We start from the raw sequence: 57,671 nt of genomic DNA, 5'->3' as shown, positions 1-57,671 counted from the left end.
GAGCACGGGGGATCCCGCCCGCCCGGACGTGTACCTGGGACGCCTGTCGGACGGAACGAGCGTGCTCCTGCGAACCTTCCCCTCGGACACGTCCCTGCCCGGTCACGATGGCGCACAGTGGGACGGGCTGCGCACCCTGGCCACCGCGCTGGACCCGGAGCACACGGCGCTGCTCGTCACCGCCCAGGCCGTGGCGCTGTGGCACCGGGACCACCCACGCTGCCCGCGCTGCGGGACGCTCACGAACGTGATCCGCTCCGGATGGGCCCGCGTGTGCCCCCAGGACGAGTCCCTGCATTTCCCCCGCACCGATCCGGCCATCATCGTGGCGATTGTGGACGATCACCCGGACCCCCGCGAACAACGGATCCTGCTGGGCCGCTCCGCGCTGTGGCAGGGCAATCGCTTCTCCACGTTCGCGGGGTTCGTGGAGCCGGGGGAGTCCGCCGAGCAAGCGGTCGTGCGCGAGGTGCGCGAGGAGGCCGGGATCACGGTGGACACCGTCGAGTACCAGGGATCGCAACCGTGGCCGTTCCCTCGCTCGCTCATGCTCGGGTACCGCGCGGTCGCCCATACCGCGCACGCCGTGCCGGACGGTGAGGAGATCCTGGACGTGCGGTGGTTCACGCGGGAGGAGCTCACGTCCCAGGCCGCCGCGGGTGAGATCACCCTGCCGGGGCCGGTGTCCATCGCCCACGCGCTGATCGTGAGCTGGCTGGGCCATGACCTGCCGGAGAGCGGGTGGTGAGCATGACCGAGCCCTCCGCCGAGCAATCCACACAGGGGTCCGCCGAGTCATCCGCCGAGGAACGGATCCTGGGGGGCTTGGACCCGGAACAGCGGGTCGTGGCCACCACGCTGCACGGGCCCGTGTGTGTGCGCGCCGGGGCGGGGACCGGTAAGACCCGCGCGATCACCCACCGCATCGCGTGGGGCATCGCGTCGGGTGTGTACACCCCGCAGAAGACCCTCGCGCTCACGTTCACCGCGCGCGCCGCTAACGAGATGCGCCAGCGCTTGCACGCCCTCGGGGCCCCGGGCGTCCAAGCGCGCACCTTCCACTCGGCGGCGCTGCGACAACTGCAGTACTTCTGGCCGCAGGCCGTGGGTGGGCCCCCGCCTGGACTCGTCAACCACAAGGCGCGGCTGCTCACGGAGGCCGCCCAGGGGATGCGCCTGACCACGGACCGGGCGACCGTGCGGGACGTGGCCGCGGAGATCGAATGGGCCAAGGTCTCCATGTACACCCCGGACACCTATGCGCCCGCCGCGCAGGACCGGGACATGCCCGCCGGCTACGACGTGCGCACCATGCAGCGGCTCTACCAGTCCTACGAGGACCTCAAGGCGGACCGGCACCTGATCGACTTCGAGGACGTCCTGCTGATCACCGTGGGGATCCTCGAGGAGGACGAGCGCATCGCCGCGGCCGTGCACGCCCAGTACCGCCAGTTCGTGGTGGACGAGTACCAGGACGTCTCCCCGCTGCAACAGCGGCTGCTCGACGCGTGGCTCGGTTCCCGCGACGACCTGTGCGTGGTGGGGGACGCCTCCCAGACCATCTACTCGTTCACGGGGGCCACGTCCCGGCACCTGCTCGAGTTCCCGTCCCGCCACCCGGGGGCCGCGGTCGTGGAGCTGATCCGCGACTACCGTTCCACGCCGCAAGTGGTCAACACCGCCAACCGGCTGCTCGCGGCCCGCCGCCCCCTGCCCGGTTCCACCCCGGACACGTGGGCCACGCCGCTGCGTTTGGTCTCCCAGCGCCCCGGGGGACCGGAGCCCACGTGGAACGAGTACCCGGACGACGAGGCCGAGGCCGCCGGCGTCGCCGTGCGGATCCAGGATCTGATCGACGACGGCGTGGCACCCCACGAGATCGCCGTCCTGTTCCGCACCAACGGCCAGTCCCAGGCGTTCGAGGCCGCGCTCGCGGACGCGAACATCGGCTTCCAGCTGCGGGGGTCGGAGCGGTTCTTCAACCGTCCCGAGATCCGCCAGGCCATCGTGCAGATCCGCTCCGCCGCGCGCACGGCCGGGGCCGATCGCGCGGACGTCCCCCGCCAGGTACGGGACATGCTCGGCTCCCTGGGCTACACGGAGCGTGCGCCGCGCTCGGACAGCGCCACCCGGGCCAAGTGGGAGTCCCTGCGCGCGCTCGTGGCCCTGGCCGACTCCATGGCGCAACGCGCCGCGCAGCAGGGCGAGACGCTATCGCTCGCGGGGTTCGCGCAGGAGCTCGAGCGCCGCGCCACCACGCAGGAGGCACCCGTGATGGACGGGGTCACGCTCGCGTCCATGCACTCCGCCAAGGGCCTCGAGTGGGACGCCGTGTTCCTCGTGGGGCTCTCCGAAGGACTCATGCCCATCTCCTTCGCGGACACCCCGGACGCCATGGACGAGGAACGGCGCCTGTTCTACGTGGGGATCACCCGCGCCCGCGAGCACCTGGTGTTCTCGTGGTCCCTGTCCCGCACGCCGGGTGGGCGGCCCAACCGGGCCCGGTCCCGTTTCCTCGACGCCGTGCTGCCCCCCGCGCCGCGCACCCCGGCACGACGCCGCAGCGGCCGCTAAGCGGGTGCGGCCGAGGCCCGGCCGGGACCGGTACCACCACCCGGTGACGCGTTGTGTGGTCGCAGCGCGGCGGGTGAGCGTGGACCGGAACCGGCCCGTGCGGCGTCGTCAGCTGCGCTCCGCGCCCGCCCAGAACTCGGTGGCCAGGCGGGCGAACTCGTCGGGCCGCTCGATCATGGGCCCGTGGCCGGTGTCGGGAAACCGGTGGCTGCGAGCCCCCAGGGCCTTCGCCCCGCGGGCGAGGTGACGGAAGGGCAGCACGGTGTCCTTGTCGCCCCACATGATGAACACGGGAACACCGGTGGCCCGCACGCGGGGGAGCAGCCGGCGCCGCCAGGGCCGCTTCACACCCGCGATCGAGCCGATCGAGCGCAGCATCTGCAGCATGGCCTCGGAGCCGCCGGGGCGCTGCGCGAGCTCGTAGCCGCGTTCCACGCGCTCGGGCGTGGCCAGGGCGGGGTCGTGGTACATGGCCCGCTCGGAGCGCAGCGCACCCTTGCGGCTCGGTGCCAGTGCGCGCTCGCCCACCCCGGGCAGCGCCGCGAGACGCAGGGCCGGGCTCACGCCCCGTCCGAATCCTGCGGAGTCCACGAGCAGCAGGCTGCGCACGAGTTCCGGGTGGTCGGCGGTGAGCTGCATGGCCACGGCCCCGCCCAGGGAGTTGCCGGCCACGTGGGCCGGTGCAATGCCCTGGGCGCGCACGAACTCCGCCACGCGGGAGGCGAGATTCGAGAGGCTCATGCCCTCGGTGGGGACCTCGGAGCCACCGAAGCCGGGGAGGTCCACGCTGATCACACGGTGCCGCGCGGCCAGACGCTCGTGCTGCTCGTCCCAGTCGGCTAGGCTGCGTCCGATCCCGTGGATCAGCAGCACCGGGGTGCCCTCACCGGTCTCGCGCCAGCTCAGCCCGTTCCACATCTGCGTGCTCACGCGCCCACCCCCGAGGTGGTGCGGGCGGGCACCGTGAACTCGAGTTGCTCGTCCTTCTCGGCACCCGGACGGAACAGCACCCGGTCCCGCAGGTAGTTCTGCCGCACGTTCCATGCCCCGTCGCGGCCCTGGCGGGGCAGCAGGTGCGCGCCACGCTGGATGTAGCCGGAGGCCAGGTCGATGAGCGGGCGCAGCCCGGTGCGGGGGCCGGAGTATCGGGGCGTGACGGCCACGGCGCCCTCGCGGTCCATGCGGTCCAGCAGCCGCCGGAAGTACTCTGTGATCAGGTCCACGCGCAGGGTCCACGAGGAGTTCGTGTACCCGATGGCGAAGGCCATGTTGGGGACGCCGTCGAGCATCATGCCGCGGTAGCTCACGCGCGCGGCCGGATCCACGGTCTCCCCGTCCACCACGAGATCCATGTTCCCAAGAAACTGCACGTTGAGCCCCGTGGCGGTGACGATCACGTCCGCCGGGAGGTGACGGCCCGAGCGCAGCTGGATGCCGTCCGCGGTGAAGCGTTCGATGGTGTCCGTGACCACCTCGGCGTGGTCCCCGCGCACAGCCTTGAAGAAGTCGCCGTCCGGTGCCGCGCACAGCCGCTGGTCCCACGGGTCGTACTCGGGGGTGAAGTGCTCGTCCACCGGGAAGGTGGGGCCCAGGTGCTTCACAGCCCCGCGGTGCAGCAGGTCCCGCATGGCCTGCGGTCGGCGGCGGCTGAACTCGTAGATGGCCATGGAGCGCACGATGTTGCGCCAGCGGTTGGCCTCCCCGGCCGCGCGCGGCGGCAGCCATTTGCGCAGCTTGATGCCAGTCTCGTCCCTGCCGGGCACGGAGGCCACGTAGGACGGGGAGCGCTGCAGCATGCTCACGTGAGCGCCGCGGTCCGTGAGCGCGGGCACGAGGGTCACGGCGGTGGCGCCGCTGCCGATCACGACCACGCGACGGCCCGCCACGTCCAGGTCCTCCGGCCAGTGCTGCGGGTGGACCACGGTCCCCTCGAACTCGGACAGCGTGGGCCAGTCGGGGGTGAAGCCCTCGTCGTAGCGGTAGTAGCCCGTGGCCATGAACAGCCACCGGCCGGTGAGCTGCTCGGCCCCGCCCGTGTGGACGTCGCGGTACGTGACGGTCCATGTGTGGGTTTCGGAGGACCACTGTGCCTGCTCGGCGCGCCGCCCGAACCGGATGTCCTTTGTGACGTCGGCCGCCTCGGCCGCCGCGTGGACGTAGTCGAGGATGGTGTCCCCAGTGGCCAGGCTGCGCTCTCCTGTCCAGGGGCGGCTGCGGTAGCCGAAGGTGGCCATGTCCGAGTCCGAGCGGATACCCGGGTACCGGAAGAGGTCCCACGTGCCGCCCATGTCCTCGCGCGCCTCGAGGATGCGGACGGTGCGGCCGGTGCCGGCAAGCTCCCGAGCGGCGCCGATGCCGGAGATCCCGGCACCGATGATGATCACGTCGACGTCCTGAATGTCCATGTGGTTCTCCAACTTCCTTGCGGTCTCGCGCCCCGGTCGGATCCGGGTGGTGCAGCCGGTGCCCGACGGCGTTCCCGACGGGTACCGGCTCCGAAACCTCGCGGCGACGTGGCCGCTTCCAGTTCCCTGCACGCAGGCCGTGCGCCGGGAGGGGCCGGGGCGGCAGCGGTCCATGCCAGTGCACACTAACGCGTGTTAGCTTGATGGTTCTCGAGTGTAACAGCTCACATTCGTGGGGCATCAGGGCCCGGCGGCGGTGGGCCACTCGCTACCATGTGGCTATCGACCTCCAGGGAGAACTCACGAGCATGCACCGGCACCGCACCCCCGCACGGCGGGCCACGAGCGCCGACGTGGCACGGCTGGCCGGGGTCTCCCGCACCACCGTGAGCTTCGTGCTCAATGACACCCCCTCGCAGTCCATCTCCGCGGGCACCCGACGCCGCGTGCTCGACGCCGCCCGGGAGCTCTCCTACGCGCCCTCGGCGGAGGCGCGGGCGCTCGGCCGGGGCCGCTCCACCTCCGTGCTGCTATACCTCCCGCCGGCGGGGTCCCTCACCGAGGACATCGGGGTGATCGTGGAGCGGCTCTCGGTGCTGTTCTCCGAGGTGGGGCTGTCCATGGTGATCCATGCGTGGACCCGCCGCCCCGCCGCCCAGGTCTGGTCCTCCGTGACGCCGGCCGCCGTGCTCGCGTGGGACCTCGCGGAGGACGACGCCGAGCGCATGCGTCGAAGTGGCGTGCGCGGCGTCGTCTCCTGGACCGGTTCGGACGACATGGGGCGGTGGATCACGGGTCTCCGTGAGCGGGACATCGCCAGGGTGCAGGTGCAGCGGCTCGTGGCCGCGGGCCATACGCACCTGGGCTATGCGATCACGGGCGGGGAGCACATGCACGGCGTCTCCCAGTGGCGCTTCGAGGTGCTGCAGCGCGAGTGCGCGGCCCGTGGCCTGCCTCGCCCGAGTGCTCTTCCCCTTCCTGCGGATCCCCGCGGGGCGGCCGATGTGCTGCTGCAGTGGCGCGAACGGCACCCGGGGGCGTCCGGGGTGTGCGCCCACGACACCACCGCCGCGCTCGCCGTGCTCTGCGGGATGCGGCGACTCGGCTGGAAAGCGCCCGCGGACCTCGCGATCGTGGGGGTCAACGACTCCCCGGCGGCGGCGCTGGCCGACCCTCCGCTGACCATGGTGGCGCTGGACCCGGAGGTCACGGCCCGGCACATCGTGGCCGTGATCAACGCCCTGGTGCGGGACGAGCCCGCACCCTCGCCCCCGGACACGGCGGGGGCCTTCACGGTGGACCGCGAATCCGTCTGAGCGGGCACGGATGATACGGCGGACTCCGCACGCACGGTTCACGGCCCGGTGAACGCGAGGGAGCACAGGCACCTCGGATCCGGGGCCAAAGGCAGAACCGTCAGCCCCCGGCGCAGCACGAGGCACGCTTCCGGACCGTCAGGTGACTGCGTTCCGGACGGGGGCCGGGCCGGCGGTGGGCCGGATGGTGCCGTTCCGGTGCCGGCAGGTGGCACGTCCGGGGGAGCGTCGTGTGGCGAGTCGGACGGTGCCGCCCGCGGAGCGGCGTCGTCCCGCAGCACGTGGGACAGCAGGCGACCCGCGATCTCCCCGGTGGCCACAGTGCGCGTCAACACGGCCACCGTCCCGTCCTGACGCGGAAGCAGAGGCTCGCCGGGCGTCGGTGGGGACCCACGGAATGCGCGTCGCGCTTCACGGACCGCACTCGCCACACAGGCCCGGCACGGGCGATGCGCCCAGTCGGTGAGGGGCCAGACCACCACGGACCCGCCGTCGCGGACCACGCTCAGGGTGGGAAGCGCCGGGTCCAGGTCCGGGGAGGGAGCCGTGGCGAGGTCCGCCACGAGATCACCGGGCACGGACCACGTGTGGAGCACCACGGCGGTGGGCACCGCCGCCGACGGGAAGAGCTCGGGTGCGCTGAGCGGGGCGCAGCGCGGGGATCTGCGCCGCAGCAGGGTCCTCAGCACCAGTTCACGTGGCTGGCCCTGGAACTCCGCGGGGTACGGGCCGTGGCGGACGTCCGCGGTCCCGACGGGTGCAGGATCCCGGACGTTGAGCAGGCAGACCCCGGCCTCCGCGAGCGCGAGGCACACGGCGGCGGTGAGGGGGTCGAGCCCGAGCGCGAGAACGCGCAGCTCGTCGAACGCCGGGGGAGCGCAGGGTTCCTCGGGGGCAGTTGGGCAACGGTGGGTCATGGCACCAGGGTTGCCGAAGCGGGGCGCTCCCGCGGCCGGCGCGGGGCAATCCACAGGACGGGTGCCGCGGGCACCGTGCTCCCCTTCTGCGTCCCGGTTCGTGCCCCGCCCGGGCGGGGTGGTGAACTGGGGGCATGCCCCCACCACGAGCCAGAATCGTCGAACCACCGGAGGAGATGCCGGAGATCGTCGTCAAGCGCAGTGCCCGCCGCACCAAGACCGTCAACGCCCACTTCAGCGGGGACGCCGTGGTGCTCTCGGTGCCACAACGGGCCACCCGTGCCCAGATCGCGCATTGGAGTGCAACTCTCGTTCCCAGGGTCGTGGCCAAGCGGCGCGCGGCCGAGGCGGCCTCGCGCACGCGGCACTCCGACACGGCGCTGGAGGAGATGGCGCAGCGGCTGTCCCGGACCTACCTGGAGGGTCGTGCCCGGCCCACGAGCATCACGTGGTCCGCCCGCCAGCACACACGGTGGGGCTCGGCGACCCCCGCCACGGGTGCCATTCGGATCTCACGGCGACTCGCGGACGCGCCCGAGTGGGTTCTGGAGACCGTGGTGCTGCACGAGCTCGTGCACCTGCTGGAGGCTCACCACAACGAGCGGTTCTGGGAGATGGCACGGCGCCACCCCAGGGCGCACGACGCCGGCCAGTTCCTGGACGGCGCCGCGTGGGCGGAGCGGAACCCCGCGCAGGTCACGGGCCGGGAGTGAGCCACCCGAGGGGCCAGCCCGGCGAGCCGGGTCGGCGAGGGGCCGGTACGAGGTCCGCACGAGTCTCGGTGCGAGTGGCCCCGGGCCGTTCGCACGGGCCCGGCCGCGAACCCTGAAGTCCGTACGACGGGCCTACTACACGGAGGCCCAGCCGCCCACGATCAGTCCTCGTCCCGCGTGGTGTCGGGATCGTCCTGGTCGTCGTCGCCGGCAGTGCCCGTGCTCTCACCCGGCTCGCGTCCAGGCGACGTCTCCCCGGACGCACCCTGCTTCGCGTCCGCGGAGGCCTGGCCGGTGGAACTCGCGCCCCCCGGGGCCTGCCGACCGTCCTCGTACCCACCGGCCAGCAGCTTCTCCAGGGCGGCGTCCATCTCCTCGTCGCTGGCCGTGAGCAGCCCGCGGCGCTCCTCGAAGCCCTGGGGATCGTCGAGGTCCTCATTGGTGGGCAGCAACTCGGGGGACTCCCAGAGGCTGTCGCGCTCGGTGATCCCGCGCTGTTCCTCCACGTAGCCCCAGAAGGTCGCTGCCTCACGCAATCGGCGGGGGCGCAGTTCGAGACCCACGAGGGAACCGAAAGTGCGCTCGGCGGGCCCGCCCTCGGCGCGGCGGCGGGCCATCATCTCGGTGAGGGCGGCGGCGGAGGGGATGTTGGAGGTGGAGGCCACGGTGACGCGGTTGACCCAGCCCTCCACGAGCGCGAGGACCGTCTCGAGCTTGGCGAGCGTGGTCTCCTGGCGCGGGGTCATCTCGGGGCTGAACACGCCGGAGGCCAGCGCGTCCTGGATGCCCGAGGGGTCGGAGGGGTCGAGTTCCTGGGCGATGGACTCGATCCGGTCCATGTCGATGTGGATCTCGGACGCGAACGCCGTGATCAGGTCCAGCACGTACTGCCGCAACCACGGCACACCGTGGAACAAACGCGTGTGGGCGGCCTCGCGGATGGCCAGGTACAGCATCACGTCCGAGGCCGGCAGGTCCAGCCCCTCGCTGAACTCGGCCACGTTGGACGGCACGAGCGCGCAGCGGTCCTTGGCCAGAGGGATGCCCACGTCCGTGGAGGACAGCACCTCGCACGAGAGCGCACCCACGGCCTGTCCCAGCTGCATCCCGAACATCATGGAGCCCGCGCCGGAGAGCATCCCGGACAGATCCGCCCCGCCCATGGCCTGGGAGAGCTCGGGGGGCAACTGCTGGGTCAGGGCGTCGGACATGGCCTTGGACACGGAGGTGGCCACCGGGGTGGTCATCTCCTTCCAGGTCTCCCACGTGGCCTCGATCCACTCGGCGCGCGCCCACGCGGACGGCAGCACGGGGGCTTCGCCGAACGCGGTGTTGTCCGTGAGCCACAGGTCCGCGAGCTTCATGGCGTCGTTCACGGCGCCCTTCTGCTTCGCCGAGACGGACGCGTCGCCCTTCTGCGCGGCCACCTGACGGGCGTGCTGGTTGGCGAGCTCCCAGTTGATGGGCTCCCCCGAGGAGGTCGAACTCATCATGGACTGGATCTGCTGGAACATCATGGACATGGCCTGCGGGTCCATGGGCATACCGGCCGGCATGTCACCGGGCTTCATGTTCCCGGAGCCCAGCAGACGCTCGAACATCTCCTGGAACGGGTCCTTAGGGTTCTCGCCGTTCTCGTCGTACGGAGGGTTCGAAGGCATGGGACCGCCAATCGTCGTGGAGGATCTAGGACTGCTCAAACCCTAGCCGTCCGCCCCGGGCCCGAACCACCGCGTGCGCCCCCAGTTCGCTGATGGCTCAGGTACCCTCCGGGCGCCCGTTCACCGGGAGCGGGCGACGCCGCCGTCCCGGGCCGTGCGGCGTCGTCGAACCTTCCACGAGGGCGTGCGACGTACGCCCCCGACGGTGTGCGCGGGACCTTCCCAGGGTGGGCCGAGTACGCTGGGACGGTCCCGGAGGCCATGGAGAGGAAGCGACGTGACGGGTGAGCAGAAGGGGGCGCGGCGCGGATTCCTCCGCCGCCGGTCGTTGCCGTCGGTCGCGCTCGCGGGGACCACGGTGCTGCTGCTCGCGGGCGTGGTGCTGCCCGCGCCGTACGTCGTGGAATCCGCCGGACCCACGTTCAACACCGTGGGCAGCCACGACGACAAGCAGCTCGTCAAGATCACGGGTGCCCCGACCTACCCGAGCGACGGCCGATTGGACCTGACCACCGTGTACGTCACGGGCGGACCCTCCGGGCGGCTCAACTCCATCAACGCGCTGCTGGGCTGGCTGGACCCCTCCGATGCCGTGATCCCGGAGGACACCCTCTACCCGCCGGACACCACGGGCCAGCAGTTGGACGAGTCCAACGCCGCGGCCATGGTCACCTCCCAGGAGGACTCCGTGGCGGCCGCGCTGAACCACCTGGGCAAGCCGTTCACCACCACGCTGACCGTGCACGCCGTGATCCCCGGTGGCGCCGCGGACGGCGCCCTGCGGGCCGGGGACCGGATTCTCTCCGTGAACGGGACACAGGCCACCTCCCTCGAGCGGTTGCGCGAGCAGCTCGACGCCGCGGGGGAGCGGGGAGCGGACGTCGTCGTGCGCCGGGACGGCCGGACGGTCACCGAACACGTCAAGCTGACCCGGGACGAGGACTCGCAGCGGTGGCAGCTCGGCGTGTACCTCGTACCGATATACGAGTTCCCCGTGGACGTGGATTTCCAATTGGACCAGGTGGGTGGACCCAGCGCCGGGATGATGTTCGCGCTGGGGATCATCGAGGAACTGACCCCCGGATCCATGGCGGGCGACGAACACATCGCGGGTACCGGAACGATCTCGGCGGACGGCAAGGTCGGTCCCATCGGCGGGATCCGACAGAAATTGCAGGGCGCAGCGGAGTCCGGTGCCACGTACTTCCTGGCCCCATCGGACAACTGCGGTGAGGTGGCCGGGCACGTGCCGGACGGTCTCACGGTGATCGAGGTGAAGACACTGGGAGATGCCGTGGAAGGGGTCGAGAAAGCGGCATCGGGATCGGCCGCGGAGCTGCCGTCCTGCGGTACCCGGTGACACCCCGGGGCGGTGAAATTGCATGCCGCGACGGGGGCCAGCACAATAGGGTGGACACTGATCATTGACAGATCATCATCCGCGCCCAGGGAATTCAGAGGTATTCAGTGACCGCCGGATCCACATCCCCACGTCCACCCAGCGGGTCCGCAGCGGGCCGCAAGAAACACGGGGCCCTGTTGCCCACGGTGATCGCGGTGGTGGTCCTCATCGCCCTGTTCGTGGGGTTCACCCAGGTCTACACGAACATCCTCTGGTTCGAGGAGCTCGGCTACCTGCGGGTGTTCGTCACCCGTAACCTCGCGATGATCGGTCTGTTCATCATCTCCGCCGTGATCGTGGCCACGCTCATGTTCCTGAGCCTGTGGCTCGCGTACCGCAACCGCCCCCGGGACACCGGCCAGGTCAGCGACAACATGCAGAAGTACCAGCAGGCGCTGGACCCCGTGCGCAAGATCGTCATGGTGGCCGTGCCGGTGATCTTCGGTCTGTTCGCCGCTTCCACGATCGCGTCCCAGTGGCAGACCGTGCTGCTGTTCTTCAACCAGGAACCGTTCGGGCAGACCGACCCCCAGTTCGACCTGGACCTGGGCTTCTACGTGTTCACCCTCCCGTTCCTGCGGCTGCTGATCGGCTTCCTGGTCACCGCCCTGCTGCTCGCCGGTGTGGCCGGGCTGCTCATGCACTACGTCTACGGCGGCATCCGAATCCACGAACGAGGGATCGCCACGACCCGTTCCTCGCGCGTGCACCTGGGCTCCATCGTGGCCGCGTTCCTCGCGCTGCAGGCCGTGAACTTCTGGCTGGACCGCTACGCGACCCTGACCTCCAACTCGGGCAAGTGGACCGGTGCGCTGTACACCGACGTCAACGCCGTGATCCCCACCAAGGGCATCCTGGCTATCGCCGCGGTCCTGGTGGCCATCCTGTTCGTGGTGGCCGGGTTCATCGGCCGTTGGAAGCTGCCCCTGATCGGCGCCGCGATGCTCGTGGTCGTGGCCGTGGTGGCCGGCGGGCTCTACCCGTGGGCCATCCAGCGCTTCCAGGTGACCCCCACTGAGCAGGCGCTCGAGAACGAGTACATCCAGCGCAACATCACCATGACCCGGCAGGCCTACGGTCTGGACAACACCGAGGTCACCCCGTACGACGCCACGACCCAGACCGAACAGGGTGCGCTGCGTCAAGACACCGAGACCACCTCCAACATCCGTCTGCTGGACCCCAACGTGGTCTCCTCCGCGTTCGCCCAGTTGCAGCAGTTCCGGCCGTACTACCAGTTCTCGGACATGCTCAACGTGGACCGCTACACGATCGACGGCCAGACCCAGGACACGGTCATCGCGACCCGTGAACTGAACCCGGACCAGATCCAGGGCTGGTACAACCAGTCGGTGGTCTACACCCACGGCTACGGCGTGGTGGCCGCGTACGGCTCCCGCGTGCAGTCGGACGGCAAGCCCCAGTTCATGCAGGCCGGCATCCCGTCCCGCGGTGAGATCTCCAACGACTACGAGCCGCGGATCTACTTCGGGGAGAACTCGCCCGAGTACTCGATCGTGGGTGGCTCCCCGGAGGACCCGCCGCTCGAGCTGGACCGCCCCCAGACCAACGACGGGGACGCCCAGGACGCCAAGACCACGTTCGCCGGCAACGGCGGCCCCAATGTGGGCAACTGGTTCAACAAGCTGTCCTACTCCATCAAGTTCCAGTCCACGGACATGCTGCTCTCGGATGCGGTGCGCCCGGAGTCCCAGATCCTCTACGACCGCAACCCGCGTGAGCGCGTGGAGAAGGTGGCCCCCTACCTCACGGTGGACGGCAACCCGTACCCCGCGATCGTGGATAACAAGGTCGTGTGGATCGTGGACGCCTACACCACGGCGGCGTCCTACCCGTACTCCACGCCGTCCGTGCTCCAGGACGCCACCCAGGACACCCAGACCGCGCAGGGCACCGCCGCGGCGTTGCCGCCCGAGCGCGTGAACTACATCCGTAACTCGGTCAAGGCCACGGTCAACGCCTACGACGGTTCCGTGGACCTCTACGCGTGGGACGATCAGGACCCCGTCCTGAAGTCGTGGCAGAAGGTCTTCCCGAACACGCTCAAGCCGTACTCGGAGATGTCCGCGGACCTCATGGCCCACGTGCGCTACCCCGAGGACATGTTCAAGGTCCAGCGTGAGCTGCTCAACCGCTACCACGTCACGGACGCGAACAGCTTCTACGCTAGCGACGACGTGTGGTCCGTCCCCAACGACCCCACCCAGCAGAACCGGGACGTCCCGCAGCCGCCGTACTACCTCTCCATGCGCATGCCGGGTGAGGACAAGGCGAACTTCTCCCTCACCTCGTCCTTCATCCCGCAGCAGAACGAGTCCGGCAACACCCGTAACGTGATGTACGGATACCTCTCCGCCAACGCGGACGCCGGAACGGGTGAGGACGGCGTCAAGAGCGAGGACTACGGCAAGCTGAGGCTGCTCGAACTGCCGCGCTCCTCGGTGGTGCCCGGTCCGGGCCAGGCGCAGAACCTGTTCAACTCGGACACGGATGTGTCCCAGGAGCTGAACCTGCTGCGTCAGGGTGCGTCCGAGGTCATCAACGGCAACCTGCTGACACTGCCCGCGGGCGGGGGCATGCTCTACGTCCAGCCCGTGTACGTGCAGTCCTCCGGCGATGCCGCCTACCCCACCCTGCGCCGCGTCCTCGTGGGCTTCGGTGAGAAGGTCGGATTCGCCCCCACGCTCGACGGCGCTCTGGATGAGGTTTTCAGCGGTAACTCCGGTGCCACCACGGACACCGGGGCCGGCGTGAACGACCAGGCCGCGGAGGCCGCCCAGGGCGGCGACGGGCGCACCGGCGCGGTGGACGACGGCGCGTCGGCCAGCCCCTCGCCACAGCCCTCCGGGACCCCGTCGCCGCGCTCCACGTCCCTGCAGCAGGCTCTGGACAACGCCAACCAGGCCATGCAGGAAGCGGATCGGGCACGCCGGGACGGTGACTGGACGCAGTACGGCGAGGCCCAGGACCGGCTGAAGCAGGCCATCGACGAGGCCATGCGTCAGGACGGTGCCACCCCGTAATCCAGGGGAGACGCCCGAAGGGCGGTGATCGGGTTCTCCTGGTCACCGCCCTTCGCCATCACCGTCCCCCTTGTCGCCGCCCCTGTCCTCACTGCCCCTCGCCATCGGGGCGCTGTCCCGTGCGGATCCGCGCCGGGGGACACCCGATTTGCACGATCCGTTCACCCTCCGTATAGTTGAGGATGTCGCCGCGGGGTGGAGCAGTTCGGTAGCTCGCTGGGCTCATAACCCAGAGGTCGCAAGTTCAAATCTTGCCCCCGCAACCACGAAGAAGCCCGGTTTCCCAGGAAACCGGGCTTCTGGCATGTCCGGACACATGTCCGGGGCTACGTCGCGACAAGCAGTGGAGCAAACGCAGCAGGCGATGCCGCGTTTGCTCCACGTCAGCTCACGCCGGGGGTGTCTGCTCAGCCGCGGGATGAGGCCCTGAATGCTGCGGCCACCTCACCGGACGGGTCGGCCGTGACTCAGACTTCCTCGGAGGACACAATCTTCTCGCCGTCCGTGGTGGCGTTGCCGGCCTTGAGTGCCGCGAGCCGCGCCTCGATCTCGGTTTGCTGACCCATGTCCTCGAGCGCCTCGAACTGGCGGTCCAGGGAGGAATCGGCGAGCTCCTGCTGGCCGGCCACGCGAGCCTCCTCGCGGCGGATCTTGTCCTCGAACCGGGAGACCTCGCTCGTGGGGTCCATGACGTCGAACGCCTTGAGAGAGTCCTGCACCTGGGCCTGGGCCTGGACGGTCTTCTGGCGAGCGGCCAGCTCGTCACGCTTGGCGGAGAGCTCCTGGAGCTTGCCACGCATGGTGTTGAGCCCGTCCTTGAGCTTCTCCACGACCTCGGTCTGGGACGCGATCTGGGGTTCGACCCCGCGGGCCTCGCTCTCGGACTGGATCTGACGTTGCAGCGCGACCTTGGCGAGGTTGTCGAACTTCTGGGCCTCGCTCTCCTTGCCGGACGAACGGAACTCCTCCGCCTTGTTGGACGCGGCCAGTGCCTTGTTACCCCACTGGGCGGCCTCCTGGACGTCCTCGGCGTGGTCCTTCTCGAGCAAGCGGAGGTTACCGATGGTCTGGGCCACGGCGGACTCCGCCTCGCGGATGTTCTCGGTGTAGTCGCGGACCATCTGGTCCAGTATCTTCTGGGGGTCCTCCGCGGAATCGATCATCGCGTTGATGTTCGCCTTGGCCAGCTGAGCGATCCGCCCGAAAATGGACTGTTTGGACATGGTGTTCTCCTCTTCTCGTATCTCGGACAAAACTGAAATCTGTCACGGGGCGGCGGGTGCGTCGCTCACCCGGAGGGGGTCAGAAGTTCCCGCCCACACCGCCGTCGAAGCCGCCGAAGCCGCCGCCGAAGTCGCCGCCCCCGCCGCCGAAACCGCCGCCGAAGTCACCGCCTCCGCCGCCGTAGTGGCCCCCGCCGATGCCGCCGTTGAGGATCCCGCCCAGCAGGATCCCGCCGAGCATGGCACCACCGAGGCCGTTGCTGCGCCGGCCGTAACCCATGCCGCCGTAGCCCATGGGGGAGTTGTAGAACTCGTCCACGTCCGTCTGTGCGGAGCGCTGTGCGGAGTCCGCGAGGCGGATGGATTGGTTGGCCTCGTTGAGTGCCCGCTCGGGATCAGAGTTCTGCAGTTGCTGCGCGATCTCCAGGTGGCGTTCGGCCTCCGCGAGTTCCGTGCGCGCGCGGGCGCCCACACCGCCGCGGCGCGCCCACACGTAGTCGGACGCGGTGGTCAGGCTCGCCTGCGCGCTCACGAGCGCGTGGGACAGGGTCTCGCGCGCGGAGCGGGCGCGGTCGTTCGCGCTACGGACGTCGTCCAGGCCCTTGTCGAGCTCGGCCTTGGCCTGCGCGAGCCGGCGGGCGGAGCCCATGGGGTCGTAGCGCCCGGAACGCATGTTCTGGGTCACGGTCTGCAGCACGGAGCGCACCCCGGCGGCGGCACCCGCGAGCTCGGGACGGGAGCCCTGCTGGACCAGTCCCTCGGCCTCGGCGACGTCCCGTTGGGCGATGCTCACGGCGTCCTTGAGGGACTCCTCGGCCTTGGCCAGTTCCCGGCGGGCGTTCTCCACCGAGGTGATCAGACCCTCGGCCTGGCCCTGCGCCTCCTCCGCGGCTCGGATGTTGAGCACGGCCTGGGAAACCTGTCCCGCGTCCAGGTGCTGTTGGGCCTGGGCGATCGCGGATTCGGCGAACTCGAGGCGTTCGCGTGCCTGCTCGCCGTTGTCCCGCACGGGGGCCAGAGCGGCATCGTCGTACGTTGCGTGCAGCGAGACGAGCAAGGACTCGGCGTCCTGCAGGCGCGGCTGGACACCGGCCACGGCATGGCGCACGTCCTCGAGCGCCTCGGGGGCGCGGGTCTCGAGTTGACGCAACTGCGAGAAGTTCTGTTCCTGTTCCGCAAGGGAGCCGCGCGCCTGGTTGGAGCGCTCGATGATTTCCCCGAGCCACGCGCGCTGGTCCGCCTCGGTGTCCGGGATGTGGTCCTCGAGCTTCTGCTGCAGCTCGAAGGACGCGCGCATATGCTCCTTGGCCCGCGCGAGTGCGTGCTCGAACGGCTGGGTCTGCTCGCGGCCGTACTGCAGCTGCGCGAAGGTGAGTTCCTGCTCGGAGTGCTGGATCGCGTTGTCCGCCTCCACGAGCGCCGAACCCGCGCGCTTGTGCAGCTCGGGCAGGGGCACGAGCGGTCGCTGCGGCGCGCTGCTGCCGTTGTGCGGTTCCGGGGCCTGGGGTGCATCCGCGCGACGACGCCGCCCGCGCATGAGCGACGCGACGCCCACGCCCGCGGCCGCGAGCCCGCCGAGCACCACGACCCCGCCGACCACACCGCCGGCCCCGTTCAGGCTCACCCCGCCGAGTTTCGAGTCGATCCCCTTCACGGCCCCCTGGGCGGCGGCGTCCCAGTTGCCGTTGCGCAGGGCCGGGACGATGTTCTCGTTGTAGATCTCCTGGGTGTCCGAGCGGGACAGGGGACCCGCCGAGTTGGCCACGAACCGCGCCTGGCGGGTCTCGGTGGCCACGGTGAGCACGGCGTCATTGGTCCCGAAACCATTGTTCCGGGCGAAGTCCTGGACCCACTGACCGGGATCGGTGGGGTTCGTGAACCGGTCCACGTACACCACGTAGAGCGTGATGTTGTGTTCGCTGGCGACCCTGTTGATCTCGTCCTGCAACTGCGACGTGTTGCCCAGGACGTTGGCCGAATCCACGATCCGTGTGCCGGGGTCCACCTGCTGAGGGGGCTCGGCCAGGGCGGCGGGCGCCGCGAACAAGCACACTCCCGAGAGTACGGTCGCGGAAACAGCGCGGCGCCAAACGGTGTGTGAATTCATGACCCTCGTTCCAATCGATCTCAGCCCGGCGGACGCCCGCCCGGGGATCGTCCCCGGGACATGATGATCGTCCGAATCACAGACTACGCTGAACGGACAATGCGATCACGAGATCAGCGAGCGTCCCGGAGATCGCCAGACAACGTGCAGGAATCGGCCAGTTCTCACAGCCGCGGCTCAGTACGCCCGGGCATACTGGGCCACCGGAAGCCGCCGGGCGGGTCCCGGTATCCGCATCCAGACACACGATCCCTCGACGTCCTGTCACAGTCCTGAAGGAGAGAACATGGCCGATTCCTATGACCCCCGTGCGGGCGGCGATCCCCAGCGTCCCGTGCCCCGGTACGGCCAGTACGGCTCCGGGACGGAGGGCGCCGGCCAGGGTTCGCCGTGGCACGCGCAGGACACCCAACCCATCCCGCCCGCGGGCGAACACCCCGGCGCCACCGGGGGTTACCAGTACGGCACCTATCCCGGTGGTCAGGACGGCTACACCGCGGCGTCGCAACCGGCCGGTGGTGCTGCGACCGCCACGACGCCCAAGCGCAAGTTCTCTGCGGGTGCCCTGGTCGCCGGGATGGTGCTCGCAGGGCTGATCGGTGCGGGGACCGCAGTGGGGACCGGCGCCCTCGCCGAGAACAACGGCGTGTCCGCGGCGGGCAACAGCTCCCCGGTGATCGTGAACAACACGGAATCGGTCAACCAGATCACGGGGGCCACCCACAAGGCCTCCCCGTCCGTGGTGACCATCTCCGCGTCCGCCGGGGGCCGCGCGGGCACGGGCTCCGGTGTGATCCTGGACGACCAGGGACACATCCTCACCAACACCCACGTGGTCACGCTGGACGGTGCGAGCTCGGACGCCAACCTGGAGGTCCAGACCTCGGACGGGTCCGTGCGCAAGGCCAGCCTCGTGGGCACGGACCCCGAATCGGACCTCGCGGTGATCAAGGTGGACCCGAGCGGTCTCACGCCCGCGGAGTTCGGTGACTCGAGCAAGCTCAACGTGGGGGACACCGCGATCGCGATCGGCTCACCGCTCGGACTGAGCGGGACCGTCACGGACGGCATCGTCTCCACGCTCAACCGCACGATCGCCGTCGCGTCCTCGGCAGCCCCGGAGACCCCGAGCGAATCCAGCCCGAGCCCGCGCGGTCCGCAGGACTTCTTCTTCAACTTCCCCGACAACGGGCAGTCCGGTTCGCGCAACGCGCAGTCCAGCGTGTACCTCAACGTGATCCAGACGGACGCCGCGATCAACCCCGGCAACTCCGGCGGTGCCCTCGTGAACGCGAACGGTCAGGTGATCGGGATCAACGTGGCGATCGCGTCCGCGGCGGGTTCGTCGTCGAACGGTTCGAGCACGGCCGGCAACATCGGCGTGGGGTTCTCGATCCCGTCCAACACCGCCAAGCGGGTCGCGGACGAGATCATCCAGCACGGCAAGGCCACGCACGGGTACCTGGGCGCCTCGGTCTCCGCCTACACCCCGTCGGGCAGCAACACCGAGCAGTTCTCCGCGGGCGCCCTCGTGCGCAGCGTGCAGGACGGCTCCCCGGCCGCGGACGCCGGGTTGCGCGCGAACGACGTGATCACGCAGTTCAACGGCAAGCGCATCACGGACGCGGACGCCCTCACCGCCGGCGTGCGGGAACTCGCGGCCGGGACGGAGGCGGAGGTCACCTACCGGCGCGGCGGGGACGAGCACACGGCCAAGGTCACCGTGGGCAACGCCGCCGAGCAATCGGGCAAGTAGGCGCCCGCGGCTCCGGCCGCACCGATGGAGTTCGCGACGGCGCTCGCAGGGTGTGCATACGCACGGCACCCGGCGAGCGCCGTCGTCGTGGCGGGATCACACGCCGTCGGGGAAGCCCAACTGCCGCCAGGCCTCGTAGAGCGCGATGGACGCGGAGTTGGCGAGGTTGAGTGAGCGGCGCCCGGGCAGCATGGGAATCCGGACGTGCTCGGTGACGTGCTCGTCCTCGAGGACGTCGGCGGGCAGCCCCGTGGACTCGCGACCGAATAGCAGGACGTCCCCGTCCTGGTAGGTCACGTCCGTGTGGCGGGTGCTCGAGTGGGACGTGAACGCGAGGACCCGGGCGTCCCCGAGCGCGTCCCACAGTGCTTCCACGCTGGGGTGCACGTCCATGACCGCGAGATCGTGATAGTCCAACCCCGCCCGGCGCAGGTGGGCGTCTCCGAACGTGAAGCCCAAGGGCTCCACGAGGTGCAGGCGGGCGCCCGTACAGGCCGCGAGGCGGATAGCGTTTCCCGTGTTGCCGGGGATCTCGGGGGTGTGGAAGACGAAATGCAGCATGGCTGCGAGTGTAGGCGCGTCCGCGCGCGGCACGGCACCGGCGGGGCGTGGGGCGTTGCATCGACGCAGCCGGGGGTCTCACCGGCGGTGCACTGGGGGAGGTCGCACCGGAGGTGCGCCGGGGAGGTCGCACCGGAGGTGCGCGGTCGAGGGAGGGCCGCGGTGGGCGCGCCTAGAATTGGACCCATGCCCACACCGCGCGTCTACATGGATCACGCCGCCACGACCGACATGCTGCCCGAGGCCGTCGAGGCCTACGTGGCGCAGGCCCAGCGCGGCGGCAACCCGGCGTCCCTGCACTCTGGAGGCCGCTCCGCGCGGATGGCCCTGGAGACCGGGCGGGACAGCGTGGCTGCCGCGTTGAACGCGGAACCGGTCGAGATCATCCTCACGTCCGGCGGGACGGAAGCGGACAACATGGCCGTGCTCGGGCTGTTCCGGGCGGCCCGGGACGCGGATCCGCGTCGCACCGTGATCGCGCTGTCCACCGTGGAGCACCACGCGGTGTCCGAGGCCGCCGAGTGGCTCGCCACGCACGAGGGCGCCGAGCTCGCGTGGCTCGAGGTCGATGCGGACGGCAGGGTGGACCCCGACGACCTGCGGGAGCTGCTCGAGCGCCGCGGGGACGAGCTGGCCCTGGTGACCGTGATGTGGGCCAACAACGAGGTCGGCACCGTGCAGCCGATCGCCGAGCTCGCGGCCCTGTGCGACCGGGCCGGGGTGTCCTTCCACGTGGACGCCGTCCAGGCGTTCTGCGCGGTGCCCGTGGACGCGCACCTGCCCGGGATCAGCACGCTCGCGGTGTCCGCACACAAGCTCGGCGGCCCCATGGGCGTGGGCGCCCTGTACGCCCCCCGCACGGTGACGTTGGCCGCCACGAGTTTCGGCGGGGGTCAGGAGCGCAGCGTGCGCTCCGGCACGGTCAATGCCGCGGGTGCGGCCGCGTTCGGTGCCGCGGTGGACGCCGCCCGGCGTGATGCGCACGCCGAGTTCGTGCGTCGCACGCAATTGCGCGACACCCTCGTGGCCGGGATCCGCGAACGGGTCCCGCAGGCCGTGCTGCGCGGGCCCGAGCCCGGCGCCCCCGAGGACGAGTGGGCGCACCCCACACGGCTTCCGGGCAACGCCCACTTCACGTTCCCCGGGTGCGAGGGCGATTCGATGCTCTTCCTCTTCGACGCCGCGGGGGTCGCGCTGTCCACGGGATCGGCGTGCAACGCGGGCGTCCCGCGCGCCTCCCACGTGTTGCTGGCCATGGGGGTGCCCGAGGATGCCGCGCGCGGTGCCCAGCGTTTCTCCCTGGGACACTCGAGCACCCCGGACGACGTCGCCGCGGTGCTGGCCGCCGTGGCGGAGGTCTACGAGCGCGCCCACACCGCGGGCTTGTCCGGGCACGTCCCGGGCTTCGCGTCCTGAGCGACGCCGCCCCCGGAACATTGGCGCGGCCGGGAACTGCGGCGTCGTCGGGAACAGCAGTGCGGCCGGGAACTGCGGCGCCGTCGGGAATAGCCCCGGCGGTGCGCTGGTTGTTAAACCGGTTCGACCCACAATTTTCGACCCTCGACGGACCTGGAGGAATTGACGTGCGTGTTCTGGCAGCGATGAGCGGCGGTGTGGACTCGGCGGTGGCCGCGGCGCGCGCCGTGGACGCGGGTCACGACGTCACGGGGGTGCACCTGGCATTGTCCCGCACTCCGGGGACGCTGCGCACGGGTGCCCGTGGTTGCTGCACGATCGAGGACTCCCGCGACGCGTGGCGCGCGGCCGAGAAGCTGGGCATCCCGTACTACGTGTGGGACTTCTCCGAACGGTTCCAGGCGGACGTCGTGGACGACTTCGTGGCCGAGTACGCCGCGGGGCGTACCCCCAACCCGTGTATGCGCTGCAACGAGAAGATCAAGTTCGCGGCCCTGCTCGAGAAGGCGCTCGCCCTGGGCTTCGACGCCGTGTGCACGGGTCACTACGCCAAGGTCGTGGAGGATGCGGACGGGCGCAAGGAACTGCACCGCGCGGCCGACTGGGCCAAGGACCAGTCCTACGTGCTGGGTGTGCTCACCGCCGAGCAGCTCGAGCACGCGATCTTCCCCCTGGCCGAGACCCCGTCCAAGGCGCAGGTGCGCGCCGAGGCCGAGGAGCGCGGGCTGTCCGTGGCCAAGAAGCCCGATTCGCACGACATCTGCTTCATCCCGGACGGGGACACCCGCGGGTGGCTCGAGGACCACATGGAGCTCGCCCCCGGGAGGATCGTGGACTCCCAGGGCACCGAACTCGGTGAGCACCGCGGCGCGCACGCCTACACGGTGGGTCAGCGCCGGGGTCTGCACATCGGCCGGCCCGCCCCGGACGGCAAGCCCCGGTTCGTCCTGGAGATCCGGCCCAAGACCAACGAGGTGGTCGTGGGGCCTGAGGCCCTGCTGTCGATCGACGTCATGGAGGGGATCCGCCCGTCGTGGGCCGGGCTCCCGCCCCGCGAGGTCGCGGTAATGCCCGAGGACGTGGACGGGCGCTCCGACGAGTTCCCCGTGACGGTCCAGGTGCGCGCCCACGGCGATCCCGCGCCGGCGCGCGCGTGGCTCACCCGGCAGGACGGGCAGCCGCGGTTGTGCGTGCGCCTCGACGAGCCCCAGCGCGGTGTGGCCCCCGGGCAGACCATGGTGCTCTACCAGGGCACCCGTGTGCTGGGCCAGGCCACCATCGACGCGGCCTTCGCCGACCGCGCGGCCGCGGCGGCGTCCTGAGCCCCACGTGGGGCGGCATGACCGCCACACGACCGGGTGCCGGGCGCGCCACTATTACAGTGGATGCATGAGTGCAGTCACCGACCCCGCCGACCACGCGCCCGTCGACTCATCGGGCACCGACTCACCGGGCACCGACCGCCCCGCGGACAGCGCGTTGACGCGCCTGGAGGCCATTCGCGGCACGATCGACAACATCGACGCCGCACTCGTGCACCTGCTCGCCGAACGCTTCAAGGCGACCCAGCAGGTGGGCAAGCTCAAGGCGGAGAACGACCTCCCGCCCTCGGACCCCGAGCGCGAGAAGACCCAGATCCACCGGTTGCGCCGACTCGCGGAGGCCGCACACCTGGATCCCGAGTTCGCGGAGAAGTTCCTGAACTTCATCATCAGCGAGGTCATCCGCCACCACGAGGCCATTTCCGAGGACCACCAGCGCAGCACCGACGCATGAGCGAGGCAGTCACCGCGACCCTCACCCGTTCCCTGCGGGGCACGGACCTCCTCGAGACGTTCACCGTGCTGCGCGGCGAGCTGGGCGCACCGCACCTGTCCACCGTGCCGCTGCTGCCGGAACGGGGTCCACACGCCGAACTCGCGGCCCGCACGTGCGCCGTGCTCGATTCCCTCTACGCGGACCGGCAGCCCCACGGCTGGCGGATCAGCGGTGTCCCCGGCGACGACTCCCGCCGTGCACGCCGGCAACTGGAGAGCGACCTCAACATGGTCGCGGACGTGCTGGGTGCCGAATCCGGCGCGGACACCGGACCCATCGCCTTCTCGCTGCTCGGCCCGGTCTCCCTCGCGGCGACCGTCCACGTGCACAACGGGGAGAAGCTGCAGTCGGATCCCGGCGCTCGCCGTGATCTCGCGCAGTCGTGGTGCTCGGGTGTTGCGGACCTCGTGGCCGTGCTGCGGCGCAACACGGACGGGCGCGGCGTCGTGCTGGTGCTCGAGGAACCCGAGCTGGAACGCGTGGTGACCGGGCGCATCCCGACCGCGAGCGGCTACCGCACCCTGCGTGCGCTGCCGCGCCATGAACTGCGGGTCACGCTCTCGGACGCCGTGGCCGCGTGCCGTGCGGCGGGCGCGGAGACCGTGGTCCTGGACGCGGGCGCCGCCGGGATCGACTGGACCCCACGGGTCGGCGCCGACGTCGCCGTGCTGGATCTGCCGGACGGACCCACCGAGCAGTGGGAGCCCCTCGCGGCCCTGCACGAAGCGGGGGTGCGGTTGTGCTTCGATACCGTCCCCGTGACCGGACGCACGCCCGTGTCCGAGCTCGTGCGGCGCGTGCTGGGCCCGTGGCGTGAGCTGGGCATGGACCCGGCGGCTCTGCTGGGAACCGTGCTGGCGCCGTCGGCGCAGATCAGCGAGCTCACCCCGCCGCACCTGCCGGACGCCCTGCAGCGGGTGACGCACCTGGGCGGCGCGCTCACCGAGGCGTGCAACGAGGGTTGAGCCCGGCCAGGCCGTAGAATCGAGGGCGTACACGGACGCCGATCCCGGCCGCTCCGGGTGTCAGGGACGAGCGCGAAAGCGGGCCATGAAAGCAAGAATCCTGGTGGTGGACGACGACGCCGCGTTGTCCGAAATGATCGGCATCATCCTCGCGTCCGAGGACTTCGAGCCCGTCTACTGCTACGACGGCGCCGGCGCCCGGGACGTGTTCCGCGCCTCCGAACCGGACCTCATCCTCCTGGACCTCATGCTCCCCGGCATGGACGGGATCCAGGTGTGCCAGCAGATCCGCGCCGAGTCGGACATCCCGGTCGTGATGCTCACCGCCAAGTCCGACACCGCGGACGTGGTGCGCGGGCTCGAGGCCGGCGCGGACGACTACGTCCCCAAACCCTTCAAACCCGCCGAGCTCGTGGCCCGCGTCAAGGCGCGCCTGCGCCCCATGGACCGCGGGGCCACCCAGGAGATCACGCTCGGGGACATCGTGATCGACGTGACCGGGCACAGCGTGACCCGGGCCGGGCAGGAAATCTCCCTGACCCCGCTGGAGTTCGACCTGCTCGCGACCCTGGCGCGCTCGCCGCACCAGGTGTTCAGCCGGGACGAGCTGCTGCGTGACGTGTGGGGCTACCCCCACGCCGCGGACAACCGCCTGGTCAACGTGCACGTGCAGCGGTTGCGCTCCAAGGTGGAACGCGACCCCGAGAACCCCGAGGTGGTCCTCACGGTGCGCGGGATCGGCTACAAAGCCGGGGGACACGCGCATAAATGACGTCCGCCCCGGCGCGACCCGTGGCGCACAGCCCCGCCGAGCGGCGTCGACCCAAACGCTTCCGCAGGATCCGGCTGGGTCGGCGCATGCTCTTCCGCCGTTGGCGGCAGTCACTACAGTTTCGCGCGATCGCCGTGGCGCTCACGCTCACGTCCGTGGCGTTCCTCGCCACGGGTAGCTTCCTGTCCCACCAGATCGCGGACCGGTTGTTCACCGACCGCCTGGACCAGGTGCTCGAGGAGGCCCGCAGTGACATCCGCACCGCCCAGGCGAGCTTCGACGCCTCGGACGCCTCCGACCGCACCGAGGTCCAGGCACTGATCAACTCCACGCTGGGCGGGCTGAGCCAGGACACGAGCACGACCGACCACCGCTGGATCCTGATCCCCCTGGACCAGGGGGCGGGGCAGTCGTTCGTGGGCGTGCAGACGGAGAGCGCGTGGATGACGTCCGCCACCGTGCCCCAACAACTGCAACAGCGCGTGGCCAACGGGGACGGCACGTACTGGCAACCGGCCTCGGCCCGCATGGCGGAGAACGCGCCGGAGAAACCGGTCATCGTGATCGGGGACGTGGTCCAGCTCAACCAGAACTCCCGCTACGGGCTGTACTTCGTCTACGACTTCTCGGACCCCCAGGCCACCCTGGACTCGATCCACGCGGTGCTGCTGCTGTCCATGGTCGCGCTGTTGCTGCTCGTGGGAACCATCGTGTGGTACGTGACCCGGGAAGTGGTGCGCCCGGTCTCGAGCACGGCGCGCGTGTCCCAGCGGTTGTCCGAGGGCGACCTGGACGTGCGCATGGAGGTCCACGGCAGCAACGAGGCCGCGCGGTTGAGCCGTTCCTTCAACCGGATGGCGGATTCCATCCAGGGCCAGATCACCCAGCTCGAACAGCTCTCGTCCATGCAGCAGACCTTCGTCTCGGACGTCTCCCACGAGCTGCGCACCCCTCTGACCACCGTGAAGATGGCCGCGGAGGTGCTCTACAACGCGCGCGAGGACTTCGATCCCGTCAACCGGCGCTCCGCCGAGCTGCTGCACAACCAGGTGGACCGGTTCGACTCGCTGCTCTCGGACCTGCTCGAGATCTCCCGGTTCGACGCCGGCGCCGCCCGCCTGGACATGGCGTCCACGGACATCTTCACCGTCATCTACGACGTCGTCGAGGCGTGCGCACCGCTCGTGCTCGAATGCGGTTCGGAGCTCACGGTGCGCTCCACCCTGACCCGCTGCGTGGTGCAGATGGACCAGCGGCGGATCGACCGGATCCTGCGCAACCTCGTGACCAACGCGCTCGAGCACGGGGAGAGCAAGCCCGTGGACATCTACGTGGGCGCCAACGAGAACTGCGTGTCCGTGGCGGTGCGCGACCACGGCATCGGGATGACCGAGGAGCAGACGACCAAGGTCTTCAACCGGTTCTGGCGCGGGGATCCCGCGCGCGCTCGCACGGTGGGCGGTACGGGCCTCGGGCTCGCGATCGCCACGGAGGACACGCGGTTGCACGGGGGAGCGCTCACGGTGTGGGCAGAACCCGACAACGGCGCGTGCTTCCGGCTCACCCTCCCCCTGCTGCGGAACCAGGTCCTGGATCCGGAGCAGCCCAATCCGCTGCCCATGCCGCCCGCGGAACAGCACAGCGAATCCACCGCGCGGGTCACCGACACCGGTTCGTTGCAGCTCACCGCCCCGGCCGTCCGCCCGAGCGAGGGCCGGGACACGGGCCAGCTGCTCATCGACTTCCCGGACGCCGGCGCGGCCACCGGGGAGCCCGCCGCGACGACGGATGCGAACGCCTCGGAACAAGAGCGCACGGGCTCGAGCGCCTCGCGACACCGTGATCGGACGGAGGAGTCATGAATCCCGCAGACCACGATCGGACCCGTGATCGGGCGGATGCCACCCGGGCCGTCGGGGACGCGCGCCGGGTGAGCGACGCCGGGTCCGGGCGAACGCGGCGTCGGGCGCGGTACACGGGCCTGGCGTGCGCGATGGTCCTGGGCCTGACCCTGTCCGCGTGCGGGGCCATGCCCCGTTCCGGGCCCGTGCACAAGGTGATCGAGCCCACGGAGCAGACCCAGCAGTCCGCGATGCCCTTCAATCCCCAGGGGCCCCGGGTGGGGGCCACGGCCCAGGAGATCGTGGAGGGGTTCCTGGCCGCCGGGGTGGGCGCGCAGGACGACTACTCCGTGGCCCGCCAGTACCTCACCCCGCAGCTCGCCGCGACCTGGAAGCCGGACACCCGCGTGCTCATCCATTCGGGGGAGCCCACCACGGTGCCGCGGCTCAACGACGGCGAATTCCGCACGAGCATGGAGGTCAGCGGGGAGCTCAGTGCTAACGGCGTGCTCGCCAAGCAGCCCTCGGGCAGCACGCGCGTCCTCGATTTCGTGCTCACCTCGGTGGACGGGCAGTGGCGGATCTCCCGCGCGCCCGACGGCGTGGTGGTCCCGCAAGCGGACTTCGAGAAGATCTTCTCGCCCACCAATCTCTACTTCTACTCCGCGCAGGACAGCAAGTACCTCGTGCCGGATCCGCGGTGGTTCGCGAACCGCTCCACGACGTCCACGGCGGCGGTGCGCGCGCTCATGCGCGGGCCCGCCGCGTACCTGGGCAACGCCGTGACCAGTGCGATCCCGCAGGGTGCCGCGCTGTCCCGCTCGGCCGTGCCGGTGTCCGGGGGGACCGCCGCGGTGGATCTCACGCTCGCGAGCTTCGACCCCGCGGAGGTGAACCAGGCACGCCGCATGGAACAACAGTTGCGGGCCACCCTGCGCACGATCCCGAACGTGGACGACGTCGAGCTGCGGATCAACGACGCCCCGGTGGACACCTCCGGCAGCAGCGACAACGACCCGATCCAGGCCGTGACCGTCCCCAACCGGCAGATCGGGGTCTCCGACAACAAGCTCGCGTTCTACCAGGGTGGCCAGACCGAGCTGATCCCGGACCTCACGCTGCCGGAGGGCGTCACGCTCAGCAAACCGGGGATGGGTGTGGAGGCCGGGGCCTTCGGGTTCGTGGACAGCGCCGGTTCCACCGTCTACACCGTGGCCCCCGGCCAGCAACCCCGGCAGCGGTGGTCCGGGAACAAGCCCACCCGGCCGAGTTTCGACAACCTGGGGTGGGTGTGGGGCGCGGACCGCTCCGGGACCGTCCGGGCCGTGCGGGCGTCGTCGGAGGGGCAGGGTGACACCGTGTCCGCCTCGTGGCTCGACGACCAGCACGTGGCGTCCCTGCGGATCTCCCGCGAGGGCAGCCGGGCACTCGTGGTCACGACCGACGCCGCCGCGACGCGTTCCACCGTGTGGATCGCGGGCGTGGTGCGGGACGCCTCCGGCAAACCCACCGAGCTCGCCAAGGGCAATGCCGTGGCCACGGACGTGGACGTGGACACCGCCCAGTGGATCGGCCCGGACGAGTTCGTGACCAGCGCCCTGGACCAGGACACCAACGCGCAGCCCCGCCGGTACACGATCGCGGGCAAGGTGGACGAGCTGCCCGCCCTGACCGGGGTGACCTCCCTGGCCGGGGGCAACGGGCCCGCCGCGGTGTACGGCGCCTCGGACGGGCGGCTCTACATGCTCACGGGCAGTTCCTGGGCGCTGCAGAGCGAAGAGGTCACGGACACCGCGTTCGCGGGGTGAGCACTCGTTCCTGAGGGGGTGCGCCGTGCGGTGCGCGCTGCACATGTCTGCCGCACCGTGGGCGGACACCGTCCGCGCACCGTGAACTGGTGCCATGACCCGAGCCCGCCCCGTCGTTCCGTACCGCTCCTCGACGGTGTCTCGCCCTGCGGTGTACGACGTCGCTCCGGGCCGTGGCACCGCCGGCGCACCCTGGCGCCGCCAGCCGGTTCTCGCGCGGTGGGACCGTCGGGCCGCGGTCGTCAGCGGGTGGTGCGCGCAGGCCCTGGACCTCCTGCTACCGGTGTCGTGCGCGGTGTGTGCGGCCCCGGGCACCACACTGTGCCGGGCGTGTCGGATCGTGCTGCGACGCGCCACGGCCCGGCCGCACCCGGTGACACCACCGGCGGCACTCGCCGCATCCGGTGTGCGGGTCGTCGTCGCGGGGGAGTACGAGCACGAACTCGCCTCGTGCGTGCTGTCCTTCAAGAACGGCGGCCGCACCGATCTCGCTCCGGTGCTCTCCGCGGTGCTCTCGGCAGCCCTGGCGACCGTGGCGCGCGAGCTCGGCGACGACAGGCCCACCCTGTACTGGGTGCCCGTGCCCACGAGCGCCCGCGCGCGGCGTCGTCGATGGTTCGATCCGGTCGCCACGCTGCTGCGGGGCGCGGCACTGCCCCCGCGGTCGCGGATCGCACCCGCCCTCACGCACCGAGCGGTGGCCGGGCGCGGTACCCAGAAGGGTCGCGGGAGGATCCAGCGTACCCGGGCGCTGCGCGGGAGCCTGCGCGCCCGGGACATGTCGGGACTCACGTGCGTGGTCGTGGACGACGTGCTCACCACGGGCGCCACGACCGCCGAGGCCGTCCGTGCCCTGACCGCGGCCGGGGCCAGGGTACCCGCGGTCGTGACCCTCGCGGGGGTGCGCGTACGGCGTTCACCGGGGGAGAACGCAGGATCATCGGACGTCGTCATCCATGAATTTCCCCGTTGTTTCCTCTAGCGTTGGATCACGGGAAGCATTGAAGGTGTCCCGTGTGGGAAAGCAGCACATCCCGCGTCATCCTCAAGATGTGGAGGGTCTCATGGAACTGAACATCCTAGGCCGCAACGTCACCCTGCCGGACCGATTCAAGGAATACGTCGAGGAGAAGAGCGAGCGCTTCCAGCAGCTCGGCGACAAGGTCCAATCCATCGAGGTCAAGGTCACCAAGGATCACGCCGCCTCCGGCCACCAGGGCATGCGGGTGGAGATCACCGTCGTGGGGCGCGGGCCCCTGGTGCGCGCCGAATCGCGCAACGACGACAAGTTCGCGGCGTTCGACGAGGCCTACGCCAAGCTCGTGGAGCGGTTGCGTCGAGCGCGTGACCGCCGCAAGGTCCACCGCGCCGGGCACCAGAGGCCCATCGCCGTGCACGAGGCCACGGGATCGCTGCCCGCGGACCCCTCGGGACCGACCCCCACGTACGCCAGCCAGGAAGAACTCGCGGCGGCCGAGGACGAGGCCTTCAGCACCGAGTACCCCCTGAGCGACGCCCCCACCCCCGTGGAGATCCGGCGCAAGCGCTTCCCCGCCCACGAGATCACCGTGGACGAGGCCGTGGACCGGATGGAACTCGTGGGTCACGACTTCTTCCTGTTCGTGGACAAGGAGACCCAGGAACCCTCCGCCGTGTACCGCCGCAAGGGGTGGGAGTACGGGGTGATCAGTCTCAGCAATGACGGACGCTCCGGGGAGGAGAAGGCGCGGGCATACCAGCCCGACACCGCGAACTCCGCGGCCTCCTGAGTATTCGCAGCACCGCACCGAGGACGGGCCCGCGACCACGTCGCGGGCCCGTCCCGTGCCCGGCGAGCGGGTATCGGGAACCCGGTCGCTGCCCGTCCCGTGCGTGCCGAGCGGGCATCGGGGGTTCGGCAGCTACCCGTCCGGGCGCCACCCGGTGCCCGGCGCGGGGGCACGCGGCCGGCGCCCAGCCTGACTCACGTACACTGTTCGGCGGTGCACCCACTGTCCTGCCGGTGCCCACCATTGATCTCGGAGGAGCGAACACACGTGGCGTCATTCCTGGAAAAGGTTCTTCGCACTGGGGACAAGCGGGTCCTGAAGCGGCTGAGGACTTACGCCGACGCCGTCAACAGCCTCGAGGACAGTTTCAAGGAACTTTCCGACGCCGAGCTGCGCGCCGAGACCGACTCGTTCCGGGAGCGCATCGAGGGCGGCGAATCCCTCGACCGACTTCTTCCCGAGGCGTTCGCGGCCGTGCGGGAAGCGGCGTCCCGCACCCTGGGCCAGCGTCACTTCGACGTCCAGATCATGGGCGGTGCCGCCCTGCACCTGGGTTACATCGCGGAGATGAAGACCGGTGAGGGCAAGACCCTGGTGGCCACGGCGCCGGCCTACCTCAACGCGCTCGCGGGCAACGGCGTGCACGTGGTCACGGTCAACGACTACCTCGCCGAGTACCAGGCCAACCTCATGGGCCGTGTCTACCGCTTCCTGGGGTTGGAGACCGGGGTGATCCTGAGCGGTCAGGACCCTGCGACCCGGCGTGAGCAGTACGCCGCGGACATCACCTACGGCACGAACAACGAGTTCGGCTTCGATTACCTTCGGGACAACATGGCCTGGTCCAAGGAGGAGCTCGTCCAGCGCGGGCACAACTTCGCGATCGTGGACGAGGTGGACTCCATCCTCATCGACGAGGCGCGGACCCCGCTCATCATCTCCGGACCGGCCTCCGGGGAGGCCAACCGGTGGTACCGCGAGTTCGCGACCGTCGTGGAGAAGCTCAACGGGGAGACCGATTACGAGGTCGACGAGAAGAAGCGCACCGTGGGCGTGCTCGAACCGGGGATCGAGAAGGTCGAGGACTGGCTCGGCATCGACAACCTCTACGAGTCCCAGAACACCCCGCTGATTGGGTTCCTCAACAACGCGATCAAGGCCAAGGAACTGTTCCGCGCGAACAAGGACTACATCGTCGCGGGCGGCGAGGTGAAGATCGTGGACGAGCACACCGGCCGTGTGCTGTCCGGGCGGCGTTACAACGAGGGCGTCCACCAGGCCATCGAGGCCAAGGAGGGCGTGGAGATAAAGCCCGAGAACCAGACGATGGCCACCATCACCCTGCAGAACTACTTCCGTCTGTACGACAAGCTCTCGGGCATGACCGGTACGGCCCAGACCGAGGCGGCCGAGTTTATGAACACGTACGAGATCGGCGTCGTGGCCATCCCGCCGCACCGCGGCATCGCCCGCGAGGACAAGCGAGACGTGGTCTACAAGAACGAGGCCACCAAGTACGCCGCCGTGGTGCGGGACATCGAGGACCGCCACGAGAAGGGTCAGCCCGTCCTCGTGGGTACGGCGTCCGTGGAGAAGTCCGAGTACCTCTCGCGCTTGCTGGCCAAGCGCGGTGTGCGTCACGAGGTGCTCAACGCCAAGAACCACGCGCGTGAGGCCGCGATCGTGGCCCAGGCCGGCCGCAAGGGTGCGGTCACCGTGGCCACCAACATGGCCGGTCGAGGCACCGACATCATGCTGGGCGGCAACGCCGAGTTCAACGCCGTGGAGAAGATGGCCGAACTCGGCCTGGACCCCGAGCGCGATGCCGAGACGTACGAGGCGCGGTGGCCCGACGTCCTCGCGGAATGCGAGGCCGCGACCAAGACGGAACACGAGGAGGTCCTCGAATCCGGGGGGCTCTACGTGCTGGGCACGGAGCGCCACGAGTCCCGCCGGATCGACAACCAGTTGCGCGGGCGTTCCGGTCGTCAGGGGGACCCGGGGGAATCCCGGTTCTACCTGTCCCTGTCGGACGACCTCATGCGCCTGTTCAACCCCGGTGCGGCGCAGCGGCTCATGGCGATTGCCCCGGACGACGTCCCCGTGACGGGTCGTTTGATCACCTCCGGTATCGCCAACGCGCAGAACCAGGTGGAGGGGCGCAACGCCGAGCAGCGTAAGAACGTGCTCAAGTACGACGACGTCCTGAACCGTCAGCGCGCCGTGATCTACCGGGATCGCAAGCGGATCCTCATGGGCGATGACATCGAGGACCAGATCCGGCAGTTCACGGACGAGGTCATCACGTCGGTGATCACGGAGCACACCGGGACGGGTCACCCCGAGGACTGGGACCTGGACGCGCTGTGGACCGCGCTGCGGGCCATCTACCCCGTGTCCCTGACCCGCGACGAGATCCTCGAGGAGGCGGGTGGCCGCCCGCGATTGACCTCGGACTTCCTCCAGGAGCAGATCCTCTCGGACGCCGCGGTCACCTACAAGGAACGCGAGGACGAACTCGGTTCCGAGGCCATGCGCAACCTCGAGCGCCGGGTGCTGCTCTCGGTGATCGGTCAGCGCTGGCCCGAGCACCTCTACGAGATGGACTACCTCAAGGAGGGGATCGGGCTGCGCGCCATGGCCCAGCGCGATCCGCTCGTGGAGTACCAGCGCGAGGGCCACGCCATGTTCCAGGAGATGATGGCCGCCATCCGCGAGCAGACCGTGGTGACGCTGTTCAACCTGGAGGTCCGCAAGCAGCGCACCGGTGCGGACGGCGGTGCCGTGGAGCTCACGACGCCCCAGCGTCCCGCGTTCCTGCAGTACACCGCCCCGGACGAGGACGGCACGCCGCGCGCGGCCGTGGAGTCCGAGCCTGGGGCGTCCTCCGACGACGACGCCGCGGACGCCGAGCCCGCGCCGTCGACCGGGGATCCGAATGCCGACGGCGCCACCTCCGCTGGCGAGGGGGCCAACCGTGCCCAGCGTCGGGGGAAGTCCAGCAAGGGCGGCGGCAAGACCAAGCGGGGCAAGCGGCGCTGAGGCCCGGCTGGGCTCGGCGGGATCACCCGACCTCCAGATGGGTGACCCGCCACTGCCGCGCGATTCGCTCGATCCGTAACGCCACGGCGCGCGCCCGGGTGGATTCCTCCACCACGAGGGATGCCTCGTAGCACCCGGGAGCCGGGCTGCACACCCGGATCCGCCGGATCCGGGCGGCGCGGTGCACCTCGAACACGGCGCGCCGGTCCGGGCACTGTTCCTGCACGAGCTTGAGCATGGCCGCACGCTGGGTGAAGCGTTCCACGACGTCCGGCTCCGTCCACCGGGACAGTTGGGTCGCCGGGCGGGTGCCCGCGAGGATCTCCACCGCGGCCTGACCGATGCTGCGGGCGATCGCGCCGACCCGCTCCATCTCGTTCTTGCCCGTGAGGGCCGCCGCCGTGCGGTCCTGGCGCCACGTGTAACCACCCGCGGGAGTGCGAGGTGCTGATTCGGGGACGGCGATGCTCATGGTGTGCTCCTCGGTGATGAAGGGTGGGCCGGACGGCCCGGGGACGATGGAGAGAGGTTGTGACCCCGCCGCGAGGCGAGTTCACGACGGTGTTCCGGGCCCGCGGGGTCGCGGGCGGGTCCTGAAGTGGCGGTGTTTGGAGTAGCGGATCCCAGGGCGGACCCACCCGGGGCAGACCTACCCGGTGCGGCGGTCCACGTGCGGTGTGCCCGCCGGATCGAGCAGGTGGGGTGGAACGCGTAACTGGTCCCCGGGGCGGATCAGATCCCCGTCCTGCGCCACGGTGTTCAGCTCGAGCCACGCCGGGAGGTTCTGGCACACGGTGGCGTCCGTGGCCCCCGGCCCCAGCAATTGTTCGGTGAGGTCCCACAGGGTGTCCCCGGCCATCACGGTGAGGACACCGTCGGAGACGCGCTGCCCAGCGGGCGGGTTGGCCAGCTCGAGCGTGGAGGTCAGGGCCTCCGAGGCCCGTACAGGAGCGGCCGTGGATTCGGGGATCGCTTCCGGGCCGCTCCTCTGCGCTCCGGGTGCGGTGCCGGGAACAGCTTCCTGAACGGATTCCGGGGCGGGGGCGGAGGGCTCCGCGAGCTGCTCGGTGCCGGCGGTGGCCGGGGCCCAGAAGGGGTCGAGAGCGGCGTCGTCGGCGTGGGCGGGCGCCACGACCACGAGCTGCACGCCCACGAGGGCGACCGCGGTGCGCGCGACGAGGGTGGGCGTGAGGCGCGTGGCCCACCGCTCCAGGCCGCGCCAGCGCAGTCGCCGGGCCGCCCGGGCGAGGGCGAGCATCACCAGTCCACCGACCCACCACCCGGCCACGGCGAGGCACGCACCCGCCGCGACCACCGCGACCAACAGGTCGGGGTCTTGACCGGATCCTGTGGCGCGCAGAGTCTGCGCATATCCGAGGCCCAGAACCCCCAGCGCCCCGGCCAGCACGGGGACGCCGAGCCACGCGACGGCCAAGCGGGTGCCGGTGGAAGGTACCGATCGATGGATCGTAGACATCTTTGCCTCCGAATAGTGCCATTTGATGCCGTTTGACATTTCTAGATCATTCAGCGGTCTCGGTCGGCTGTCAATCATCGTTGCAATTGCATTCATGTCGGCATGACATCCGACGCGGAGCCGACCCCTGCACGCCGTAGCGTGACCTCAGGACCCCGAGACCCAAGGACGGTGGCGGATGCGCTGGGACGACCTCTTCGAGGACATGGAGGCCCAACTCGAGCAGGCCAGGCTGCGGCTCGTGGAGCAGGAGGCCGTGGAGACCGCGCGGGCGGAGCTGTCACGGCTCACGCTGCTCGAGCGGCTCGCGGCACACCGCGGCGGACCGGTGCGGTTGCGCCCAGCGCGCGGTGACACCCTAGAGGGAGAGCTCGCGGACGTGGGCTCCGGCTGGGTCGTGGTGCGCGAGCGGCACCTCCAGCACCTGGTCCCACTGCACAGCGTGGTCTGGTGGGAGGGACTACCGCGTCGCTTCGAGGTGCTCCCGGAACGTTCGACCATCCGCAGGCTCGGCATGGGCCACGTCCTACGCGCCCTCAGCACCGCGCGCGTGCACGTGCGGGTCGTGCTGCAGGACGATTCCGGTCACGGCGAGATCGAGGGCACGGTGGACGCCGTGGGTCAGGACTTTTTCGACGTCGCGGTGCACCCGCAGGACCAGTTCCGCCGACGCCGCTCGGTCACCGCGGTGCGCACGGTGGGGTTCCATGCCGTGGCGCTGGTCTCGTCCCTCGATGCGGGGTGAGTCGTCCGGCGTCCCCAGGGTGTGTCAGTGCAGGGTGCCCTCACGCACCGCTTGCTCGGTGCGCTCGTAGCCCTGTTGGATGTACTCCTCCAGCTTGACCTTCTCCACGCGCCACTGACCGCGACCGCCCACCTGGATCGCGGGAAGTTCCCCCGAACGCACCATGGCACGCGCTTGCGGGACGGAGATCGAGAGGATCTCGGCGACGTCCGCGAGTGTGAGGAATCGCTGCTGGGACATTCCGGTCCATCACTTTCTTAGGTGCCGTTGCATGCTGTTTCATCGGGGTTCGCTCGTCATTGTCCCACGTGAGGGGGCAGGCGGCGGGTTATCAACAGGTCCTGGGCCGAATGGACACGTGGCCACCTCCGTCCACAGGGCGTTCGTCACACTTCCCAGCGCGGTGTGCGGCGCGGCACACTCGGGTGCAGCCGGCGGGGGCCGGTGCATCACGAAAGGATGTCAGCATGGGGAGCACCGCGGCGCTCGAGCGCTCGGGACGGTCCACGGCCGCACGATTCCGCAAACCGTCCTGGCGGGATCCGCGCCTGCTCGTGGGGCTGCTGTTGGTCCTGCTCTCCGTGCTGGGGGTGATCCTGCTGGTCGCCACGGCCAACCGTACCCAGCCGTACTACGTCGCGGCCAACGACCTCTCCGTGGGTCAACGGATCACGCGGGAGGACCTGGGCACGGTGGACGCGCACCTGCAGGATTCCTCCGCGCAGTACGTCCCGGACGGGCAACTGCGGGAGAACGCCGTGGTGACCCAGCGCGTGGCGCGCGGGCAACTCGTGCCGGCCGCGGCGGTGGGCACCGCGGACGAGCTCGACCGCACACCCGTGGGGGTCGCCCTGACCACTCCCATGCCGGCCCAGGCGGAGGCGGGGTCCCATGTGGACGTGTGGGTGGCCGAGCCCAAACCCACGGGGCGCGGGTACGGGGCGCCCGAGAAACTCGTCGCGGGCGCGGAGATCGCACGCGTGGACACCAAGGACACGGCACTCGGCGGTAACGCCTCCGCCACGGTCTACGTCCTGGTCACGCAGGCCCAGGTGGGTCCGCTCGTGGACGCGCTCGGCAACGACGCCAAGGTGACCTTGGTGCTCAACACGGCGGGTTCCGGCTCGTGAGCATCTCCGTGGTGACGCTCGGGACGAGCACGTGGCCGCTCGTGGACCGGCTCGAACGCTTGCACGGGGACGTCACGGTGGTGCGGCGCTGTCTGGACCTCGCCGAACTGCTCGCGTGCGCCCACACCCGCATGGCCCACGCGGCGCTCGTCGCGGAGGGCGCCGAGGAGCTCACCGCGAGCCTGCTCGATCAACTCGAGACCGACGACCTGCGGGTCCTGGTGGTCGAGGGACACGACGAGTCCCGCGTGCAGCGTCTGGGTGTCGGCAGCGTGCCCCCGGACGCCACCGGGGAGGAACTCGCCCGGATCATCACCCGCGCGATGCTCGGTCCCGCGCGCTCGCCGTCGTCGGTGCGTGACGACGGCGCTGCGGCGCCCGGCGAACGCCCGGCACCCGGGCGCGGGGCGGCATCGAAGGGAGCGACGTCGAACGGCGCGGCGGCGACTGATGCGCCCTCGGACGGGCCGGCATCGCACGAAGACGCAGCCGGGCGAGCCTTGGACCGAGCAATCACGAATTCCGAAGCCTCCCCGGACAGCGCCCCCGGGGAAGGGCGCATCGGCCCCGACGGCGCCGGACTCGGCTCGGGATCCGCCGTATCCGCTGGGTCATCGGGCGATCCCGCGACGGCGCATGACCCCGACGAGTCGGACGCCCTCGACGATGCCGAAGCCTGCCGGTTGATCGCCGTGTGGGGACCGGCCGGAGCGCCCGGCCGCACGGTCACCTCGCTCAATCTCGCGGCGGAACTCGCCCTGCTCGGGCGGCGTGTGCTGCTCGTGGACGCGGACACCTATGCCGCCTCGGTCGCGGCGAGCCTCGGGATGCTGGACGAAGCCGCGGGGCTGGCGCAGGCCTGCCGGCTCGCCGACCAGGCGCGGCTGGACCGGGAGGGACTGCGACGCTGCGCGAGCACGGTGTCCGTCGCGGGCGCCTCGCTGGACGTGCTGACCGGGATCACCCGCTACGACCGCTGGCCCGAGATCCGGGGTTCTGCCCTGGACCTCGTGCTCGACCGCGCCCGGGAGGACTACGACGCCGTGGTCGTGGACACCGCCTTCGGCCTCGAGTCCGACGAGGAGATCAGCTCCGATTTCATGGCCCCGCGGCGCAACGCCGGGACGTTGACCGCGGTCGCGGCCGCGGACGTCGTGATCGCACTCGGGGCAGCGGATACCCTCGGCGTCCCGCGGCTCGTCAAGGCTCTGCCGGACCTGCTGGACGCGGCGCCGGACGCGCGCATCGTCGTCGTCATGAACAAACTGCGCGCCGCCGCCACCGGTCGCTCCGCGGCCGAGTCCGTGCGGGAGGCTTGGGAGCGTTTCTCGCCCGGGTACCCCGTGGCCCACACCCTCTCGTGGGACGCCAAGACGTGCGACGACGCCCTGCTCGCCGGCGCCGTACTCGCGGAGACTGCGCCGCGCAGCGCGCTACGCCACGAGATGAGTGCGCTCGCGGAGCTCGTGCGGCGGATGCGCGAGCCCGACGCACACGGAGGCGCGGCGGAACCCGTGGGCGCGGGAGCGGGTCCGGCGGGGACTAGGCTGGGGCGTCGGATGGGCGCGTGGTTGCGCCGCGGTTGAGCATTGGAAAGCGAGCGTTCCATGGCCTTCACGGATCCGTTGCGATCTGTCCCGGACTTCGACGCCGGGGACGCCGAGTGGCTGCACCTGCTCGTGGGGGACTGGCAGATGGTCGCGGACCTGGGCTTCGGGGACCTGCTGTTGTGCTTCCCCGCGGACGTGATCCCCGCCGCCGAGAGCCCCACGGGGGATCCGATTCCGGGCGAGGGCAGCGAGTTCCTCGTGCTGGCGCATGCCCGGCCCACCACGGGCCCCACCGCTTACCAGAAGGACATGGTGGGGGAGGTCGTGGGTGGCGAGGCCGCGTTCACACTGCGCAGGGCGTGGGTGGACCGGCGGATCGAACGGGCCGGTCCATCGGAATGGTCGAGCCTCGCGTCGCGGTCGGTCACCCTCGTGCCGCTCGTGCGCAACAACCGCACGATCGCCGTCGTCAGTCTCACCGCGGACCCCCAGCACGACCGCTTGCCGTCCCGCATGGAACTCGTGTACCACGAGCTGGCCTCTGCCCTGCTGCGCATGGCGAACCAGGGGACGTGGCCGGATTTCGCGGTGCGCACCGATTCCCGCCGCGGCGCCCCGCGCGTGGGGGACGGCATCATGCGGCTCAACGCCGAGGGAACCGTGGAGTTCTGTTCCCCCAACGGTCTGTCCACGTTCCGGCGGCTGGGTCTGGCGGGGGACATCACGGGGCAGAACCTGTTGCACGTGGCACGTCAGTTGCCCCTGACCGCCCCTGGCGTGGACGAGACCCTGGCGCCCGTGCTCGCGGGGACCATGCCGTGGCGCGCAGAACTCGCCACCGGCAAGGCCTCGGCCACGCTGCGTGCGATCCCGCTGCGGGAGGGCCCGGAACGCACCGGGGCGCTGTTGCTGTGCCGGGACGTCACGGAACTGCGGCGCCGAGACCTGCAGCTCGTCTCCAAGGACGCGACGATCCGGGAGATCCACCACCGGGTCAAGAACAACCTGCAGACGGTCTCCGCCCTCCTGCGTCTGCAGTCCCGGCGTATGCATTCCGACGAGGGACGCAACGGCCTGCAGCAGGCCATGCGGCGCGTGAGTGCGATCGCGCGCGTGCACGAGTCCCTGTCCCACGAGATCTCGGAGGACGTGGACTTCGACGACCTCATCCGCCACCAGGTCAAACTCGCGGTGGAAACCGCCTCCGCGGGCCAGCACGTGCGCACCCGGGTCAGCGGCCGGTTCGGTCGGTTGCCGTCCAAGAGTGCGACGTCCGTGGCCCTCGTGGTCAACGAGATCGTGGCCAACGCTGTGGGGCACGGGCTCAAGGACCGGGACGGCACAGTGGAACTCGTGGTGACGCACCGGGAGGACGAGGTCACGGACGCGGGGGAGAGGTACCGCGTCGTCGAGATCGCGATCAACGACGACGGGCGCGGTATGGGGGACGCCGTGATCGAGGAATCCGGTGTGGACGCCTACCGCCCACCCGCGGAGGGCGAGGGACTCGGGATGCAGATCGTGCGCACGCTCGTGGCCAGTGAGCTGCAGGGCGGCATCCGGTGGCAACCCGCTGACGGCGGTGGGACGAGCGTGATCATCACCGCCCGGTTCCCGCGGGCGATGTCCGGGCGCTCCTGACACGCCCAGCCGGCCACGAACGACGGCGGCCCGTGACCCGCTCGTGGGAGCAGGTCACGGGCCGCCGTGACGATCGAAAGGGCTTAGGAGGCGCGGCGGGCGCGGGCGGCGCGGCGCTTCAACGCACGCCGTTCGTCCTCGCTCATACCGCCCCACACACCGGCGTCCTGGCCGGATTCGAGGGCCCACTGCAGGCACGTGTCCATGACCTCGCACGTGCGGCACACGGCCTTGGCTTCCTCGATTTGCAACAGGGCGGGGCCGGTGTTGCCCACCGGGAAGAACAGTTCGGGATCCTTTTCGAGGCAAGCTGCGCGACTACGCCAATCCATGACGGCACGGCTCCTTTCGGGTTCGTGGGTGCGGGCCCGTGCGCATCCCGAGCAATGCGGCAGCGAGCCGCGTCGCGGATTTCCGGGGGGAATGACACACAGAAAAGGCCCGTGGATGTCGGACCCTGGGGATTCTGCCCACTACTTTCCCACGTAAACACACAGTAAACAAGGGTGTGAGCGCTATATCACATCCCAAGGCGCCCCTCGCAACGATTGCCGCCGGATGTCCGGGCGTGATGTCGGCCGCCGGCATGAACCGCCTCCGGCATCGGGGGACGGGACCGGTTCGTGGCATCGGTCACCGGTCGCGGGCCGATGCGGTCACTACAGTGGGAGTGCTCCCGTCCCCGCCGAAAGGTTTTCCGCATGGCCGCCCCGGATCGTCGTACCGCCCCCGGAGCCGCGACTTCCCGGCCCTGGACCGCATCCGTGATCACCGTGCTGGTGGCGTTGGAGGCTGCGGCATTGCTCGCGGTCGCCGTGGGCCTGGTCGTCTCCCTGTTCTCCGTCCACGTCCTGCCCGTCGCGGGGATCATCTTCGCGACCGTGGTGCTCGCCGCCGGTGCGTTGTGGCTCGGGGCGGCGGCCCGCGGGACCTGGCGAGGTCTGCGCTGGCCGCGCGCCGCCGTCCTGGTGTCCCAGGCGTTCCTGCTGATCGTCGGACTGTCCTTCCTGCAGCGCACCATGGGTTTCTGGGGCATCGCCGTCGCGGCGGTCGCGGTGGTCACCGTCCTGTGCTTGTTCGCACCGCGCACCGTCGCCTGGATGCATCGCACCCACGACGACGTCGCTCGCTGACCTCGCGGGACCTCCCCCGAAGCACACCGGGACCTCACGCACCGATGCTCCCGCGAGCGGGCCGTGATCGCGTCCACCGCAGCGTCCCCCGGGAGACCGGACGGTTGCGGGGCGTGGCTCGCCGAGCGGGGCCGAGCGTCGTCGTACCCCTCACTTCGTGACCGCCCGCGCGGGCGCGGGCAGCTGCACCGGTTCCGCGAGGCCGCGGTGCGCCCAGACCGCGCGGCCGGGCGGCCCGCCCAGCGCGAGGCCCGTGAGGGACACGCCGAACACGTCACCGTCGAACACCCGGCGTGGTCGCACCAGGAGCGTGTCCGCGTGCTGACGCCACGCGAGTAACGGGGGAAAGGTCCCCGCGAGCGCATCCGTGAGGCGCACGCCCACGATCATCCGTACCCCGGGCTGGGCCGAGGCAGTGACTGGGCTGTCCGCCGCCTGGTGGGACTCGACCGGGACGGCATGCGGGGACCACGCGGTGGCCAGTGCCCGGAGGACATCGGGGGTGAGGTGGTCGGCGTCGTCGATGATGATCGTGGCCGGTCGATCAGCTGACCTGGCGGCGCGCAGGAGCTCTTCGGCCTCGGCTGCGGTCCTGGGGGAGCCGGTGAGAACGAGATATTCGGGTGCGCCGTCTCCGGATGCGCCCGCGGACAACCCGGAACGGGCGGCGTCGAGGAACGTGGATCGCCCCGACCGCGCCGGGCTGGCGACGATCAGGGTCGAACCGGGACCCCACGGGTGAACGGCGCATTGCCCGCCCCGCGTGACACCCAGCACCAGGCCGGCCACGGACCGATCGGGAGCATGCCACACGGTGGGCAGGGGGAAGGACGTGGGCCACGGGTTCGCCGGGTGGTGCGTCGGGCCGTCGGCGCGCCCTGTGTCCGGGGAATCCTGGGACACCGCGGCGAGTGCACCCGCGGGACTGTCGTTCCGTGGCGGGACGAGCCGGGCATCCCGGAGGTCCACGGGCCGCGTGGGTCCGGGCGGGGCACTGTGGGTGACCGCGGGCGCGTCGGGTCCGAGCCCCGTGGCGAGCTGCACGACCGCGAGATGCCCCGAGGAATCCTCCGGGTCCCACGGCGTGCAGCGGGCGGCCATCGGGCCCGCGAGGGCGGCTCGCTCGGGATACGGCGTGAACGGGGGTAGGCGGGGCCACTGCACGAGGGCGTCGCTGCTCTGTCCCTGCGGGAAGTACAAGCGGTTGGAGCCGAGGTGGGACGCGCGTCCCGCCACCAGCGCGCGATCCCCCGCGACCACGCAGGACAGCCCGCGGGACGCGCCCGTGGCCATGAGGGACACCAGCTCGTCCTCCAGGTGCGCCCACGAACTCGCACGCAGGACCTGACAACAGCGGTCCCAGTCGTCCACGGCGAGGACGGCGCGTGACGGGGGATCCCCGGGAACCGTGGACGCGTGCTCGAGACCCTCGTGGAGTTGTCGCACCAGGTGGGCCACGTCCCCGGGCTGGTCCACACGGGCGCGGCCGCGGACGGCGGGGTGCAGGGGCCGGCCGTCCGCGGTGGTGAGCCCCTCCACGGCCTGGCCCGAGGCGGTGAGGACGTACACCGCCACCCCCGTGTGTGCCTCGTCCGTGGCGGTCGGGATCCGGATGTGGGCGCAGCGCCGCAGCACGTCGAACAGTCCGTTGCGCGTGGCCTCGGGGCGTCCGATCAGCAGCAGCGGCCCGTCCCGCCACGGGTGCCACGAGACCCGCCCGCACCAGTGGGCCGCCGGGTTCTCCGCCGCACCCAGATCCACCTCGCCGTCGGTGCGCACCGCGGGCACGTGGCGGGGCAGGGGCGGTGGGACAGCGGCGTCGGCGGGAACGCGAGACGGTGCCATATCAGAGGAGGTGGGTGGCAGATACCCGTGCCATGCGCGGGAGACATCGCGCACCGCGGCGGTGACCCCGGTTTCCCGCGCGGCGGACGCGCCGAGGCGGACGTGCCCGGTTCCCGCGACGGGCGGACTCGGAAGGGGTCCGGGATCGAAACGAAGCACCAGGGGCTCGGGCCGCGGCGGGATCATGCGGGTCAGGACCGCCGCCTGCACCTCCACGGGCGGGCCGTCCCCGCGGTCCAGGAACCCGCGGCCCGGGATGCCCGGGGCGATGCGGGCCGCCGCGGCGGTTCCGAGTACGTCCATGGACTCCTGGTCGCTGCGCACCCGCAGACACAGTGCCTGGGTGATGTTGGCGCGCACGTCCGCGCTCAGTGCACCCTGGGGACGCTGGGTAGCGAGCACGAGGTGGACACCGAGGGACCGACCCACCGCGGCAATCACCGCGAGCTGTTGCCCCGCATCCGGGAAGGCATCCGTGAGCATCCTGGCCTCGTCCACCACGACCACGAGTTCCCGTAGGGGAAGTGGACCGCTCCGGGTGCGCAGCAGCTGCGCCATGTCGTTGAGCCCGAGGGAGGACAGGACCCGCTCGCGGCGCTGCACCTCGGAGCGTAGGAAGGCCAGGGCGCGGCGGACCTCGTCCGGTCCCAGGTCCGTGAGCAGGGACGTGACGTGGGGTAGACCCGTCAGTGGGGCCAGGGCCGCCCCGCCCTTGAAGTCGATGAACACGAATTCCAGGCGCTCGGGTGGGAATGTGTATGCGAGCGCCGTGACGAGGGTGCGCAGCACTTCCGACTTCCCGCATCCGGTGGTGCCCGCGACGAGCAGGTGCGGGTTCTCGTCGTCGAGCCGGACGACCGCCGGCCCCGCGGACGACACGCCGAACACCGCGGTCAACGCCGCGGTCGACGTCGCGGGCTGGGGACGAGCGTCGGACCCGCCACGGCTCGTCCCGATGAGCGCGGTGGAGGTCGGGCCGGGGTGTGCGGCCACCAGTTCGTGCGAGCCCACGCGGCGAGGCAGTGGCCCACCGTGAGTGCCTCCCGCGGCTCGTCGCCACGCGCGGATCGCCGCCTCGGCCGTGTCGATCGTGACGGTGTCCGGCGTGAACTCGAGGTGCGTCCCGCGCCCGGTCTCCGCGAGCCCCGGAACGACATGGACCACTCGGCTGCCGAGTCGCAGGCCGTCCGGTCCCGCGGTGACGACGGTGTCCCCGGGAGCACCCTCCGGGTCGGCCGTCACGATGATGCGCAGCGTCCCGGGCGTGGCCGGCGCGGCGGCGGCCCACGCCGGTGTCACGACCTCCAGCGCGACGTCCCGGTCCGGTGAGGAGGCCGTCGGATTCTCATGGGGCGCTGGGAGCAGATCGTGGGCCACGGGCGGGCGCCACGTGATGCCCGGGGACACGCGCAATGCGGTGAGCGCCGCGGGCCCCGTGAACAACTGGACGGCCAGGGCATGGAGAACACCCTCCGCCCGTTCCCGGTCGAGAACCAGGGTCAGGCTGCCGATCCCCGCCAGATCCAGCAACACGGGAGCGTGGGGGTGGAATGCCGCGCGAGGCGCCGTCGCACGGTCACCGACGATGTGCGCGGACCGTGCCGCGTGACCCAGCCGGACCCACCGACGTGTCCGCGCAGCAGGGGCGCCGATCCGTCCGGGCGTTGTGGCGTCATGGGACAGTGCGGTGCCCGCGCGGGGTCCGCTGCTGTCCATCCGGGATGAGCTGCGCACCGTCCGGCAGCGCGCCACGATCTCCGCGGCCGAGGGCGCCGCCTTCTCGCAGCGGCGCAGGTCCCGTTCGAGGGCCGCGGCCAGGCGACGTCGATGATCGCGCCGCGCGCCGCGCTCGCCGAACCAGCCCACCGCGGACGTGACGGCACCCAGGGCGCTGAAGACCAGGAAGAACCACCAGTGGGTGACCACCGCGATACCGATCCCGGCCACGAGGGGGAGCAGGCCCGTGATCAGCGCGATCCGGGACTTCGCAACCGCGGGGGAGTCCACGCGCAAGGGGTGGACCGGATCCGCCTCCTGGGCGGTGAATCCCGCCGGGGGCACGGCCGGATCCGGCCAGGCCAGGTCCTCGGTGTGCGCCGCAGGGAACGAGACCCGCAGGGTGCACGCACGACCGTCCCTCCGCACGCGGACCCGGTCGCCGTGCCGCAGTTCTGCGCCTCCCGGGAGCACCCGCAGGCCCGCGTCATCCATGATCAGGGTCGGTTGGGCGGGATCTTTCCCCGGCTGCGACGCGGGGAGCAACCGCGGCTCACATGGTGTGAGGCCGAGCTGATGCGTTCCGCGGGTCAGTGGGAGGCGCGTTCCCACCCCGACGCCCTCCACGGCCAGGAGGCACGCGGCTTCGTGCGAATCCGCGAGCGGCACGACCGGGGAGGGGGGACCCGGCGTCGAGGCCCGAGCGGGCCCGACCGGAACGTCAGCGTCGTCGAGATGTCGTTCCTCCGGGGTCAGGGCCACCGTGGCACCGTCCGTCAGGGGCGGGGCGCCCACGCTCGTGGCCGCGAGATCGACCCCGGAGACCACGGCAGTGCATGGCGTCCCCAGGAGTCGGACGAGTTCGGCGCGCAGTTCCGCCCCGCGCGCACCCGGTGCGGCGGTGAGGTGCGCGGTGTGGAGCACGCCGGAACCGGCCCACGTGATCCGGAGACTCAACTGCATGACAGCACTCCACCCGCCGGTGACGGCCCGCGGCGGGGACACGTCCTGCCGTGTGGATCCGCGCGGCGCGGGGGAGTACACGGGCTCGGTCGTGCAGTGGGCTCACCGCGGGCCGATCTTCCCACCGAACGCCCATGCACGCGCCGTGGACGCGGTCCGGATCGGAGCGTGAATCATGAGACAGTAAAGGCCATGAGACCCCGCAAGGTTGTCATCGTCAGCCGAATCTTCCTCCCCGAACCGGCGGCCGCGTCCTTCCGTCTGGCCGCCCTGGCCAGGGGCTTCGCCGCCGAGGGGGCCGACGTCACGGTCCTGACCACGAACCCGCCCCGCGCCATGGCTGAGGCCGCCGTGGACGAGCCGTACCGCATCGTGCGGGTCCCCGTCCTGCGGGACAGCGAGGACTACGTCCGCGGCGTGGCCCAGTACCTCAGTTTCGACGTCCAGGCCTTCGCCCGCCTCCTCACCATGGACGCGGACATCGTCGTGAGTGAACCGCCCCCCACCACGGGACTCGCGGTGTGGCTGTCGAGTGCGCTGCGGCGTCGTCCGTACATCTGGTACAACCCGGACGTGTGGACCTCCGCGACCCTGAACATGGACGTCCCCTCGGTGGTGACGCAGCTGATGCGCGTCGCGGAGACCGTGTCCGCCCGGCGCGCCGGCGGTGTGATCACGGTGTCCGAGTCGATGGGCGAGGAACTGCACCGCGTGACCGGGGTCGGGTGGGACAAGATGTTCCTCGCCGAGAACGGGATCGACACCGACACCTTCACCGCGGACGGCCCCGCCGAACCGGACGGGCCGTACTTCGTGTACGCGGGGTCCGTGTCCGAATGGCAGGGGATGGACATCTTCATCGAGGCGCTCGCCCGGATCCTGCCGCGCCACCCCGGGGTGACACTGCACGTCCTGGGGCGCGGATCGGACCTCACCCGTGTCCAGGAGGTCGCCGCGCGGCTGGCCCCGGACAACGTCGTGTTCCACGGCGTGCAGCCCCCGGCGCGCACCGCGGCGTTCCTGCGGGGTGCCGTGGCGGCGCTCGCCTCCGTCATCCCGCACACCGGGTACGACTTCTCCAAGCCCACCAAGCTCTACGCGGCCGCCGCGTGCGGCACGCCGTCCATCTACGCCGGGGTGGGCGCGGGTGCCCGCCTCGTGTCCGAGAACCGGTTGGGAACGCCCGTGGAGTTCACCCCCGAGGCGGTCGCGGACGCCATGGAACGCGCGCTCGACGACGCCCGCTCGGGTGAGCGCGAGGGCGCGCGTGAGCGCCGTCGGACGTGGGCCCGCGAGAACGCGTCGCTCGCGGCGTCGGGGCGAGCCGCCGCCGCGTGGGTGCTCAGCGGCTTCACCCGGGACGCCCGCTGAACGCGGAGCGCGCGCCTCGCTGTCATCCCGGCGCCGCGGTGCGTGAACCCCGCCGTCCTCCGAGCTGCGGCGCCGTCGCCGAAGCGGCCGAGCGGCGTCGCACCCCGCGCACGACGCCGCCGTGTGACGGCGCTCACGAGGCGCGGCGCTGTGCGGGTCACACAGGGCGCCCGGGGTGGTGTCCGGTATTTTTAGGCCAGACGATGTCCGTGCATGAATCGCGGAAGATGCTAGGAGAAACACATGAACACTGATCTGGTGGTCGTGGGCTCGGGTCTGTTCGGTTTGACCGTGGCGGAACGAGCGGCGCGAGAAATGGGTCTGAAGGTCACCATGATCGACCGGCGTTCCCACCTGGGCGGCAACGCCTACAGCGAGAACGAGGAGCGGACCGGGATCGAGGTGCACCGCTACGGGGCCCACCTGTTCCACACCTCGAACGAGCGCGTGTGGGAGTATGTGAACCGCTTCACCGCGTTCACGAACTACGTGCACCGGGTGTACACCCGGCACAAGGGGGAGGTGTTCCCCATGCCCATCAACCTGGGCACGATCAACCAGTTCTTCCGCGCGGCGTACTCCCCGGGGGAGGCACGCGATCTGATCCGCGAGCAGGCCGGTGAACTGGCGGGCACGGATCCGCAGAACCTCAACGACAAGGGCATCCAGCTGATCGGGCGCCCGCTGTACGAGGCGTTCATCAAGCACTACACCGGCAAGCAGTGGCAGACCGATCCCAAGGACCTGCCCGCGTCCATCATCTCCCGGCTGCCCGTGCGCTACACGTACGACAACCGCTACTTCAACGACACCCACGAGGGCCTGCCCGTGGACGGGTACACCGCGTGGCTCGAGCGCATGGCGGACCACCCGAACATCGACGTGCGCCTGGACACCGACTTCTTCGACGACTCCCAGGAGTTCTCTAAGTCGAACGTGGTGGGCCAGGTCCCCGTGGTCTACACGGGCCCGGTGGACCGGTACTTCGATTACGCCCAGGGTGATCTCTCGTGGCGCACGATCGATCTGGAGGAGGAGGTCCTGGACATCGAGGACTTCCAGGGCACCTCGGTGATGAACTACCCGGACGAGGACGTCCCGTTCACGCGCATCCACGAGTTCCGCCACTTCCACCCGGAGCGTGACTACACCAAGGACGCGACCGTGATCATGCGGGAGTTCTCGCGCTTCGCCGAGAAGGGTGACGAGCCCTACTACCCCGTGAACACGCAGGCGGACCGCGAGAAGCTGCTCGCGTACCGGGATCTGGCCAAGGAGGAATCGTCGGTGTTGTTCGGCGGCCGCCTAGGCACCTACAAGTACCTGGACATGCACATGGCCATCGGCTCGGCACTGTCCATGGTGGACAACAAGATCGCACCGCATTTCACCTCCGGTGCGCCCCTGAGCAGCGGAGGAGTGGACGAGTGAGCAGCGAACGCGTGGAACAGGCCAACCAGCCCGAACCGCAGACCACGGACGACCAGGAGTACCTGGCCAAGATCAACACGGAGCCCAGCACGGCGGAGGACCTGCGGGAGGTGGCCCGGGTCGTGTTCCCCGCGAACAAGGACCTGGACGCCCTGCCGCTGTACATCGACGGTCCCATCAACCGGGACGGCCCGTCCTCGGCCGGCGCCGACACCGCCAACCAGCACCCGGACGACATCCTCTCGCGCCGTTCGGTGCGGATCCGGGCCGGGCGACGCGTCTCGTTCGGCTCCTACTTCAACGCGTTCCCGGCGTCCTACTGGCGCCGCTGGACCGTGGCCGAGTCCGTGGTGCTGCGTGTGCGCACTACGGGTGCCGGATCGCTCATCGTGTACCGCACGAATGCTCGCGGGGTCGCGCAGCGCGTCGAGGACCGCCGGGTCAGCGGGAGCACCACGTGCGAGTTCGAGCTCACGCTGGCCCCGTTCGGTGACGGTGGCTGGTACTGGTTCGACCTGATCGCGGACGAGGAGGGCATGGTCCTGGACGCGGCGTCCTGGCTCGTGCCGTCCCATGGCCGCCCGGTGGGTCGCGTGACCCTGGGCGTGACCACGTTCAACCGCCCGGACTACTGCGTCAACACGATCAAGACCATTGCCGAGGCGGACGGCCTGGACGAGGTCCTCGACGAGCTGATCATCGTGGACCAGGGCAACAAGCTGGTCCAGGACGAACCCGATTTCCCGCAGGCCGAGAAGGCCATGCGCGGGAAGCTGCGGATGATCCGGCAGGGGAACATGGGCGGATCCGGTGGTTTCGCCCGGAACATGTACGAGGTCGTGCGCGGCCGGGACACCCCGAACGGTGTGGAGAAGTCCGACTACGTCCTGATCCTGGACGACGACATCCTGCTCGAGTCCGAGGGCGTGCTGCGGGCCACCGCGTTCGCGGACATGTGCCACACCCCGTCCATCGTGGGCGGGCACATGTTCGACATGTACAACAAGCCCCTGCTCAACGCGTACGCGGAGGTCGTGAACCCCTACCGGTTCCTGTGGGGTCCCATCGACGGCCTGGGTGGCGTGGACTTCGCCGAGCGCGGTCTGCGTTCGCGCCCGCAGCTGCACCGGCGCTGGGACGCCGACTACAACGGCTGGTGGATGTGTTTGATCCCGCGCGTGGTCCTCGAGGACATCGGGCTGTCCCTACCCGTGTTCATCAAGTGGGACGACTCCGAGTACTCGCTGCGCGCCAAGGCCGCCGGCTACCCGACCATCTCCCTGCCGGGTGCGGCCGTGTGGCACGTGTCGTGGGCGGACAAGGACGACGCCGTGGACTGGCAGGCGTACTTCCACGAGCGCAACCGCTTGATCGCGGCCCTGCTGCACTCGCCGTTCGCCAAGGGCGGGCGGATGCTGCGCGAGTCCCTGACCACGGACACCAAGCACGTGGTGTCCATGCAGTACTACCCGGCCAAGTCCGTGTTGCTCGCGATCCAGGACGTCCTGGACGGCCCGGACGGGCTGCACGCCATGCTGCCCACCCGCATGCCCGAGATCCGCGCCATGAAGGACGAGTACTCGGACGCGCGCGTGGTCAAGGACCCGGCCACCCTGCCGCCCGTCCGGCGCAAGAAGCCCCCGCGCACCATGGGGGCTCCCAAGTCTCCGACCAAGGCGCAGCTGATCCCGTGGGCGGTGCGCACCGTGCTCAAGCAGACGCTGCGCCCCGTGCGGGACATGGCCAAGGAGTACCCGGAAGCCAGCGTGGCGCACATGGACAGCCACTGGTCCTACCTTGCCTCCCTGGACTCGGCGATCGTCTCCAACGCGGACGGCACCGGGGCGTCCTGGTACCGCCGGGATCCCGCTCAGGTCCGTGAGCTCATGGTGGAGAGCGTCAAGCTCCACGCCGAGTTGCTCTCCCGGTGGGACGCGCTGAGCGAGCAGTACCGCGCCGCCCTCCCGGAGATCACCTCGGTGGACGCGTGGGCGCGGACTTTTGCGGAGAACGGCCCCGCGCAGTAATTTGGCCCCTGCACGACGCCGCACGCAGACTTCCGCGTGCGGCGTCGGCGTATATCCGGTCACGGCGCACAACGGCCCGTGCGAGGAAAGGACGGCAGATGGAAATGCAAGCCCCCGCGACGCAGTTGCGGCCTCCGGGGCAGGACCGCGGCCTGCGGGACGTGTTCGCCAACAGGTTCCTGCTCAAGCTGATCGTGGACAAGGAGATCCAGATCAGGTACCGCGGCACGGTGCTGGGTCTGTTGTGGTCCTACCTCAAGCCGGGCGTGCAGTTCCTGGTGTTCTACATCGCCATGGGCGTGTTCCTGGACCTGAACCGGGGGATCGAGAACTTCGCGGTCTACCTGTTCTCCGGGATCGTGGTGATGAACCTGTTCGGTGAGGTCTTCGGCAACGCATCGCGTTCGGTGGTGGCCAACGGCGGTCTGCTCAAGAAGATCTACCTGCCACGGCAGTTGTTCCCGGTGTCCAACCTGCTGGTCGCGTTCATCCACTTCGTCCCGCAACTGGCCATCCTGCTGCTCGCGTGTCTCGTGACCGGGTGGCGGCCTGACATCAAACAGCTGTTGGCCGTGGTCGTGGGGACGCTCATCATCGCGCTGTTCTCCCTGGCCCTGGGCATGTTGTTCACCACGTTCAACGTGTTCTTCCGGGACGCGGAGAACATCGTGGACCTGATCGTCATGGTCTCCACGTGGGCCTCGCCCGTGCTCTACATGTGGACCATGGTGCGGGAGAAGCTGTGGGACTGGGTGTACTACGTCTACATGGTCAACCCCCTCACGGTGGCCGTGGAACTGTTCCACTACGGGTTCTGGTTCCCCACCACGGACAACCCGCAGATCTGGCACGTCCCGCCCCACCTGATGACGGGCTGGACCCCGTTGGCCATCGTCACCAGCCTGATCCTCTTCGTGATCGCGGACCGGCTCTTCCGGTCCCAAGAGGGCAACTTCGCGCAGGAGCTGTGAATCATGTCTAGTTCAGTCACCCCGCACACCCCCGGGCGCACCGAGGCGGACGTCGCCATCCGGGTCAGGCACATGACCAAGGAGTTCGTGCTGCGCCACACCCGCTCCATGAAGGAGGCCTTCGTGTGGCTCGTGAAGGGCCGCAAGGGGGACCTCACGGCCAAGTTCACGGCACTCAACGACGTCTCGTTCGACGTCTACGACGGTGAGACCGTGGCCCTGCTGGGCTTCAACGGTTCGGGCAAGTCCACTACCCTGAAGATGATCTCCGGGGTCATGAACCCGGACTCGGGGGAGGTGCTCACGCGGGAGCGCGTGGCGGGGCTCATCGAGGTGGGCGCGGGGTTCCACCCGGATCTCACGGGCCGCGACAACGTCTACCTCAACGGCGCCATCCTGGGGATGGACAAGGCGGAGATCGACGAGAAGTTCGACGACATCGTGGCCTTTTCCGAGATCGCCGATTTCATCGACACCGAGGTCAAGTTCTACAGCTCCGGCATGTACTTGCGCCTCGCGTTCTCCGTGGCCATCCACACGGACCCCGAGGTCTTCCTGGTGGACGAGATCCTCTCCGTGGGGGACGAGCCGTTCCAGAAGAAATGCATCGGCCGGATCAAGGACCTGGTGCGACGCGGCAAGACCTTGGTGGTGGTCTCCCACGACCTCAACCTCGTGATGGACATCTGCGAGCGCGGCATCGTGATGGACCACGGCAACAAGGTCTTCGACGGCAACGTTTACGGCGCCGTCGCCCACATGCGCAACCAGCCCGAGGAGGAGGTGCGCCGCGAGCACGCGGAAGGCCTCGCTCGTGCCCTCGAGGACAAGCGCCGCAAACGCGAGTGGCAGGCCCGCGAGGCCGCCGAACGCGGCGAGGAGTTCGTGCCCCAGTACGATCCGGACCTGGACGGGCCCCTGGCCGGCTGAGCCCGCTGTGTTGCCCAGCGGCCTACATGACGACGGCGCCGCGAGAGTCCTACTCTCGCGGCGCCGTCGTCATGTAGGCGGGGATGTTCAGTCGCAGCCCACGACCTTGTAGAGGACGCTGCCGCCCTGCCGGTCGACCTCCTCGTAGTGGTCACCCGGAACGTCGTGGACGTTCGTATACGCGGGGAAGTCGTCCCAGTCCGGAGTGTCCGGTATCAGGGCCCGGTCACCGAAGTCGAGGACGTAGTCGATTCCCGACTCGTTCACTGCTGGGCACGTCTCAGCCGACTTGGAGGTATCCCCGAGGTCCCGGGTCACGACGGCCTCGGCCGGGGACAGATGGGTGAAAATGTGGGGCGAGGTCACGTGGCGGTCCGCCACGCTGTAGGCCAGGCTCGCTCCCGTCCAGGGGTTGACGCCGATGAGGGCGTCCTCGGGAACGCTCAGGTCCACGCGTTTCAGCAGCTCGTACTCGTCCGGAGTGAGTCCGAACGAATTTGCGTCAATCCGGAAGGCGTCCCTCAGGTAGACGTCCATATGACGGAACGGCGCCTCCTGGGTGGCGGGGAGCATGAGGACGCACAGCAACACCGCGAGGACGAGTTCACTGGGTGCCCGCCACCGCATGACCCGGTCCGAGGCGATATGCCGGGGGAAGAAGACGTCTGCCACGGAGACGACGAAGATTGCTGTGAGCATCACCCCGGTCATCGGCAGCAGAGCCGCCAGTCGCGAGGAGTCCTCATACCAGGGCCCGACCAGCCAGGTGCGGAACGGGTCGTCCGGCGCTCCTGTGGCGTAGACGTAGAGGACGAGAGTGCTGACGTGCACCAGGGCGACCCACAGGTACTTGCGACGCCAGATTGCCACGATGAGGCCCAGGAGAGAACCAATGGCGAAGACCCAGGGGATCTCGTCGCGGCCGTTAGGAGCGAGTAGGACGGCCTGTCCGACGGCGGTGGTCAGCCCCGTGTCGGAGGGGCGGTTGTAGTCCGTCTGCAGAACCGACCAGATGATGGTGAAGGCCGCAATGGTCAGCAGAATGACGATGGTCCCGAGCATGAGCTTGCGGTAGTACCGGCCAGCCCTGCTGCCACGGACGAGGCAGGGGTGCGTGAAGTTCTCCGCGGCTCGGCGTACCCGCCACCCGCTGCGACACACCACCATCAGAGTGGTGGCCACCAGCAGGGTTGCCAGAGCATTGGGCTGGGCAACCCCCAGCGCGCCAAGCGTGGCAAGGATCACGATGATGCGCTGGCCCAAGTCTGCCCGCAGACGGTGGGTCACAGCCGTGATGGAAGCCATGACAGCCACGGCGAGGGGAAGCAAGGACAGCGACAGAATGTTCGGTAGCAGGGGGCCGTAGTTCAGCAGCGCGAATGGGAAAGAGCTGAATGCCGCGGACCCTACGCCCGCTGTGATCAGGGGCAGGGGCCGGAAACCCGTGATCGTTCCCACTGCCGTGACGATCGCGAGGGGCCAGACGACGGCGCACACCACGAGGACGACCGCGTTCGTGACCACGAAGACGTCGTCGTGGGTGGTCTGCATGGCAAGGGCACCGAGGCTGTGCCACAGGGACGGGTAGAACGCGAACGACTTGTCCGGGGCGATCATCGTTCCGAGGTTCAACGATGAGGCGTTGCCCGTCTCGAGAATGAACCGCACGGCATTGAGGTGGAACAGCACGTCGAACCGCTGAGGGAAGGACCCCGCCCCTGGCATCAATTCTCGAAGCCGGGTGCTGATGAGGTACCCACCGATGCCGGCCGACAGGAGCGCGACGAGCAGCCCGTGCCACGGTATGCGGTGCTCCGCGTCTACCGGCTGCCGGTAGACGGCCCGGCAGCGCTCCCGCCACCCGAGCTCCGAGCTGCCCTCGCGTCGTCGTCGCCCGAGCACCATGAGTGCGGCCACCAGCAGCCAGACCAGGAGACACCCCACCAGGACGGTGCCCCGGTTCCAGGGAATGTGTGCGAGACCGAGAGCCATGGCCAGGCCACCGAGCACGGCGGCCGAGCCCAGCGGGGCGAAGAGCAGCGAGCGCGCCCGGGAGAAGCGCAGGGACCTCCACAGTCCGTAACCGGGGAGGAAAAGTGCGGCTGCGACCCAGAGAATGGAGAACAGGCCTATGTTGGGAAGCAAACGACTTTCCTTCGGCAGGGGGAAGCTGGGGAACCTGACGCAGTATATCGCCGGGGTCGGAAGGAGACCCGGGGATGCCCGGCCCGGGACTGGGGGGTGCCGCGCGCTATGGAACAATGGTCGGGTGAGTCGAGCGTGGATTGTGATGCCCGTGTACAACGAGGCCCAGGTGGTGGGGGAGGTCCTGGAGAACCTCCGCCGGACGTTCCCGCACGTGGTGTGCGTGGACGACGGCTCCCGTGACGACTCCGCATGGATCTGCCGCGAGGCCGGCGCCGTGGTGGTCCAGCACCCCATCAACCTCGGTCAGGGTGCCGCCCTGCAGACGGGTTTCGAGTACGCGCTGCAGGACCCCGAGATGGACTGCGTGGTCACGTTTGACTCCGACGGCCAGCACCGGGTGATCGACGCGTACGACATGGTTCAGCGCATCCGCTCCGGTGAGGCCGAGGTGGTCCTGGGCTCCCGGTTCCTGGACGACCGCACGCAGGTCTCACCGCTAAAACGCCTCGTATTGCGCACCGCGGCGTTCGTGTCCAAGTTCACGAGCGGGATGGACCTCTCCGACGCCCACAACGGGTTGCGGGCCATCGACCGGGGGACCCTGGGCAAGATCCACCTCAAGCAGAACCGCATGGCCCACGCCTCCGAGATCGTCAACCAGTTCGCGCAGATCCAGCCCCGGTGGGTCGAGCACCCGGTGGAGATCATCTACACGGAGTATTCCAAGGGCAAGGGCCAGTCTCTGCTCAACGGTGTGAACATACTGACCGAACTGTTCGTGAAGTAGCGGGAGCCCCCACATGACCATCGTGGTCCAGATCGTCCTCATCCTCGCCGTGGCGTACGGTGCGCTCACGCTCGTGCGCGGCGGGGCCAACGCCAAGCACCAGGCGATCCGCCGGCTCGCGGCCGTCGCGTTCTTCGTCTTCGCGGCCATCTCGATCCTGGTCCCGGACCTCGTCACGAGCGTCGCGCGGTTCCTGGGCATCGGCCGTGGTACGGACCTGGTGCTCTACGCGCTCGTGGTGCTGTTCATGGTCACGCAGTACACCACAGCGCAGCACCGCCGTGCGGAGGAGGTCAAGCTCACCCGCATCGCCCGGCACATCGCCATCTCGGAGACCGAGAAGCCCTGGGAGCCCGACGCCGCCCACGGCGAGCGCCGCTCGGTGCGCGCCTTCCGCCGCACCTCGCCGCTGGGTCGGCCGGTGGAGGCGCCATCGTCGGGGTACTCGTCCGGGCACAACGCCGCTGGGCCGGGTTCCGCACAGCAAGAAAATACCGGGCTATAGGCCAGAGGCCCACACCCGGTACATAGCCATTTTACTCCCCGACATCGGGCCCAGCGATGCCGGGCTGGGAGGCATGGTCATACATCCTCAAGCCGAGGCACGCAGTCTTCCTCTCGGTCAGGAAATCGGGCACACCACATCGTTTGGCGACAGGGTCTGCGAGTAGGGCCTTGGGCGACCGGGAACCGGCGAGTCCCGCTGTGAGACGTTATTTATCCCGGTCGGATCGCCCCTATGAGTAACCGTTCGAACAACTTCAGGTAGGCCGTCCACGGATCTGCGAACCGTGCCACCGGGTCGGCAGGATCTCGAGCAGCGACGCAGCAGAAGAAACGGAAGTCTCTGTTGGCCAAGACGGTGTCCACGAAGCCCTTGTAAGTATTGAGGGCGCCCTGGGTGAGACCCGTGAGGTGGAACTTGCCGTAGTCATGGGTTCGGCCTCGGTACTTCTGCATGCTGCGCAGAACCCGGGGAGGCTCGGGGTGAAGGAGAAGGCTGACAGCGAAGAATCTGTCTCGGGAGATCGAGCCTGTTTCGTCGAGAAAAGCGAGAGAGGGGGTGGGTCTTAGGCAGAAACAGGTGCTTGGCCACTCTTCCCTCCTTCCATCGGCGGCGTCACCTTAAGGCGGGCGGATCGCACGCTCATTCTCAACTTGCGCCGTTGGCCCCGCACGGAGCTCGTGCTGCAAAGGACCAAGTCTCTCAGTCACGTCGCGGCGACCAGCTCGGCCGGACTAGCTGTAGGAGGCCAGGACGTTGTTGACGCGTAACGGTGTCGCGGATGCTGGCGGGCGACCGTCGTGTGCGCTGTGGGGTCGGTGGTAGTTGTAGTGCAGGTTCTAGGTGAGCAGCCCGTCTCGGCGTTGCTGTTCTGAGGACCAGGCTCGGGCGTAGAGGAAATCCTCGGCGAGGACGCGGTTGTAGCGTTCGATCTTCCCGTTGTGCCGCGGCGTGTAGGGCGTGATGCGCTGATGTCGGCTGCCGTCGAGAGCGGCAGCGAATGCCTGCGAGCGATAGCAGGCTCCGTTGTCGGTCACGATCCGTTCGATGGCGACGATGCCGTGGGCGGCGAACCAGTCGCGGGCTCTGGCCAGGAACTCAACTGCGGTGATGCCCTTCTCATCGTGGGGGGGCTTCCGTGTACGCCAGTCGCGAGTAGCCGTCGATCGCGGAATGCAGGTAGACGTATCCAGCCCGCGATCCGCGCCGCTTCGCGCGGTCGACCGCTTTGGCTTGAGGGCTACCCTTGCCGTGAATGCGCCAGCCGCCACCGTCCGGGATCCGGCCAACCTTCTTCACGTCGATGTGGACCATGTGACCGGGTCGCTCGGCAATGATGCGCTGCGGTTCGCGGTTTGTCTCGCCGGTCGGGTCGATGAACCGCCGGTGGCTCAATCCAAGATGCCCTGGGCTGACCCCGTTTGGTAGGTCCGGTGGTTGTGTGAGTCGTCCTGTTGCCCGGGGGTCCGGGCAGTGAGACTGGTCAGATCATGACGAACAGCAGGAAGCGTCACACCTCGGAGCAGGTCGTCCGTAAGCTCGGGCAGGCCGACAGGATGCTCGCGGGCGGTAGCGACATCGCCGGGGTGTGTCGAGAGCTCGGAGTGTCCGAGCAGACGTACTACCGGTGGCGGAACCAGTACGGCGGGCTGAAGGCCGACGACGCGAAGCGGCTGAAGGAGCTCGAGAAGCAGAACGCCACGCTCAAGCGGCTGCTCGCCGAGGCAGAGCTCGAGAAGGCCGCGCTCAAGGAGCTGGCTGAGGGAAACTTCTAGGCCCGGGCAGGCGCCGCGCCGCCGTCGACCACCTCAAGCGCAAGCTGCGGGTGAGCGAACGAATGGCGTGCCGTCTGGCCGGGCTGAGCAGGTCCGCATACCGTCGCCCGCTCCAGGGTGAGACGACAGCCGACCCGGACCTGGCGTTGCGGGACTGGCTGCGGGCGTATGCGAAGAAGCACCCGCGGTGGGGATACCGCAGGGCCTACCACGATGCCCGCGGCGAGGGGTGGGTCGTGAACCACAAGAAGATCCAACGGCTCTGGCGCGAGGAAGGGCTGCGCGTCCCGCAGCGGCGTCGCCGCAAGCGTGTCGGATCCTCGACCGTCGACGCCCCGGCGGCAGTCGCACCGAACCTCGTATGGGCGGTGGACTTCCAGTTCGACGCGGACGAGCAGGGCCGTCCGATCAAGATC

The 57,671-nt window shown here is 69.9% G+C and carries 43 protein-coding genes, 1 tRNA gene and 2 pseudogenes (1 of these 46 running past the window's edge); 32 read left to right on the top strand and 14 right to left on the bottom strand.

Translation table 11 applies throughout. From position 1 onward, the window contains the following. Both nudC and AS25_RS11715 read left to right on the top strand, forming a co-directional pair. Nucleotides 1-748, top strand: partial view of an NAD(+) diphosphatase gene (nudC, locus tag AS25_RS11720; protein ID WP_035965314.1) — the 3' portion only. Its footprint begins 227 nt before the window's first position; the window shows 748 of its 975 coding nt (coding positions 228-975); its start codon lies beyond the left edge, outside the window; the stop codon is at nucleotides 746-748. A gap of 2 nt (nucleotides 749-750) precedes the next feature. Then, a complete protein-coding gene (locus tag AS25_RS11715) occupies nucleotides 751-2,574 on the top strand; it encodes an ATP-dependent helicase (RefSeq protein ID WP_052160975.1) in 1,824 nt (607 codons plus the stop codon). Between the two features lie 108 nt (nucleotides 2,575-2,682). Here the strand turns inward: AS25_RS11715 and AS25_RS11710 are convergent, their stop codons facing one another. Together AS25_RS11710 and AS25_RS11705 are read right to left on the bottom strand one after the other, a co-directional pair. Next, entirely contained in the window at nucleotides 2,683-3,504 is an 822-nt protein-coding gene (locus AS25_RS11710) for an alpha/beta fold hydrolase (protein ID WP_206051975.1), read from the bottom strand. Beyond that, nucleotides 3,501-4,979, bottom strand: coding sequence for a flavin-containing monooxygenase (locus tag AS25_RS11705; protein WP_035965309.1), 1,479 nt, complete (start codon nucleotides 4,977-4,979; stop codon nucleotides 3,501-3,503). The genes AS25_RS11710 and AS25_RS11705 overlap by 4 nt, the downstream gene beginning before the upstream one ends. Nucleotides 4,980-5,254: 275 nt before the next feature. On the opposite strand from AS25_RS11705, the gene AS25_RS11700 reads away from it, so the two are divergent. After that, nucleotides 5,255-6,295, top strand: coding sequence for a LacI family DNA-binding transcriptional regulator (locus AS25_RS11700; protein ID WP_253270570.1), 1,041 nt, complete (start codon nucleotides 5,255-5,257; stop codon nucleotides 6,293-6,295). 38 nt (nucleotides 6,296-6,333) lie between these two features. Here the strand turns inward: AS25_RS11700 and AS25_RS11695 are convergent, their stop codons facing one another. Then, nucleotides 6,334-7,212 carry a hypothetical protein gene (locus AS25_RS11695; protein ID WP_035965306.1) on the bottom strand — a complete coding sequence of 293 codons (879 nt, stop codon included), beginning with the start codon at nucleotides 7,210-7,212 and terminating at the stop codon, nucleotides 6,334-6,336. A 134-nt stretch (nucleotides 7,213-7,346) separates the two neighbouring features. Between AS25_RS11695 and AS25_RS11690 the strand changes: the two genes are divergently transcribed. Then, the gene (locus AS25_RS11690) at nucleotides 7,347-7,925 is read left to right on the top strand and encodes a M48 metallopeptidase family protein (RefSeq protein WP_253270569.1); all 579 of its coding nucleotides are present in this window, start codon (nucleotides 7,347-7,349) and stop codon (nucleotides 7,923-7,925) included. A gap of 161 nt (nucleotides 7,926-8,086) precedes the next feature. On the opposite strand, the gene AS25_RS11685 is transcribed toward AS25_RS11690, so the two are convergent. After that, nucleotides 8,087-9,586, bottom strand: coding sequence for a zinc-dependent metalloprotease (locus AS25_RS11685; RefSeq protein ID WP_035965305.1), 1,500 nt, complete (start codon nucleotides 9,584-9,586; stop codon nucleotides 8,087-8,089). Between the two features lie 277 nt (nucleotides 9,587-9,863). On the opposite strand from AS25_RS11685, the gene AS25_RS11680 reads away from it, so the two are divergent. From AS25_RS11680 to AS25_RS11670, 3 genes are all read left to right on the top strand, one after another. Continuing rightward, nucleotides 9,864-10,946 (top strand): YlbL family protein, encoded by a 1,083-nt coding sequence (locus AS25_RS11680; RefSeq protein ID WP_035965304.1) that lies wholly within the window; start codon nucleotides 9,864-9,866, stop codon nucleotides 10,944-10,946. A 107-nt stretch (nucleotides 10,947-11,053) separates the two neighbouring features. Further along, on the top strand, nucleotides 11,054-14,032 hold the full coding sequence (locus tag AS25_RS11675) for a UPF0182 family membrane protein (RefSeq protein ID WP_035965302.1): 2,979 nt from the start codon (nucleotides 11,054-11,056) through the stop codon (nucleotides 14,030-14,032). 189 nt (nucleotides 14,033-14,221) lie between these two features. After that, nucleotides 14,222-14,298 (top strand) — tRNA-Met (locus AS25_RS11670). 201 nt (nucleotides 14,299-14,499) lie between these two features. Here the strand turns inward: AS25_RS11670 and AS25_RS11665 are convergent. Together AS25_RS11665 and AS25_RS11660 are read right to left on the bottom strand one after the other, a co-directional pair. Next, on the bottom strand, nucleotides 14,500-15,255 hold the full coding sequence (locus AS25_RS11665; protein ID WP_035965300.1) for a PspA/IM30 family protein: 756 nt from the start codon (nucleotides 15,253-15,255) through the stop codon (nucleotides 14,500-14,502). A gap of 79 nt (nucleotides 15,256-15,334) precedes the next feature. Beyond that, entirely contained in the window at nucleotides 15,335-17,362 is a 2,028-nt protein-coding gene (locus tag AS25_RS11660) for a TPM domain-containing protein (protein WP_035965298.1), read from the bottom strand. 286 nt (nucleotides 17,363-17,648) lie between these two features. Between AS25_RS11660 and AS25_RS11655 the strand changes: the two genes are divergently transcribed. Continuing rightward, nucleotides 17,649-19,118, top strand: coding sequence for a S1C family serine protease (locus AS25_RS11655; protein WP_035965297.1), 1,470 nt, complete (start codon nucleotides 17,649-17,651; stop codon nucleotides 19,116-19,118). Between the two features lie 96 nt (nucleotides 19,119-19,214). Here the strand turns inward: AS25_RS11655 and AS25_RS11650 are convergent, their stop codons facing one another. Beyond that, on the bottom strand, nucleotides 19,215-19,679 hold the full coding sequence (locus tag AS25_RS11650) for a tRNA (cytidine(34)-2'-O)-methyltransferase (RefSeq protein WP_035965296.1): 465 nt from the start codon (nucleotides 19,677-19,679) through the stop codon (nucleotides 19,215-19,217). Between the two features lie 186 nt (nucleotides 19,680-19,865). Between AS25_RS11650 and AS25_RS11645 the strand changes: the two genes are divergently transcribed. From AS25_RS11645 to secA, 10 genes are all read left to right on the top strand, one after another. Further along, on the top strand, nucleotides 19,866-21,095 hold the full coding sequence (locus AS25_RS11645) for a cysteine desulfurase family protein (protein ID WP_035965294.1): 1,230 nt from the start codon (nucleotides 19,866-19,868) through the stop codon (nucleotides 21,093-21,095). Between the two features lie 167 nt (nucleotides 21,096-21,262). Then, on the top strand, nucleotides 21,263-22,417 hold the full coding sequence (gene mnmA, locus AS25_RS11640) for a tRNA 2-thiouridine(34) synthase MnmA (RefSeq protein ID WP_084118189.1): 1,155 nt from the start codon (nucleotides 21,263-21,265) through the stop codon (nucleotides 22,415-22,417). Between the two features lie 67 nt (nucleotides 22,418-22,484). Then, nucleotides 22,485-22,871, top strand: coding sequence for a chorismate mutase (locus AS25_RS11635; RefSeq protein ID WP_035965292.1), 387 nt, complete (start codon nucleotides 22,485-22,487; stop codon nucleotides 22,869-22,871). Further along, nucleotides 22,868-23,878 (top strand): hypothetical protein, encoded by a 1,011-nt coding sequence (locus AS25_RS11630; RefSeq protein WP_035965291.1) that lies wholly within the window; start codon nucleotides 22,868-22,870, stop codon nucleotides 23,876-23,878. The genes AS25_RS11635 and AS25_RS11630 overlap by 4 nt, the downstream gene beginning before the upstream one ends. A gap of 85 nt (nucleotides 23,879-23,963) precedes the next feature. Beyond that, nucleotides 23,964-24,650 carry an MtrAB system response regulator MtrA gene (gene mtrA / locus AS25_RS11625; RefSeq protein WP_035965289.1) on the top strand — a complete coding sequence of 229 codons (687 nt, stop codon included), beginning with the start codon at nucleotides 23,964-23,966 and terminating at the stop codon, nucleotides 24,648-24,650. Beyond that, complete coding sequence (gene mtrB / locus AS25_RS11620) at nucleotides 24,647-26,512, top strand: MtrAB system histidine kinase MtrB (protein WP_035965288.1); 1,866 nt, start codon at nucleotides 24,647-24,649, stop codon at nucleotides 26,510-26,512. Before mtrA ends, mtrB begins: the two co-directional genes overlap by 4 nt. After that, nucleotides 26,509-28,299 (top strand): LpqB family beta-propeller domain-containing protein, encoded by a 1,791-nt coding sequence (locus AS25_RS11615; RefSeq protein WP_253270568.1) that lies wholly within the window; start codon nucleotides 26,509-26,511, stop codon nucleotides 28,297-28,299. Before mtrB ends, AS25_RS11615 begins: the two co-directional genes overlap by 4 nt. A 94-nt stretch (nucleotides 28,300-28,393) precedes the next feature. Then, nucleotides 28,394-29,281 carry a ComF family protein gene (locus tag AS25_RS11610; protein ID WP_156960984.1) on the top strand — a complete coding sequence of 296 codons (888 nt, stop codon included), beginning with the start codon at nucleotides 28,394-28,396 and terminating at the stop codon, nucleotides 29,279-29,281. An 82-nt stretch (nucleotides 29,282-29,363) separates the two neighbouring features. Further along, on the top strand, nucleotides 29,364-30,068 hold the full coding sequence (gene hpf / locus AS25_RS11605) for a ribosome hibernation-promoting factor, HPF/YfiA family (protein ID WP_035965286.1): 705 nt from the start codon (nucleotides 29,364-29,366) through the stop codon (nucleotides 30,066-30,068). A 267-nt stretch (nucleotides 30,069-30,335) separates the two neighbouring features. Further along, nucleotides 30,336-33,110 (top strand): preprotein translocase subunit SecA, encoded by a 2,775-nt coding sequence (gene secA, locus AS25_RS11600; protein ID WP_035965284.1) that lies wholly within the window; start codon nucleotides 30,336-30,338, stop codon nucleotides 33,108-33,110. Nucleotides 33,111-33,132: 22 nt separating this feature from the next. On the opposite strand, the gene AS25_RS11595 is transcribed toward secA, so the two are convergent. Next, a complete protein-coding gene (locus tag AS25_RS11595; RefSeq protein WP_035965282.1) occupies nucleotides 33,133-33,582 on the bottom strand; it encodes an Rv3235 family protein in 450 nt (149 codons plus the stop codon). A 177-nt stretch (nucleotides 33,583-33,759) separates the two neighbouring features. Further along, nucleotides 33,760-34,587 (bottom strand): LysM peptidoglycan-binding domain-containing protein, encoded by an 828-nt coding sequence (locus tag AS25_RS11590; RefSeq protein WP_156960983.1) that lies wholly within the window; start codon nucleotides 34,585-34,587, stop codon nucleotides 33,760-33,762. Nucleotides 34,588-34,765: 178 nt separating this feature from the next. On the opposite strand from AS25_RS11590, the gene AS25_RS11585 reads away from it, so the two are divergent. After that, nucleotides 34,766-35,332, top strand: a complete 567-nt coding sequence (locus AS25_RS11585) for a hypothetical protein (RefSeq protein ID WP_035965280.1) — start codon at nucleotides 34,766-34,768, stop codon at nucleotides 35,330-35,332. Nucleotides 35,333-35,356: 24 nt separating this feature from the next. Here the strand turns inward: AS25_RS11585 and AS25_RS11580 are convergent, their stop codons facing one another. After that, nucleotides 35,357-35,572 carry a helix-turn-helix domain-containing protein gene (locus tag AS25_RS11580; protein WP_035965279.1) on the bottom strand — a complete coding sequence of 72 codons (216 nt, stop codon included), beginning with the start codon at nucleotides 35,570-35,572 and terminating at the stop codon, nucleotides 35,357-35,359. 227 nt (nucleotides 35,573-35,799) lie between these two features. Here AS25_RS11580 and AS25_RS11575 point away from each other — a divergent pair, with 227 nt between their 5' ends. From AS25_RS11575 to AS25_RS11565, 3 genes are read left to right on the top strand one after another with little or no spacing between them, the layout of a single operon-like run. Further along, a complete protein-coding gene (locus AS25_RS11575; protein WP_035965276.1) occupies nucleotides 35,800-36,462 on the top strand; it encodes an SAF domain-containing protein in 663 nt (220 codons plus the stop codon). Then, nucleotides 36,459-38,048 carry a CpaE/TadZ family protein gene (locus tag AS25_RS11570; RefSeq protein WP_035965275.1) on the top strand — a complete coding sequence of 530 codons (1,590 nt, stop codon included), beginning with the start codon at nucleotides 36,459-36,461 and terminating at the stop codon, nucleotides 38,046-38,048. Before AS25_RS11575 ends, AS25_RS11570 begins: the two co-directional genes overlap by 4 nt. 21 nt (nucleotides 38,049-38,069) lie before the next feature. Next, nucleotides 38,070-39,653 carry a sensor histidine kinase gene (locus AS25_RS11565; protein ID WP_035965273.1) on the top strand — a complete coding sequence of 528 codons (1,584 nt, stop codon included), beginning with the start codon at nucleotides 38,070-38,072 and terminating at the stop codon, nucleotides 39,651-39,653. 83 nt (nucleotides 39,654-39,736) lie between these two features. On the opposite strand, the gene AS25_RS11560 is transcribed toward AS25_RS11565, so the two are convergent. Continuing rightward, the gene (locus tag AS25_RS11560) at nucleotides 39,737-39,985 is read right to left on the bottom strand and encodes a WhiB family transcriptional regulator (protein ID WP_019309413.1); all 249 of its coding nucleotides are present in this window, start codon (nucleotides 39,983-39,985) and stop codon (nucleotides 39,737-39,739) included. A 369-nt stretch (nucleotides 39,986-40,354) separates the two neighbouring features. Between AS25_RS11560 and AS25_RS11555 the strand changes: the two genes are divergently transcribed. Beyond that, nucleotides 40,355-40,786: a hypothetical protein gene (locus tag AS25_RS11555; protein ID WP_035965271.1), complete on the top strand. Its 432-nt coding sequence runs from the start codon at nucleotides 40,355-40,357 to the stop codon at nucleotides 40,784-40,786. Between the two features lie 150 nt (nucleotides 40,787-40,936). Here AS25_RS11555 and AS25_RS11550 read toward each other — a convergent pair whose 3' ends face one another. Then, the gene (locus AS25_RS11550; RefSeq protein ID WP_035965269.1) at nucleotides 40,937-45,310 is read right to left on the bottom strand and encodes an FtsK/SpoIIIE domain-containing protein; all 4,374 of its coding nucleotides are present in this window, start codon (nucleotides 45,308-45,310) and stop codon (nucleotides 40,937-40,939) included. Between AS25_RS11550 and AS25_RS14785 the strand changes: the two genes are divergently transcribed. From AS25_RS14785 to AS25_RS11525, 6 genes are all read left to right on the top strand, one after another. Continuing rightward, nucleotides 45,309-45,482 (top strand): hypothetical protein, encoded by a 174-nt coding sequence (locus AS25_RS14785; protein WP_156960982.1) that lies wholly within the window; start codon nucleotides 45,309-45,311, stop codon nucleotides 45,480-45,482. The genes AS25_RS11550 and AS25_RS14785 overlap by 2 nt on opposite strands. A 20-nt stretch (nucleotides 45,483-45,502) precedes the next feature. Further along, nucleotides 45,503-46,681 carry a glycosyltransferase family 4 protein gene (locus AS25_RS11545; RefSeq protein WP_035965267.1) on the top strand — a complete coding sequence of 393 codons (1,179 nt, stop codon included), beginning with the start codon at nucleotides 45,503-45,505 and terminating at the stop codon, nucleotides 46,679-46,681. Between the two features lie 243 nt (nucleotides 46,682-46,924). After that, nucleotides 46,925-48,112, top strand: coding sequence for a UDP-galactopyranose mutase (glf, locus tag AS25_RS11540; RefSeq protein WP_035965266.1), 1,188 nt, complete (start codon nucleotides 46,925-46,927; stop codon nucleotides 48,110-48,112). Next, nucleotides 48,109-50,139 (top strand): glycosyltransferase, encoded by a 2,031-nt coding sequence (locus tag AS25_RS11535; protein WP_084118188.1) that lies wholly within the window; start codon nucleotides 48,109-48,111, stop codon nucleotides 50,137-50,139. The genes glf and AS25_RS11535 overlap by 4 nt, the downstream gene beginning before the upstream one ends. A gap of 98 nt (nucleotides 50,140-50,237) precedes the next feature. Continuing rightward, entirely contained in the window at nucleotides 50,238-51,110 is an 873-nt protein-coding gene (locus AS25_RS11530) for an ABC transporter permease (protein ID WP_035965265.1), read from the top strand. 3 nt (nucleotides 51,111-51,113) lie between these two features. After that, nucleotides 51,114-52,040 carry an ABC transporter ATP-binding protein gene (locus AS25_RS11525; RefSeq protein WP_035965264.1) on the top strand — a complete coding sequence of 309 codons (927 nt, stop codon included), beginning with the start codon at nucleotides 51,114-51,116 and terminating at the stop codon, nucleotides 52,038-52,040. A gap of 87 nt (nucleotides 52,041-52,127) precedes the next feature. Here the strand turns inward: AS25_RS11525 and AS25_RS11520 are convergent, their stop codons facing one another. Further along, entirely contained in the window at nucleotides 52,128-54,185 is a 2,058-nt protein-coding gene (locus AS25_RS11520; protein ID WP_035965262.1) for a DUF6541 family protein, read from the bottom strand. Nucleotides 54,186-54,309: 124 nt separating this feature from the next. Here AS25_RS11520 and AS25_RS11515 point away from each other — a divergent pair, with 124 nt between their 5' ends. Both AS25_RS11515 and AS25_RS11510 read left to right on the top strand, forming a co-directional pair. After that, complete coding sequence (locus AS25_RS11515; protein WP_253270567.1) at nucleotides 54,310-54,975, top strand: glycosyltransferase family 2 protein; 666 nt, start codon at nucleotides 54,310-54,312, stop codon at nucleotides 54,973-54,975. A gap of 13 nt (nucleotides 54,976-54,988) precedes the next feature. Continuing rightward, nucleotides 54,989-55,480: a DUF2304 domain-containing protein gene (locus AS25_RS11510; RefSeq protein ID WP_035965258.1), complete on the top strand. Its 492-nt coding sequence runs from the start codon at nucleotides 54,989-54,991 to the stop codon at nucleotides 55,478-55,480. A gap of 734 nt (nucleotides 55,481-56,214) precedes the next feature. Here AS25_RS11510 and AS25_RS11505 read toward each other — a convergent pair. Next, a pseudogene (locus AS25_RS11505) lies at nucleotides 56,215-56,881 on the bottom strand (integrase core domain-containing protein); the annotation flags it as partial. A gap of 89 nt (nucleotides 56,882-56,970) precedes the next feature. Between AS25_RS11505 and AS25_RS14395 the strand changes: the two are divergent. Continuing rightward, nucleotides 56,971-57,671 (top strand): annotated as a pseudogene (locus AS25_RS14395) (IS3-like element ISAar43 family transposase); the annotation flags it as partial.

This window comes from Kocuria marina (genome assembly GCF_000786655.1).
In the GTDB taxonomy this organism is placed as follows: Bacteria; Actinomycetota; Actinomycetes; order Actinomycetales; family Micrococcaceae; genus Kocuria; species Kocuria marina_A.
The sequence above is the reverse complement of the archived record's forward strand: the minus strand, read 5'-3'. Positions and strand labels throughout refer to the sequence as shown.

Coding starts and splice junctions, on each gene's coding strand:
- AS25_RS11715 (WP_052160975.1), top strand. CDS start 751: ATGACCGAGCCCTCCGCCGAGCAATCCACACAGGGGTCCGCCGAGTCA.
- AS25_RS11705 (WP_035965309.1), bottom strand. CDS start 4,979: ATGGACATTCAGGACGTCGACGTGATCATCATCGGTGCCGGGATCTCC.
- AS25_RS11695 (WP_035965306.1), bottom strand. CDS start 7,212: ATGACCCACCGTTGCCCAACTGCCCCCGAGGAACCCTGCGCTCCCCCG.
- AS25_RS11690 (WP_253270569.1), top strand. CDS start 7,347: ATGCCCCCACCACGAGCCAGAATCGTCGAACCACCGGAGGAGATGCCG.
- AS25_RS11685 (WP_035965305.1), bottom strand. CDS start 9,586: ATGCCTTCGAACCCTCCGTACGACGAGAACGGCGAGAACCCTAAGGAC.
- AS25_RS11665 (WP_035965300.1), bottom strand. CDS start 15,255: ATGTCCAAACAGTCCATTTTCGGGCGGATCGCTCAGCTGGCCAAGGCG.
- AS25_RS11660 (WP_035965298.1), bottom strand. CDS start 17,362: ATGAATTCACACACCGTTTGGCGCCGCGCTGTTTCCGCGACCGTACTC.
- AS25_RS11655 (WP_035965297.1), top strand. CDS start 17,649: ATGGCCGATTCCTATGACCCCCGTGCGGGCGGCGATCCCCAGCGTCCC.
- AS25_RS11650 (WP_035965296.1), bottom strand. CDS start 19,679: ATGCTGCATTTCGTCTTCCACACCCCCGAGATCCCCGGCAACACGGGA.
- AS25_RS11645 (WP_035965294.1), top strand. CDS start 19,866: ATGCCCACACCGCGCGTCTACATGGATCACGCCGCCACGACCGACATG.
- AS25_RS11635 (WP_035965292.1), top strand. CDS start 22,485: ATGAGTGCAGTCACCGACCCCGCCGACCACGCGCCCGTCGACTCATCG.
- AS25_RS11630 (WP_035965291.1), top strand. CDS start 22,868: ATGAGCGAGGCAGTCACCGCGACCCTCACCCGTTCCCTGCGGGGCACG.
- mtrA (WP_035965289.1), top strand. CDS start 23,964: ATGAAAGCAAGAATCCTGGTGGTGGACGACGACGCCGCGTTGTCCGAA.
- mtrB (WP_035965288.1), top strand. CDS start 24,647: ATGACGTCCGCCCCGGCGCGACCCGTGGCGCACAGCCCCGCCGAGCGG.
- AS25_RS11615 (WP_253270568.1), top strand. CDS start 26,509: ATGAATCCCGCAGACCACGATCGGACCCGTGATCGGGCGGATGCCACC.
- AS25_RS11610 (WP_156960984.1), top strand. CDS start 28,394: ATGACCCGAGCCCGCCCCGTCGTTCCGTACCGCTCCTCGACGGTGTCT.
- hpf (WP_035965286.1), top strand. CDS start 29,364: ATGGAACTGAACATCCTAGGCCGCAACGTCACCCTGCCGGACCGATTC.
- AS25_RS11595 (WP_035965282.1), bottom strand. CDS start 33,582: ATGAGCATCGCCGTCCCCGAATCAGCACCTCGCACTCCCGCGGGTGGT.
- AS25_RS11590 (WP_156960983.1), bottom strand. CDS start 34,587: ATGTCTACGATCCATCGATCGGTACCTTCCACCGGCACCCGCTTGGCC.
- AS25_RS11585 (WP_035965280.1), top strand. CDS start 34,766: ATGCGCTGGGACGACCTCTTCGAGGACATGGAGGCCCAACTCGAGCAG.
- AS25_RS11580 (WP_035965279.1), bottom strand. CDS start 35,572: ATGTCCCAGCAGCGATTCCTCACACTCGCGGACGTCGCCGAGATCCTC.
- AS25_RS11575 (WP_035965276.1), top strand. CDS start 35,800: ATGGGGAGCACCGCGGCGCTCGAGCGCTCGGGACGGTCCACGGCCGCA.
- AS25_RS11565 (WP_035965273.1), top strand. CDS start 38,070: ATGGCCTTCACGGATCCGTTGCGATCTGTCCCGGACTTCGACGCCGGG.
- AS25_RS11560 (WP_019309413.1), bottom strand. CDS start 39,985: ATGGATTGGCGTAGTCGCGCAGCTTGCCTCGAAAAGGATCCCGAACTG.
- AS25_RS11555 (WP_035965271.1), top strand. CDS start 40,355: ATGGCCGCCCCGGATCGTCGTACCGCCCCCGGAGCCGCGACTTCCCGG.
- AS25_RS14785 (WP_156960982.1), top strand. CDS start 45,309: ATGACAGCACTCCACCCGCCGGTGACGGCCCGCGGCGGGGACACGTCC.
- AS25_RS11550 (WP_035965269.1), bottom strand. CDS start 45,310: ATGCAGTTGAGTCTCCGGATCACGTGGGCCGGTTCCGGCGTGCTCCAC.
- AS25_RS11545 (WP_035965267.1), top strand. CDS start 45,503: ATGAGACCCCGCAAGGTTGTCATCGTCAGCCGAATCTTCCTCCCCGAA.
- glf (WP_035965266.1), top strand. CDS start 46,925: ATGAACACTGATCTGGTGGTCGTGGGCTCGGGTCTGTTCGGTTTGACC.
- AS25_RS11530 (WP_035965265.1), top strand. CDS start 50,238: ATGGAAATGCAAGCCCCCGCGACGCAGTTGCGGCCTCCGGGGCAGGAC.
- AS25_RS11525 (WP_035965264.1), top strand. CDS start 51,114: ATGTCTAGTTCAGTCACCCCGCACACCCCCGGGCGCACCGAGGCGGAC.
- AS25_RS11510 (WP_035965258.1), top strand. CDS start 54,989: ATGACCATCGTGGTCCAGATCGTCCTCATCCTCGCCGTGGCGTACGGT.